Raw genomic sequence first — 54,522 nt, forward strand, 5'->3', positions numbered from 1 at the left:
AGCGCCTCGATGTAACTCCAGATAGCCCGCTGGCGTTGGTCCCAGGTATCGGGCTTCATCCCGGCCTGTTCCGCAGCCTGGTAGCGCTTGAATGCCTCCAACAACGTGGGAGCCGAGGACACAGGGACTGCCGGGGAACTCGGCGCAACCGCCATGGCCATGGGCGTCGTCGGCCGGACTGCCTGAAGCAAGCGGAGGGCTTCTAGCGCAGCCGTATTGTCCTGTTCGGTGCCGTCGGTGCGCATGGAAAACCCGCCGTCGGCACGGTGATCAATCTCAAACTTCGAGACCTTCCATTCCCGGTTCGCCATGCCTTTCCCCCTGGCTTCTGCGATGGCATGAGCATACTGCGCGCCCAGCTCGTAGGCATACAAACGGGCCAGGCGCATGTCCCGCACGCCCAAGCTTCGCTTGATGATTTTCTTGCCGAAGGCTAGCTGGAGATCGCGGGGAACGACCAGTCGGAAATACCAGACGCCAGACTTATGACGGAGCAAATGGTGGGGTAGACGCATGGCTTCTGACCTACCCGAGTGACCCAAACGGAAAACGCCCAGAAACACGAGGCTTCTAGGCGTTCAACGATTCGCAATAATGGCGGAGAGGGTGGGATTCGAACCCACGGTACGCTTGCACGTACGCCTGATTTCGAGTCAGGTACATTCGACCACTCTGCCACCTCTCCGGAAGGGTCGACGGCAGGCTGTGCGGCCTGCCGAGTCGGCAATGATAGTGGGTCTTCGGCGCCGTGACAACAGCCTTTTGATGGGGCATCCTGCCCTCGCGAATCCACGCTTTCCAGGGCCACCATGATCGAGTTCGGGCACGGCACGCACACGGGTCTCCGCCGTCTGCGCAATGAGGATACCTACTACGCCGATGCCGGCCTTGGGCTCTTCCTGGTCGTCGATGGCATGGGTGGCCACCAGCACGGCGAGGTGGCTTCGGCCATGGCCCGCGATGGCGTCGTGGCGCAGGTCACCGCCGGGCAGTCGCTGGTGGATGCCATCCAGCGCGTCAACGAGGCGCTCATCGCCCGCTCCGGGGGCCTGAAGGAATCCCGCCCCATGGGCACCACCATCGCGGCCATCCGCGTGGCCGGCCGCCATTACGAGGCGGCGTGGGTCGGCGACAGCCGTATCTACCGGTGGGTGGAGGGTTCGCTCGATCGGCTCTCGCACGACCATTCCATTGTCGAGGCCCTGGTCGAGGCCGGCGAGCTGACCGAGGCCCAGGCGCGCAACCATCCGCAGCGCAGCGTGCTCACCCAGGCGCTGGGCATCACGGCGCCCGACCAACTCCATATCGGGCTGGCCCGCGGCGAGCTCGCGGCCGGTGCACGCCTGCTGCTGTGCACCGACGGGCTAACCGATGAAGTGGCCGATGAGCGCATCGGCGCCATCGTGGCGCGGACGGATATCGCCGCGCAGGAGTGCGTCGACCACCTGGTGCTCGAGGCGCTGGCTGGCACGGGGCGGGACAACATTACCGCGATCCTGCTGCGCGTCGCGGGGTGATCGCGCGCAAGCGCGCTCCCACAAGGGGGCGGGCTTTGCCGGGTTAGTGCACCGTGTCTTCGGCTTCCAGTTTGCGCCAGATGCTCTGGCCGCCGGCGGCCTTGTCGAGGGCATCCAGCCGCCTGGCGTGAAGCTCGAGTTCCTCGTCCGTGGCGCGCAGCACCACGGGGCGACGGTGGATGACGATGTCGCCCAGCACATTCGCCGCGTTGTTGTCGGCGCCTGCGTCGAAGACGAAATCGAGGCCGACCTGGCCCGAGGTCATCGCGACGTAGACATCGGCCAGCAGCTGCGCGTCGAGCAGGCCGCCGTGCAGGTCGCGGTGGGTGTTGTCGACGCCGAGGCGCTTGCACAGGGCATCGAGGCTGTTGCGCTGGCCCGGGTACATGGTGCGGGCGAGCGCCAGCGTATCGAGCACCGTGGCGTGATCGGCCACGGTGCCGTACTGCGGCCCCAGGCGGGCCAGCTCGGCATTGATGAAGCCCACGTCGAACGCCGCGTTGTGGATGATGAGTTCCGCACCCTTGATGTAGGCGAGGAACTCGTCGACCTTGTCGCGGAAGAACGGCTTGTCGAGCAGGAACTCGTCCTGGATGCCCGTCACCTCGCGCGCGCCTTCGTCGATGGCGCGCTCGGGGTTGAGGTAAGTGTGGAAATGGTTGCCCGAGGGCCGGCGGCCGACGAGTTCCACCGCGCCGATTTCGATCAGGCGATGGCCCAGGTGCGCTTCCAGGCCGGTGGTTTCGGTATCGAGGACGATCTGCCTCATGCCACCTGCCCCTTCGCCTTGTAGAGGATGGCCTGGTCGCGTGCGGCGACGTCGACGCGCTCGTTCTCCTCGTGGCCCGCGTGGCCCTTCACCCACTCCCACGTCACCGTGTGCGCCCGGGTGGCCTCGTCGAGGCGCACCCAGAGGTCCTGGTTCTTCACCGGCTTCTTGTCGGCCGTGAGCCAGCCGTTGCGGCGCCACTTCGGCACCCACTCCTGCAGGCCCTGCATGACGTATTTGGAATCGGTCATGAGGTGCACCGTGCACGGGCGCGTGAGGGCCTCGAGCGCGGAAATGGCGCCCATCAGTTCCATGCGGTTGTTGGTGGTATCCGGCTCGCCGCCGGAGAGCATCTTTTCGATGCCACGGGTGCGCAGTAGCGCGGCCCAGCCACCCGGGCCGGGGTTGCCCAGGCAGGCGCCATCGGTGAAGGCTTCAACGTGGTCGGTCATGCAACTTCTTCAGCGGAGGGTTTCACGGGCGTGCCGGCGCGCGCCCGAGGCGAACGTGCCTGGCACGGGGGCGGGCGACAAGGCCACGCGGGGGCGCAAGGGTACCGCCGACGGGCGTTTTTTGCGCGCCACCAGCAGGTACCCGCCGCCGATGAGCGATTCGCCCGCCGCCGCGCCACCCGCGCGCGGCCAGGCGCTGCCCAGCCGGCGGGGCATGGAGAGCTCGAAATCATCACGCACCAGCCGTTGGCTCCACCACCAGGGCCAGGTAAGCCGCGGACGCGCGCCGCGGCTCTGGCGGGCCACCCAGGGCGACCACAGGCCCACCGGGTGGAACCCGGTGATGGCGATCATGCCGCCGGGTTCGAGCACGCGGATGGCCTCGTCCAGCAGGTTGTCCTGCCGGGCCGTGGTCTCCAGCGCGTGGCGCAGCAGGACCACGCCGAAGGCCTCGTCGGTGAACGGCAAGGGCTCAAGGCCGCTGGCCAGTACATCGCCGCCGAGGTGGGCCCCGGCGACGCGCACGGTGGCCCAGTGGCCCAGCAGCGGGATGGCGGGGGGCTCGCCCGCATGCGCGGCCGTGAGGTGCAGGCCATGGCTGCCGGTGCAGCGGTTCAGCAAGGGGGCGAGCACGCGGTTCTCGTCCGCAAGCAGCTTGCGGACGTGGGGCGTCGCATAGATGTCAGAGACGAAGTTGGGCATCGGTAACCCAGTGTAGTGAGGTTACGGAGGCTCCGCACCGGTTAACGCCGGGATAACGAGCGGGAAATACCCGGCTGATATAGTCCGGCCGCCCCACCGACGTAGCGGAGTTCGGCCCGATGCATTGGGTACCCGTCGCGGCCTTGAGCGACAACTACATCTGGCTGGTCGCCGATGACGATGGCAACGCCTTCGTCGTGGATCCAGGCGAAGCCGCCCCCGTCGAAGCCGCTCTCCGCGAGCGCGGCTGGGTGCTGCGTGCCATCCTGCTCACGCACCACCACAACGACCATATCGGCGGCGTCTTCGACCTCGTGCGCGAGCACGACGTCGAGGTCTTCGCGCCGCTCGACGAGCGCATCCACTACAAGACGCAGATCGTAGGCGGCGGCGACACCGTCCAGCTCGAATCGCCACGCGCCACGTTCCAGGTGCTCGAGGTGCCGGGCCATACGCGCACCCACATCGCCTACGCGGGCGAGGGCTTCCTGTTCTGCGGCGACACGCTGTTCAGCGTCGGCTGCGGCCGCCTCTTCGAGGGCACGGCCGAGCAGATGCTCGCGGCCATGGATACCTTCGCCCACCTGCCGCCGGAGACCCTGGTCTGCTGCGCGCATGAGTACACCGCGGCCAATGTCCGTTTTGCGCTCAGCGTCGATCCGGATAACGGCCCCCTGCGCCTCCGTCGCGACGAGGTGGCGCGCCTGCGCGACGAGGGCCGCCCCAGCGTGCCCAGCCGCCTCGCCGACGAGCTCGCCACCAATCCTTTCCTGCGCGTGGACAGCGAGGCGATCGCCCGCTGGGCCGAGGCCCATGGCAAGGCACACGCCACGCGGACGGAACGCTTCGCCGCGCTCCGCCAGGCCAAGGACACCTTCACCGCATGAAACGCCTGGCCCGCCGGCTGTTGCCGACCCTGCTCCCGATGGTGCTCACCGCCTGCGCCACCACGCCGCGCCCGGTGGCGCCGGCCATGGCCCCGCCACCGGTGGCACCTGTCGACACGGTGCAGGACGTCAACATGTCGCCGAAACTGGCGCGCCCCGCCCCGCCCGCCGATTTCTGGGGCGAGATGCGTGACAGCTTCGCCATGCCCGGCTGCGAGGCCGATCCGCAGGTCATGGCCTGGGCACGTACCTACACGAAGATGCCCAACCGTTTCGAGCAGCAGGTGAACGAAGTGCTGCCGCTCATCGTCTACGCGCACAAGGCGGCGATGAAGCACAGTGTCGCGGGCGAATTCGCGCTGCTACCCTGGGTCGAGAGCCAGTACCGCCATGTTCCGGGCGCGAAGAACCGCCCCGCCGGCATGTGGCAGATCATGCCGCAGACCGCGCATACGCTTGGGCTGCGCGTGGAAAAGAACTACGACGAGCGGCTGGATATCACCAAGTCCACCGAATCGGTGATGTCGATGATGCGCCGCTATTACGACGACCTGGGCGATTGGCGCCTGGTCGACGTCGCGTACAACGCGGGCGAGTTCGGCCTGAAGAAAACCATCGACAAGCATGGTGGCCCGTCGGACGACGATGGCCTGCCCGATGTGCCGATGAAGGCGAACACGAAGGAGCACCTCGTCAAGCTCATGGCCATGGCGTGCATCGTGCGCGACCCGGCCCGCTTCAACGTGCAGCTGCCTAAGCAGGATCGCGACGACGCCCTGCAGGTGGTGAAGGTCGACAACCCGCAATCGCTCGCCCAGGCGGCGAAGCAATCGGGCCTGTCGATGAACGACCTGCGCGACTTCAACCCGGCTTACCGCACCAGCAAGGGCACGGTGGCCAATACGCTTTTGTTGCCGAAGAGCGCGGCCGACCAGTACAAGCTCGGCCCCGTCGATCCGGTGGCGGATGCACCGGCCGCGGATGATGCGGATGACGCCGCCGACGCCACGCCGGCGAAGGCCACGGCAAAGTCGAAAACCACCAAGGGTGGCAAGGCGTCGAAGACGACGAAGAATGTCGCGAAGGCATCGAAGAAGCCCGAAGGCAAGGCCGCCGTCTACAAGGTCAACAACGGCGAATCGCTGTGGACCATCGCGCGCCGCCACCAGGTGAGCGTCGAACAGCTCATGAAGTGGAACGACCTCGACACCGCCGCCGTGAAGCCGGGCCAGGTGTTGAAGCTCACCGCGTCGCGCTAACCTCAGGCAATGTGGGAGCGCGCTTGCGCGCGATGGGCGTTGCGTCGAGCGCCCATCGCGCGCAAGCGCGCTCCCACCGAAACAACTTAGAGCTGCACCACGTCCCACTGCACGTCGGCGCCCACGTCGGCGTCGTAATCCACGCCCTGCGCCTCGAAGCCGAACAGCTTGATGAAGTCATGCTTGTAGCCGGCGTAATCGGTGTCGTCCCACAGGTTGGCGGTGGTGACGGTGGGCCACAGGGCCTTGCACTCGCCCTGCACGTCGTCGCGCAGCTCCCAGTCGTCCAGCCGCACGCGGCCTTCGGCATCGGTCTCGGCCGGCGCGCCGTCGGCGCGGTAGAGGCGATCGTGGAACAGGCGGTTGATCTGTTCGATGCAGCCCTCGTGGATGCCCTTGGCCTTCATGATCTTGAACACCATGGACACGTACAGCGGGATCACCGGGATGGCCGAGCTGGCCTGGGTGACGACCGACTTCATGACGCCCACGTACGAGCGCAGGTGGCGCCTCTTGTGGCGCTCGCGCAGCTCGGCGGCGGTGCGGTCGAGGTGCTGCTTGGCCTGGCCCAGCGTGCCGTGCCAGTAGATGGGCCACGTGATGGACGTGCCCACGTAGCTGTAGGCGATGGTCGTGGCGTTGTCGGCCAGCACGCCGGCTTCCGCCAGTGCGTCGATCCAGAGCGACCAGTCCTCGCCACCCATGACGGTGACCGTATCCTGCACTTCCTGCTCGGTGGCCGGCTCGACCGTGGCCTGCACCACTTCGTTCTTGTTTGTATCGACCGACGAGGCGGTGAACGTCTCGCCCATGGTCTTCAGCGCGGAGCGCACGACCGTACCCGGTTCGCCCAGCTTCGTGCCCTCCGGCAGCTTGCGCACGGGCGAGGCAAGCGAATAGACGACGAGGTCAACCTTGCCGCCCATCTCGTTCTTGATGATCTCGATGGCCCTGGCGCGCGTCTCGTTGGCGAATGCGTCGCCGTTGATCGATTTCGCAAACAGGCCAGCCTCGCGGGCCAGCTTGTCGAACGCATACGAGTTGTACCAGCCGGCCGTGCCGGTCTTGGTTTCGCTCGACGGCTTTTCGAAGAAAACGCCCAGGGTATCGGCGCCGTGGCCAAAGGCGGCCGTGATGCGCGAGGCCAGGCCATAGCCCGTGGAGGAGCCGATGACCAGCACCTTCTTCGGGCCGCTGGCGAACGCGCCGCTGGCCTTGGTGATGGCAATTTGTTCTTCGACGTTCTTCGCACAGCCGACCGGGTGGGCGGTGGTGCAGATGAAGCCACGAACCTTGGGTTGGATGATCACGGGTTGTCCCTTTGACGCGATAAGACCGCCATTCTAAATCGGGACGGCATCCATGCGCTTCCGCATGTTGCAGGGCAAAAAAAACCCGCCACGTGGGCGGGTTTTCGTACCTGGGCACGGTGGCGCCCGGTTTACATCCGGTCGTTCGCAACCTGGATCTTCGCCTTGGCACGCAGGGCGTCGATGTATTCGAGCGTCACGGCGCGCGCCATGGCGTCCATCATCTGGCCACGCAGGGCATCGCGCTGTGCCTTCTCGACCTTGGCCGGGTCACCATCGGTGACCTTGTCGACCGCGACGACCGCATAGGTGCCGTTGCCAACCTGCACGGTGGCCCACGACGGCTTGCCACCCGCCGGGCGCGGCAGGTTGAAGGCTTCGCGGAGCACGGCCGGCGGCACGTCCTTCGCTTCGCCCAGCTTGTTACGGGAAAGGCCCGCGGCGGTCTGCACAGGTGCCTTAGCCAGCGCGGCGAGGTCACCGCCCTTGGCAAGCTGTGCGACAAGCTCGTCGGCCTGCTTCTTCGCCTGCGCATCGACGCGCTCGTCGAGGATGCGCTGGCGGATGGCATCCTTGACCGTGGCGAGGGCCTGCGGCGCGGCGGCGTTGTGCTTGGCCATGTGCAAGACGATGGCGTCACCCTTGCCGATCTGCACCAGCGAGGAATTGTTGCCCTGGTTCAGCACATCGTCGGCAAACGCGGCCTGCACGAACTTCGGATCCTGCGGGATGCCTTCGCCACCCTGGTGGCCGAACAGCGGACTGGTCTTGATCGCCAGGCCCAGCTCTTTCGCCGCCGGCTCGAGCGAACCCGGGTTGCGTTCCGCCAGATCGGCCAGCTGGCCGGCCTTCTCGTTGTACAGGCGCTCGGCCTCGGCCTTGGCCCAGTCGGAGGCGAGCTGGCCGCGCACCTCGGCGAACGGCTTGGAATCGCCCTCGCGTGCGTCGCGCAGCCAGATGATGTGGTAGCCCTCGTCAGGCGAAAGGATGGGCTCCTTGCTGACGTCACCCTTCTTCATGGCGAACAGGGCGGCATCGAACGCGGGGTTGGTGACACCCTTCTCGAGCCAGCCGAGGTCGCCACCGGTACGCTTGGAGCCAAGGTCGTCCGAGCTATCGGCGGCCAGCTTCGCGAAGTTGGCCGGCGTGGCTTCGGCAGCAAGCTTCTTCGCCTTCTCGAGCGCGGCTTTCTGCTGCTCGGGCGTGGCGTTCTTCGGCACGTTGACCAGGATGTGCGAGGCGAGGCGCTGCTCGGGCTGCGCATAGCGCTGCTTGAATTTGTCGTAGTACTGGTGAAGCTGCTCGTCGGTGGGCTCGCCCACCTTCAGGTCGGCCTGCTTCACCTCGAGGTATTGCACGGAGACCTGCTCCGGCGTGGTGTAGTCGGCGATGTGCGACTTGTAGAAAGCATCGATGTCGCCATCGGCCACGCTGGCATCGGCGAGCGACGGGCGCGGCAGCGAGACGTAGCGAAGATCGCGTTGCTGGTCGTGCAGGCGGAAGAAGTTGTCGACGTCGGCGCTGCTGACGAGCGTGGTGGCCGCGATGGCCTCGGGCAGCATCTGCGTGGCAAGGCCCGTGCGCACCTTCGCTTCGTACATGGCCGGGCTCATGCCCTGCTGTGCCAGCACGGCGCGGTAGGTGCCCGCATCGAAGCGGCCATCGACCTGGAAGCCCTGGTCGCCGCCGATGGCGTCGCGCACCGCGGTATCGGACACGGCCAGGCCGAGATCGGTGTTGGCCTTCTGCAACAGCACCTGGTTGATCATGCCGTCGAGCACCTGCTTCTTCAGCTCGGGCTTCTCGAGGTCGGCGACCGTGTAGGGCGCATTGGGCGTGGCAGCGAGCTGCTGGCGCAGTTCCGTCAGGCGGTTCTGCCAGTCCTGCTGCGAGATCTCGTGGTCGTCCACCTTCGCGACGAAGGTATCGACGCGGGAGACGAAGTAAGACTCGATGCCGAAGAAGGCGACGGCAAAGACGCAGATGCCGAGGACGACGGCAGCCGGCCAACCGTGGATCTTGTTACGCAGGGCTTGCAGCATGATGCGACTCGCACAAGGAGATAAAGCAAAGGCGCCACGCGGGCGCCTTTGCAGGACCATTGGCGGAGTGGACGGGACTCGAACCCGCGACCTCCGGCGTGACAGGCCAGCATTCTAACCGACTGAACTACCACTCCACTTTCCGTTGGTGGGTGCTGAGGGGATCGAACCCCCGACCAGCGCCGTGTAAAGGCGACGCTCTACCGCTGAGCTAAGCACCCCGCGTAACGGTAAGCCCTTTAGTTTACGTGATCCTTGAGCGCCTTGCCAGCCGTGAAGGCCGGGACCTTCGACGCCGGGATCTTGATTTCCTCATTCGTGCGCGGGTTGCGGCCCGTGCGGGCAGCGCGGCTGCGCACCTTGAACGTGCCGAAGCCGACGATGGCGACATCGCCGCCGCTCTTCAGGCCGTCCTTCACCGCCTCGATGAAGCCCTCGAGCGCGCGGCCAGCGTCGGCCTTCGACAGCTCGGACTTTTCAGCGATAGCGGCGATAAGTTCGGATTTGTTCATTACGTGACTCCCTAAAGGTAATTCGGAACGCCGGACGGCGATCCCGGACGAAAATACGTCAGGTCAACGGACCTGCCATGGGCAATGTCGGCGACCCCGCGATGCATGGCGCCCTTGCGGCGCGGGCGATGGCGGTGTGGCCTTTATACCAGTGCCCTCCCCCCGCCGCAACACGAGCAATACCAACGTTTTCAGCGAAAGTGCATCATGCCGGGAGGCTTGCATCGCACGGAGAAAAAGATTATCGCGGAGCATTAATGACAGGACGACGAAATAAAAAAGGGCGCACCAGGGTGCGCCCTTTTTCCCGCCGTGGCGGAACGTTACATCAAGCGGTCAATGCGTGAGCGATGGCGCGTTCTTGCCTTTGCCACCCTTGCCCGCTTTACGCGCAACCTCAACCGGCTTGCCGTCGTCACCCGTCTTGCCCGTGCCGAGCGGCCGCTCGAGCGCGAGGTCGAGCACTTCGTCGATCCACTTCACCGGATGGATCTGCAACGAGCTGGTGATGTTTTCGGGCAGGTCGACGAGATCCTTGCGGTTCTCGTCGGGGATGATCACCGTGGTGATGCCGCCACGATGCGCCGCGAGCAGTTTCTCCTTCAGGCCGCCGATGGGCAACACGCGGCCACGCAGCGTGATCTCGCCCGTCATCGCCACTTCGGAGCGCACCGGCACCTTGGTGAGGGCCGACACGAGCGCCGTGCACATGGCGATACCCGCGCTGGGGCCGTCCTTCGGCGTGGCGCCTTCGGGCACATGGATGTGGATATCGAGCTTCTCGTGGAAATCCGGCTCGATGCCGAGGCCCGCCGCGCGGGCACGCACGACGCTGAGCGCGGCCTGGATCGACTCTTTCATCACGTCGCCAAGCTGGCCGGTGTTGACGAGACGGCCCTTGCCCGGCACCACCGATGCTTCGATGCTGAGCAGGTCGCCACCGACCTGCGTCCACGCCAGGCCGGTGACCAGGCCCACTTCGTTCTTCTGCTCGGCACGGCCGAAATCAAAGCGGCGCACACCCAGGTAGTGGTCGAGGTTGCTGGCATCGACGTGCACCTGGTGCGGTGCGAGCGCCTTGGCCTTCGCGCCCTTGCCACCCGCTGGCTTCGCCACCTTGGCTTTCGCGCTTGCCGGCACGGTGCCCAGGGCGAGCTCCTTGACCACCTTGCGGCAGATCTTGGAAATCTCGCGCTCAAGGTTACGCACGCCCGATTCACGCGTGTAGTAGCGCACGATGTCACGCACCGCGTCCTCGGCCACCGTGAGCTCGTCATCCTTGAGGCCATTGGCCTTGAGCTGCTTCGGCAACAGGTACTTCTGCGCGATGTTGAGCTTCTCGTCCTCGGTATAGCCAGGGATGCGGATCACTTCCATGCGATCGAGCAGCGGGCCCGGGATGTTCAGCGAGTTGGCGGTGGCCACCCACATCACTTCCGACAGATCGAGGTCGACTTCAAGGTAGTGGTCGTTGAACGCGTGGTTCTGCTCCGGGTCGAGCACTTCGAGCAGCGCAGACGAGGGGTCGCCACGGAAATCCATCGACATCTTGTCGATTTCATCGAGCACGAACAGCGGGTTCTTCGTGCCAACCTTGTTGAGGTTTTGCACGATGCGGCCGGGCATGGAACCGATATAGGTACGGCGGTGGCCGCGGATCTCGGCTTCGTCGCGCACGCCACCCAGGCTCATGCGCACGAACTTGCGGTTCGTCGCCTTGGCGATGGACTGGCCAAGCGAGGTCTTGCCCACGCCGGGCGGCCCGACGAGGCAGAGGATGGGGCCCTTCATGGTGTTCACGCGCTGCTGCACCGCGAGATATTCAAGGATGCGCTCCTTGACCTTCTCGAGGCCGAAGTGGTCGGCGTCCAGGGTCTCCTGCGCCAGCGCCAGATCCTTGCGGACCTTGCTGCGCTTCTTCCACGGCACGCCCACCACCCAGTCAAGGTAGTTACGCACCACCGTGGCTTCGGCCGACATCGGCGACATCTGCTTGAGCTTGTTGAACTCCTGGCGCGCCTTTGCCAGCACCGCCTTGGGCATGCCGGCATTGTCGATCTTCTTCTGGAGCTCCTCGATTTCGTTCGCGCCCTCTTCGCCTTCACCCAGCTCCTTCTGGATGGCCTTCATCTGCTCGTTGAGGTAGTACTCGCGCTGGCTCTTCTCCATCTGCGACTTGACGCGGCCGCGGATGCGCTTCTCGACCTGCTGGAGGTCCATCTCGCCATCGACCAGCCCGATGAGCAGCTCGAGGCGCTGGCCGACGTCGGAGGTCTCGAGCACCTTCTGCTTGTCGGCCATGCGGACCGACAAGTGCGCGGCGATGGAATCGGCCAGGCGTGATGGGTCGTCGATGCCCGAAAGCGTGGCGAGGATTTCCGGTGGCAGCTTGCGGCTTTGCTTCACCAGCTGCTCGAACAGCGAGACGAGCGAGCGCGACACCACGTCGAGTTCGCGGTCGTTGCTGCTGTAGACCGGCTCGATGACGCGGGAGCGGCCGCGCATCATGCCGGCATCGTCTTCGAACGCATCGATGTGCACGCGCGACTGGCCCTCGACGAGCACCTTGACGGTGCCATCGGGCAGCTTGAGCAACTGGAGGACGCCGGCCAGCGTACCCACCTGGTGCAGGTCGCTTACGGACGGGTCGTCGATATCCGGGCTCTTCTGCGCCACCAGGAGGATCTGGCGCTCACCCTCCATGGCCTGCTCGAGCGCGCGCATGGATTTGTCGCGCCCCACGAACAGTGGAATGACCATGTGCGGGTAGACGACGACATCGCGCAAGGGCAGGACCGGCAGCAGGTCCAGCGCGGCTTCGCTCGTGGTTTCTCTGCGAATCTTCGCCATGTGTCTGGGTTTTCCCTCAAAAGTGTGGGGCTCGCCCCGACACTGCGCCGGAGCCACCATGGTAGTCAAGTGGAGGTTCGCGAAGGCGCGATCAAGGGCGGCGGCACCATACAAAAACGGCCCCGGCGCATGTGGCGCCGGGGCCGTTCAACGCGTGCCAGCGATGGCTGGGTCAGGCGGCGTCGCCGCCCTCGCCCGCTATGCGCTGCTGCAAATTGCCGCGATAGATGAGGTAGGGCTCGGCCTGGCCTTCGATGACGGCATCATCGACGACGACCTTGCTTACGTGCTCCAGCGACGGCAGCTCGAACATGGTGTCGAGCAGCACTTGCTCCAGGATGGTGCGAAGGCCGCGCGCGCCTGTCTTGCGCTTGAGCGCACGCTTGGCGATGGCCGAGAGAGCCTCCGGGCGGAATTCCAGCTCGGCGCCTTCCATGTCGAACAGCTTGCGGAACTGCTTGGTGATGGCGTTCTTCGGCTCGGTGAGGATCTGCACCAGCGCAGCCTCGTCGAGTTCGTCGAGCGTGGCCACGACCGGCAGGCGGCCGACGAACTCCGGGATGAGGCCAAAGCGAACCAGATCGGCCGGCTCCACCTCGGACAGCATCTTGCCAACGTTTTCGGTGCGCTCCTTGGAGCGGACCTCCGCGCCAAAGCCGATGCCGGTGGTCTCGGAGCGCTGCTGGATCACCTTCTCGAGGCCGGCGAACGCACCGCCGCAGATGAAGAGGATATTGCGCGTATCGACCTGGAGGAATTCCTGCTGCGGATGCTTGCGGCCACCCTGCGGCGGCACCGACGCGAGCGTGCCCTCGATGAGCTTGAGCAGGGCCTGCTGCACGCCTTCGCCCGAGACGTCGCGCGTGATCGAGGGGTTCTCGCTCTTGCGCGAAATCTTATCGATTTCATCGATGTAGACGATACCGCTCTGCGCTTTCTCGACGTCGTAATCGCACTTCTGCAGAAGCTTCTGGATGATGTTCTCGACATCCTCGCCGACGTAGCCGGCTTCGGTGAGCGTCGTGGCATCCGCGATGGTGAAAGGCACGTTGAGCAGGCGCGCAAGCGTTTCGGCCAGCAGCGTCTTGCCCGAACCGGTGGGACCGATCAGGAGGATGTTCGACTTGCCGAGTTCGACTTCGTCGTTCTTCTGGCGCGATTCCATGCGCTTGTAGTGGTTGTAGACCGCGACCGAGAGCGCCTTCTTGGCGCGGGTCTGGCCTACCACGTACTGGTCGAGCGCTTCCATGATTTCGCGCGGCTTGGGGAGATGCGTGCGGCCGGAGGCCGCCTTCTCTTCAAGCTCTTCGCGGATGATGTCGTTGCACAGCTCAACGCATTCGTCGCAGATGAACACGCTGGGGCCGGCGATCAGCTTGCGCACTTCATGCTGGCTCTTGCCGCAGAAGGAGCAGTACAGAATCTTGCCGTCGTTGGAACGGCCTTGCCGCTCGTCGCTCATGCTTTGGGCCCTACTGAGAATCCAGATGCGCTTTGAGAATAGCACAGCGCCCCGCCCCGGGAACCCGGGGCGAAGTGCCGGTTTTCACAAGCAAAATGACTGATCAAGCCGAACGGACGGTATCGACCGTGCGCCTGTCCAGGACCGAGTCGATCAGGCCATAGGCCTGCGCTTCGGCACCGCTCATGAAGCGGTCGCGCTCGGTATCGCGGGCGATGTCGTCGACCGACTTGCCGCTGTGGTGCGCCAGGATAGCGTTGAGACGCTCACGCATCGTGAGAATTTCACGGGCGTGGATCTCGATGTCGGTGGCCTGGCCGGAAATACCGCCCGCCCACGGCTGGTGGATCATGATGCGCGAGTGCGGCAGCGAATAACGCTTGCCGGCCGCACCGGCCGCCAGCAGCAGCGCGCCCATGGAGGCCGCCTGGCCGATGCACATGGTGCTGACATCGGGCTTGACGAACTGCATGGTGTCGTAGATGGCCATGCCCGCGGTGACGGAGCCACCGGGGCTGTTGATGTACAGGTTGATGTCCTTGTCCGGGTTCTCCGATTCAAGGAACAGGAGCTGCGCCACGATCACGTTGGCCATGTAGTCGTCGACCGGGCCCACCGCGAAAATGACGCGCTCCTTGAGGAGGCGCGAGTAAATGTCGTACGAACGCTCGCCGCGCGAGGTCTGTTCGACGACGATGGGCACCAGGTTGAGGTTCTGGATCGGAGCCATGGACATGCGGTCTCTCCTTCGTATGGGGCCCGGTTGTTACAGTGGCCGGCGCCTTACGCGCCGACCGGTCGCATCACCTCGTCGAAGCTCAGCTCCTGGTCGGTGGCCTTGGCGTTATCCGCCACCCACTCGGCCACCTGGTCTTCCATCACGCGGTTCTGCAGTCCCTGCATCAGTTGGGGGTCACTGTTATACAACTCAATGACCTTTTCCGGCTCTTCATAGGTGGAGGCAATCGCCGACAGCATCTCGCCCATGCGCTTGCGGTCGAGGCGGAGCTCGTTCTTGCGGGCGATCTCGCCCATGAGCAGGGCGGCGATGACGCGCTGCTTCGCGAACGGCAGGGCCTGGGCCACCATCTCGGGCGACGGCTGCTGGCCGCGCGGCAGGTTGCCGGCCGCCAGGCTCTGGGCCTCGGCGTTGGCCATCAGGTCGGGCACGTCCAGCCCGGGGTAGGCGCCAGCCAGCTTCTCGGCCACCTCGGACTTGAGGCGGGCCATGAGCGTGGCCTTGAGCTCGCGCTCGAGGTTGTTGCGCACTTCCTGGCGGAACGTGTCGATGTTGCCATCGGCGACGCCGAACAGCTGGATGAAGTCGTTATCGACGGCCGGGAGGTTCGGCTCCTGCACCTTGATGATCTTGAAGGTGACCTTGGCGGTCTTGCCGGCGAGCTCCGGGTTGCGGAAGTCTTCCGGGAAGGCCACGTCCTGGACCAGGTCGTCGCCCGCGGTACGGCCGGTGAGGGCGTCGTCGAGCGCCTTGAACAGCGTGCCCGAGCCGATGACGCTGCCGGCGCGCTCCAGGCCCTCGGCCGGGAAGCGGTAGTCGCCCGACTCGGCGGCGTACTCGAACATGACGAAATCGCCCTCCTGCGAGGCGCGGGCCACTTCGTCGAAGCTGCGGCGCTGCGTACGGAGGGTTTCGATCATCTTGTCGATGTCGGCGTCCTTCACCTCGGCCTTGGGGCGGGCGATCTCGAGCGCGGCGACATCGATGGCCGGGAACTCCGGCATGACCTCGAACGTGGCGGTGTAGGCGATCTCGCCGTCGACGGCGTTGCCCGTGGTATCGACCGACGGGTTGGCGATCGGCTGCAGCTTTTCCTGGTTCACGGCATCACGCAGGGTGGAGCCGATGAGGTCGGAAAGGGCTTCGCCACGCACCTGCGCGCCGAAGCGCTGCTTGATGACGGCGGTGGGCACCTTGCCCGGACGGAAACCCTTGAGGCGAACCGTGCGACCCATTTCCGCGATGCGCTCGGAGACCTGCGCCTCCAGGCGCTCGGCCGGGAACTTCACCGTGAGCTTGCGCCCGAGCTTGCCGACATTCTCAACCGAAACCTGCATGACCTCTCCTGAAACCGCCGCCGACGCGGCGCGATGGCGGCATCCGCCGCCTTGACCGAAAACAAGGGATTCACTGCGAGCGCCTGGCCCCACCCCGGCCGGGCCGGTCTGGCGAAAAACCTCGCAAATGACTGCCCATTCTACGTTTTGCCGTCACACCCCCGCAACAGGGCCTAAGCCGCTGCCCAGCGCCGGGGGCCGCCGCCTTCCGAGGCCAGCGAATCGCCCGGATTGGTGAGCGCGCAGGCCGATAGCGAAAGGCACCCGCAACCGATGCAGTCGCCCAGCCGGTCGCGCAGGTTGGTGAGATGAGCGATGCGCTCGTCGAGATCCTGGCGCCAGCGCGCGGACAGGGCCGCCCAGTCCTCCCGGCCCGGCGTACGGCCTTCGGGAAGGCTTGCCAGGCCCTGCCTGACCGCTTCGAGGGGAATCCCCACCCGCTGGGCCACGCGGATGACCGCGACCCGCCGCAGCACGTCGCTGGCGTACCGGCGCTGGTTGCCGGCGGTACGCAGGCTCTGGATAAGCCCCTTGCGCTCATAGAAGTGGAGTGCCGACACGGCCACGCCAGCGCGTTTCGCCACTTCGCCCACGCTCAACTCGCGCATCCGCTTGACCTCAACCATGGTTCAGGTTGGATCCTGCCCGCTCCGGGCCGTGCGCGCAAGCGTGCGACACTCCCCTCCCCCAAGGATCGATCATGAACGTGGGCACGTCCGACCCCAACCTCCTCAACGCCGCGGCCTCCCCCACCGACGGCATCCTCGCTCCCCGCTATCGCGCCGCCACGCTTGGCATGGTGGCCCTGATGTCCCTCATCGCCTTCGAGGCGCTGGCCGTCACCACGGCCATGCCCACGGTGGCGAGGGAACTCGACGGCCTGCGCATCTACGCCCTCGCCTTTGGCGGCGTACTGGCCACCAGCGTCATCGGCATGGTGATCTCCGGCCGCATGAGCGACCGCCGCGGTCCCGCGCCTGCCATGTGGCTTGGCCTGGTCGGTTTCGTGGGGGGCCTGCTCGTCGCGGGCTTCGCCCACACAATGGCCCTGTTACTTGTCGGGCGGCTGATCCAGGGTCTTGGCGCCGGCCTGCTCTCGCCCGCGCTCTATGTCATCGTCGGCCGCCTTTATCCCGAGCACCTCCGTCCGCGCGTGTTCGCGTCGTTTTCGGCGGGCTGGGTGGTGCCGGCGCTCGTCGGCCCCGCGATCAGCGGCCTCATCGTCGAGCACTTCGGCTGGCGCTGGGTGTTCCTCGGCGTGCCCCTGCTCGCCTTGCCCGCGGCGCTCGGCCTCCGCGGCGCCCTCCGCTCGCTCGATCCGCCGTCGGGGCACGCCGACGACCGCCCGGGGCGGATGCTCAATGCGGTGGGTGCGTCCATCGGCGCATGCGTGCTGTTCCTGGCCGGCCAGGAACATAGCTGGCGTGCCGTGCCGATGCTTGTCCCTGCCCTGGCAGCGCTGGTCTTCTGTGGTCGCCGACTGCTCCCGCCCGGCACGTTGCGCGCCGCGCGCGGGCTGCCGGCGGTCATCGGCCTGCGTGGCCTCGTCGCGTCCGCCTTTTTCGGTGCGGAGGCCTTCCTCCCGCTCGCGTTCTCGCGGCAACACGGCCTGTCGCCGGTTTGGTCCGGCCTGGCCATCAGCGTCGGCGCCATCGGCTGGTTCTCGGGCTCGTGGTACCAGGGCCACCTTGCGACGATCTCGCGCCAGGCGCTGCTCATCCGCGGCACGGGCCTGATGGTCGTCGGAACGATCATCGCCGGCCTCGCGACATTCGCCGTGACGCCAGTTCCCATCGCGGTGCTTGGGTGGCTCACGACAGGCCTCGGCATCGGCATGGTCTACGGCACGGTATCGGCGCTCGCACTATCCCTGTCCGCACCGCATGAGCAAGGCACGAATGCCTCGGCGCTGCAACTGTGCGAATCACTCGCCGTCGCATCCACGCTCGCCATTGGCGGCTCGTTGTTTGCGGCTTTGCTCAACGCGTCGCAGACGATGGCGTTTGGTGCGAACTTCGCGATCACCGTCGTGCTTGCGTTGCTTGCGACGGTGGTGGCGCGACGCACGAATACGCCTTCTGCGCTTTAAAAAAGGGAAAAGCCTTACGCAGACGGTCGGGCGACGTCGACTGTGGGACCCAGCGTTGCTTGCGTAACGTGTGGCTGCACTTCACCTGCCATGCCGCGCTGATACGCTAGGAGGATCCATGGAAGCAACGAGGAAACCGATGTCGCCCACTGAGCTCATGAAAGTGCGCAGCGAGATCAACAAACTCATGGCCGAGACGGCGAAGATCAACGCCGAGGCGCGCTGGTATCCGTTCGTCGCCACGGCCGGCTTGTTCGCTGCCGCGGTTGGCTTCGTGAAGTTGATGGGCGCTGTTTTTTAGCGCCAAAGAAAAAAGCCCCGGCACCATAGGTCCTGGGGCTTTCTCTTTTTTTTGGTGCGAAAGGCGGGACTCGAACCCGCACGGGTTGCCCCGCCAGAACCTAAATCTGGTGCGTCTACCAATTCCGCCACTCTCGCGCAGGGCGCATTTTAGGAGGCCACGTGGCCTCCGGTCCAGCGGCGCGGATACCTTAGCTCCGGCACCCCGCCAGCAGGTCCATCCCGGCCTGGTAGACCGTCGTCCGGGTGTCGAAGAACCCCAGGAGGGTATGGAACAGGTTGTCCTGGCTGGCCGGCTGCGTACGGCGCTGGGCCATGCACTCGAGGCTCACCCCGCTATCGCGCACCCAGCCCGGCGAAAGCCACATCAGCATGGGGATGTGCTTCTGCTGCGAGGGGCCTGTATCCCAGTCCGCGCCGTGCAGGTAGATGTCGTTCTCGCCCAGCGATTCGCCGTGGTCGGATAGATACATCATCACGCTGTCGACGTCGGGGGTGGCCTTCAGTGCCGCGACCACCTCGCCCAGGATATGGTCGGTGTAGAGGATGGTGTTGTCGTAGCTCGCCACGGTCTGCTCGTAGGTGCAGGTCTGCACCTCCGCCGTTTCACACCCGGGCTTGAAGACATTGAACGCCGCCGGGTAGCGCTGGTAGTACGCCGGGCCGTGGCTGCCGCGTATGTGCAGCACCAGCAGCGCGGGTGATTTCATGGCGGCCAGGCGTGCCGGCAGGTCGTGCACGAGCACCTCGTCGACGCACCCGCTGGCATCGCACAGCCCAGGCACCTTCGCGTCGGTCAGGTCGTCGTGCGGCACGCGCGCGCACATGTCCTTGCAGCCTTCGTCGTTGTCATGCCAAAACACATCGACGCCCGCATGCTGCAGGATATCCAGGGCATTCCAGCGTGACTTGGCCAGCGGCTTGTCGAACTTCGCGCGCGTGAGGTTCGAGAACATGCACGGCACCGACACCGTCGTCGCCGTGCCGCACGACCACGCATCGCTGAAGTAGATGGCCCCTTCCCGCTTCATCTCGGGATTGGTCTCGCGCCCATAGCCCTGCAGTGACTGGTTCTCCGCACGCGCCGTCTCGCCCACCACGAGCACCACCACGCGCTTGCGCGCCGCCATGGCGGCGCTGGGCGCCAGCGTGGCGTCGGTGCCGATGGGCGTCATCGTCGCCTTCTTGCGGAACACATCGTGCTGCAGGTAGTGGAACGTGCCGCTCAGCGCTGCGTACGGGTTGAATACCTCGTACATGCCGCGATGGTTGCGCTCGAAATAGACATAGTTGCGGCCGGCGAGGTTCGCCGGCACCGTCATGAGGATGACGGCCCCCGCGATGGTCGCGGCACGCCAGCCCAGGCCACGCCAGCCCGGCGTGAACCGCACGGGCACGAACAGGATAAGCAGCGCAGGCAGCACGCCGAAGGCAGTGATCCAGGCGACCGAACCGAGGGTGAGAAGCTGGCGGGCCTCGGTCCACTGCGTCTCGAAGATGCTCTGGATGATTTCCTCGTTGAGGCGCACGCCAAACGTCGATGCATAGAACGCGCTGGCGGCAGCGACGAGGACAAGGATGGCCAGCAGGGGCTTGCCAATACGCGGCCACGTGACCAGCGCCAGGGTAAGCACCAGGTTGCCGACCAGGCGGCAGCAGACGGTGATGCCAAGCACCCACCAGCCAGCGATGCCCTGCGACGCGGCAAGCGCCTGATGCACTTCGCCCCACAGGCTGCGGTTGAGGATGGCAAGGAGGTAAACGGCGACGAGGGCGCCGAGCATCCACGCGGGGATGGCTCGCCTCGCGCGGCGAATGGGCAGAGCGTTACGCATCGATTCCTGGGCTCCTACGCGCACCCAGCTAATTCGTGCATTGCCGCCGATTATCCGGGCAAAAGAAAAAGGCACTTAGATTTCTCTAAGTGCCTGTTCCAATTGGTGGGCCGTGTAAGATTCGAACTTACGACCAATTGATTAAGAGTCAACTGCTCTACCAACTGAGCTAACGGCCCGTAAAACTTAAATTGTATGACGCTTTAAGTGGGGTGGACGATGGGATTCGAACCCACGACATCCGGAATCACAATCCGGTACTCTAACCAACTGAGCTACGCCCACCATAAACCTTAACTGGCGCGCCCGACAGGAATCGAACCTGCAACCGTCGGCTTAGAAGGCCGATGCTCTATCCGGTTGAGCTACAGGCGCAGGCACTGTACGCAGAGCACCAATTGGTCGGGGCAGAGGGATTCGAACCCCCGACATCCAGCTCCCAAAGCTGGCGCTCTACCAGACTGAGCTATACCCCGAAACCTTGAAGCACCACCGATACTGCCTGGTGAAGCTTTCAGATGCTACGGGTCAAAGCCTAGCCCGTCAATCCGTATGAACACACCACACTTTCAACTACCGCCATCGACCCAACCACACATCGACGATCACTTAAAAAATGGTGCGCCCGGAGAGATTCGAACTCCCGACCACCAAGTTCGTAGCCTGGTACTCTATCCAACTGAGCTACGGGCGCACACTGAAAACCTTTGACCCGGTGGAGACCGCTGTGAAGCGTTACCGCCGTGCCGAGAAGCGGAATTATTCAGATATCGAGGGTGTGCGTCAACACTTTTCTGAAACTTTTTTTCTCGCAACGGTAACAGTCGGGCCGAATGGACGGCTAAATGCTTGTCGCAGCGGGGTTTGAGCCTGCAAAAAAAAAGCGGCCCGGGGGCCGCCTTTTTTCTCTTAGAGCTGCGTGGCCGGCTTGCCCACCTTGTCGGGCGCCGAGCCGGCGTCGCCACGTGGCGGCGGTGGGGGCGTGGAGCCCGGCTTCTGCCAGTCGGCCGGGGGGCCCGGCTCACGGCCGTTCATGATGTCGTCGATCTGCCGCGCGTCGATCGTTTCGTACTGCAGCAGCGCCTCGGCCATGATGTGCAGCTTGTCGATGTTGGTGGTGAGGAGGTCCTTGCTGCGCGCGTAGGCGCGATCAAGGATGGTGCGCACCACTTCATCGATCTTGCGCGCGGTCTCGTTGGAGACGCTCTTGTGCTGCGTCACCGAGCGGCCGATGAACACCTCGTCCTCTTCCTCGCCGTACATCACCGGGCCGAGTTCATCGGAGAGGCCCCACTTGGTGGCCATGTTGCGGGCCATCTTCGTGGCGCGCTCGATGTCGTTCGAGGCGCCCGTGGTGATCTTGTCGGCACCGAAGATGATCTCTTCCGCCACGCGGCCGCCGTAAAGCGACGCCAGCTGCGATTCGATCGCCACCTTGTTCATGCTGTACCGGTCGCCCTCGGGCAGGTACATGGTGACGCCCAGGGCCCGGCCACGCGGAATGATGGTGACCTTGTAGACCGGATCGTGCTCCGGCACCAGGCGGCCGATGATGGCGTGGCCGGCCTCGTGGTACGCCGTGAGTTTCTTTTCTTCGTCGTTCATGGCCATGGAGCGGCGTTCCGCGCCCATGAGGATCTTGTCGCGGGCGCGGTCCATGTGGCTCATGCGCACCTCGCGGGCGTTCTCGCGGGCGGCGAACAGGGCGGCCTCGTTGACGAGGTTGGCCAGGTCGGCGCCGGAGAAACCAGGCGTGCCGCGCGCGATGGTCATCGCATCGACATCGGCGGCGGTCGGCACCTTGCGCATGTGCACCTTGAGGATCTGCTCGCGGCCCTTGACGTCCGGCAGGCCCACGACCACCTGGCGATCGAAACGGCCTGGGCGCAGCAGCGCCGGATCGAGCACGTCCGGACGATTGGTGGCGGCGATGACGATGATGCCCTCGGTACCCTCGAAGCCGTCCATCTCGACCAGCAACTGGTTCAGGGTCTGCTCGCGCTCATCGTGGCCGCCGCCCATGCCAGCGCCACGATGGCGGCCGACCGCGTCGATTTCGTCGATGAAGATGATGCACGGCGCGTGTTTCTTGGCCTGCTCGAACATATCGCGCACGCGGCTGGCGCCGACGCCGACGAACATTTCGACGAAGTCGGAACCGGAGATCGAGAAGAACGGCACCTTGGCTTCGCCTGCGATGGCCTTGGCCAGCAGGGTCTTGCCGGTACCCGGGGGGCCGACCATGAGCACGCCGCGGGGGATTTTCCCGCCCAGCTTCTGGAACTTGCCCGGGTCGCGGAGGAACTCGACCAGTTCGCCCACTTCTTCCTTCGCCTCATCGCAGCCCGCGACGTCGGTGAAGTTGACCTTGACCTGGTCCTCGCCCTGCAGCTTGGCGCGCGAGCGGCCGAAGCTCATGGCGCCGCGGCCGCCGGAGCCCGCCTGCATCTGGCGCATGAACCAGATGAGCACGGCGACGAAGATGATGATGGGCAGCCAGTTGAACAACAGCCCGATGAGCGAGAAGCCGTTATCGGCCGGCTCCTGGCGCAGCTCGACGCCCTTGTCGCGCATCTGCTTGACCAGGTCGCTGGTGGACAGGCCCACCACCGGCACCACGGTGCGGTAGCTGCCGCCATCCTTCAGCTTGCCCGTGATGGTGGGCGGTGCCGACGACGTGATGGTGCCACTCGCGACGTTGCCGTTATCCACCTGCTGGGCGAACGCCGTGTAGGACATGTCCTGCGACGCGCCGCTGTGGGGGTTGAAGGTCTGGAACACGGTCAGGAGGACCACCGCGATGATCAGCCAGAGCAACAGGTTTTTAGCCATCTCATTCATGCGCGGTTCTCGCCAGGTTGCCGGGACGCGGATTTCAGGCCGGTCGCCAGCGCATAGACCTCTCGCGAACGCGCGCGGGAGGCCTTCGGTTTACGCATCGTCACGCGACTGAAGTCAGCGCGCAAGTTCTTTAGGTAATCGTCGAAACCGGCCCCCTGGAACAGTTTCACCAGGAACGAGCCGCCGGGCGTCAGCCAGTCGAGGGCGAACTGCCGGGCGAGGTCGCACAGATCCATGGCACGGATCTGGTCCGCGAGGGCCACACCCGACATATTGGGGGCCATATCGGACAGGACAAGATCGACCTTCTGGCCACCCAGCATGCTTTCGAGCTCGCGCAGCACGGTTTCTTCACGGAAATCGCCCTGCATGAAGTCGACGCCCGACAGGCCGACCATGGGCAGGATATCGAGCGCGATGACCTTGCCCGACTCCCCCAGCCGCTGGCGGGCCAGCTGCGACCAGCCACCCGGTGCCGCGCCCAGGTCGACGATGGTCATACCCGGCTTGATGAGGCGATCTTTCTCAAGAACCTCTTCGAGCTTGAAGACGGCACGCGAGCGCATGCCCTCGGCCTGGGCCCGTTTCACGTACGGATCGTCGAAATGCTCCTTAAGCCAGCGGGAGCTGCTCTTGCTACGTGCCATGGGCAGTTTCGCCAGAAAAAGAAGAGATATGGCCTCGCATGATACCCTTTGGGGCCTCTCCCCAGCGAATCGAACCTGAACGCAATGTCGCTCTCCCCTACGCAGCGCCGCTACCTCCGCAGCCTGGCGCACGACCTGTCCCCGGTGATCCTGCTCGGCGCCAAGGGCGCCACCGAGGCCGTGGCCAAGGAACTGGGCAATGCCCTCGACCAGCATGAGCTGGTCAAGGTGAAGCTCTCGGGTGGCGACAAGGAAGAACGCCAGGCCCAGGTGGCGTTCCTCACCGGCCACACCGGTGCCGAAACCGTCCAGGAGATTGGCCACGTCGTGGTCCTGTTCCGCCGCAACGAACAGGATCCGAAGCTCGCCCTGCCCCGGTAAGCCCATGGACCTCACCCTCGACCGCCCTGGCGAATACCTCTTCGTGCGCCGCGTCAGCGCCAGCACGGTGACCATCGTCGATCGCGATTTCCACGCCAGCCTGCTGCTCACGCCCGAACAGGTGGTGGAGGACTGGCCCGTGACCGATGCCAGCCAGATGAGTCTCGCCGACGTGGAGACCATCGCGGCGCTGAAGCCCGAGATCGTCATCGTCGGTACGGGCGAGCGCCAGGTATTCCCCCCCGCCGAGGTCATGGCGGGCTTCCTGCGCCGGGGCATCGGCGTCGAAGCCATGACCAGTGGCTCGGCCGCCCGCACCTACAGCCTGCTCTCGGGCGAAGGCCGCCGGGTGCTGGCCGCCTTCATCCTGCCCAGTCAAGGCTAGATACCCATGCGCATCCTGGTCCTCGGCGCCGGTGGCACCGGCGGCTACTTCGGCGGGCGTCTCGCCCAGGCCGGCGTCGATGTCACGTTCCTCGTCCGGCCGGCCCGCGCCGCGGTACTTGAGGCGAATGGCCTGGTCATCCGCAGCCCGTTCGGCGACGCCACCCTACCAGTGAAGCACGTCACGAAGGATACGGTCGGCGCCGCCGGCCCGTTCGACGTGGTACTCCTTGCGTGCAAGGCCTATGACCTGCATTCCGCCATCGAGGACATCGACGCGGCGGTGGGCGAGCACACCGCCGTTCTGCCCATCCTCAACGGCCTTGCGCATTACCCCGTCCTCGATGCCCGCTTCGGGGCCGCCCGTGTCGTTGGTGGCATGTGCGTCATCAGCGCCGGCAAGGGCCCGGCGGGCGAGGTCGTCCATTACGGCAACGGTGCCTCGGTGACGTTCGGCGAGCGTGATGGCGAGCCGCACGGCGGGCGCTGCCAGGCATTGGCCAGCGCGTTCGCCGCGGCGAACGTCGACCACGTGCACGCCACCGACATCACCCGCGATCTCTGGGCGAAGTTCACCTTCCTCACCGCGCTCGCTGGCGGCACCTGCCTGTTCCGCGCCAGCATCGGCGACATCGTGGGCACGGACGACGGCCGCCGCCTCATTGAACAGCTCTACGACGAATGCCTCGCCGTGGCCCGCGCGTCGGGCCAGCCGGTGCCCGACCAGGCGCGGGGCATGGCGTGGAAGGTGCTGACCCAGGAAGGCTCGCCGCTCACGGCGTCGATGCTGCGCGACCTGGAATCCGGCCAGCAGATCGAGGCCGACCACATCGTCGGCGACATGCTGCGCCGCGCGCACGCACAGGGCATCAAGGCGCCGATGCTGGAGACGGCTTGGGCGCATTTGCAGGCGTTTGAGGCGCGGAAAGCGCGAGGCTGACACGGCACGATGTAGGAGCCCACCCCGTGGGCGACAGCTACTCGCAAGGCGCCTGGGATCCTGTTGCGCGATCGCGAACGGCGTCGCGCACAGAGTGCGCTCCTACTTAGGCGGCAGGTACTGCAGCGGATCGACCGGGTTGCCATCGCGGCGGATCTGGAACTGCAGTTCATCGCGCGTGGCGCCCGACGAACCCATTTCGGCGACGGTCTGGCCCGCCTTCACCTTCTCACCCTCTTTCACCAGGCGCTTGCGGTTATGGCCGTAGGCGGAGAGGAAGCTGTCGCTGTGCTTGATGATGACGAGCTCGCCGTAGCCGACGAGGCCATTGCCGCTATAGACGACGACGCCATCGGCGGCGGCACGCACCGGGTCGCCCGACTTGCCACCCACCTCGATGCCGGGGATGGCATCGCCTGACGAGAAGCGCTTGATGAGCGTGCCATCCGCGGGCCAGCGCCAGGTGATGCCGCCCGCATTGCGCGTGGCGCCACTGGCGATGATCGGTGTTGACGCCGCCGGGTTCTCGACCGGGGGCGGCGCGGCGGCCGGCGGGGCCGTCGGCGGCGCAGGCGGCGGCACGATCGACTCGGCCGGCTTACCCGCGACGACCACCGGGGTATTCGTCGTGGTGGCCGGCGCCGGCGCGGCATCGGTGACGCTCTGGAAGCCAGGCTTGGCAGCCGGCACGGCCACCGGCTGCGGCGGCGGCGCCCCGGGCGGCGGCGTTGCCGGGTGGCCTGCCGGCGGTGGGACGGTAGCCACGACGGGCGCGGCATGCGTGGCCGGGGGTGGCGCCGCATTGCCCGGCGGCGACAGGCGCAGATCCTGCCCCGGCCAGATCGAATAGTTCGAATCGATGTTGTTCCACTTGGCAAGGTCGCGGTAATCGACCTTGTTGCGGAACGCGATGCTGTAAAGGGTATCGCCCTTCACCACTTTGTAGCTGCCCCCCGGCGGCGCGGGCGTAGGCGACATGGCATGCGGCGAGGACGATGCCGACGGTACGTAGCCGTTCGGCCGCGTGACCACGACGGAATGGCGGGTGGGGTCGAGATCGCCACAGCCGGCGAGGACCAGGCCGGTGGCCATGGCCACGCCCAGCGGGCGAAGCAAGCGGATTGCGGGTTTCCTTTCTCGGTCGCTCATCGCAGCAGGAACCACCAGGCAGCCAGGAGGATGATGGCTACGATAACAGCCCAACCTATCCACTCGATGTGTTTGCGTAGCATCTGTTCGGCCCGTTCGCCGAAAATGCGGACCAACAGGGCCAGCAGCCAGACGCGCTTGCCGCGGCCAATGACCATGCAGATGAGGAACGGCAGGAGCGGCACGCCCACGATGCCCGAGGCCCAGGTGACGAACTTCATGGGCACCACGGGCTGCAGCGCGGCCATGGCCAGCACGATGTAAAGGCCCAGCGCGTGCTTGTTCATGTCCTCGCGCAGGGAGGCGACGCCTTCCTCGATGTGCGCGAGCAGGTGCAGCGATTCGAGCGCCGGTTTGAGCGCCTCGTAGGCGTAATGGCCCAGCGCATAACCCACCAGGGAGCCAAGCAGCGAGAACAGCAGGCTCCAGTTCGCGTAGCGGAAGGCCTTGCGCGGCTCCGCCAGCATCATGGGCGCGAGCATCACCTCGGGCATGATGGGGAAGATGAAGGCTTCGGCGAACGACAGGCCGGCGAGGTAGCGCACGGCATGGCGGTGGCGTGCCCAGGTGATGGCACGCTCGTAGAGGGATCCGAACAACCGCATTCAGCGGGCTCCCGTGGATGGCGGGCGCATCAACCGATGCCGCCCAGGAGGGGGACGAAGCTCACCGCGCCAAGTTCTTCGCGGGTGACCTCGCCGTTTTCGTCCTTGCGCAACCGCACCAGCACTTGCTGGCTGGGGCTGCCCACGGGCGCCACGAGCACGCCGCCCGGCTTCAGCTGGTCGAGCAGCTGCAGCGGGATGCGATCGCCGGCGGCGGTAAGGATGATGCCGTCGAACGGTGCATCGGACGGCCAGCCCAGCTTGCCGTCGTCGTGCCGCGAACGCAGGTTTTCGATACCCAGCTGGCGAAAACGGCGGCGCGCCTGGCGAAGAAGCTCCTCGATGCGCTCTACCGTGTACACCGTGGGCACGATGCCGGCGAGCACGGCCGCCTGGTAGCCGGACCCCGTGCCGATCTCCAGCACGCGGCCGGGCACGCCATGCTCGATGAGGGCCTCGGTCATGCGGGCGACGATCCACGGCTGCGAGATGGTCTGGCCGTGGCCAATGGGCAGCGCGTTGTTCTCGTAGGCGCGCGAATGCAGTGCCTGGTCGATGAAGTGGTGGCGCGGCAACTGGCGGATGACCTCGAGGACACGCTCGTCGCGGATGCCCTCCTCGGCGAGCCTGGCGGCGAGGCGGTCGCGGGCGCGTTGCGAGGTCATGCCCTCGCCGCGCAGCGCCGACGGCGGCAGGGCGTGCAGGTTCACCACGTCAGGCCGCCTCCTCGCCAGGCATCGCTTCGGAAAGCGAGAGCATCCAGCTGCTCACCTTTTCGAGGGCCTGGAAGCGCGTGAGATCGGTGTGGATGGGTGTCACCGACACGAAGCCGCGGCCGACCGCGTTGAAATCGGTGCCGGGGCCTTCGTCCTCGACCTTGCCCGGTGGGCCGATCCACCACATGGCCCGGCCACGCGGGTCTTCGGTGCGGATGGCCGGGGCTGAACGGTGGCGCTTGCCGAGGCGGGTGACTTCGAAGCCGCGGATCTCGTGCCAGGGCAGATCGGGCACGTTGACGTTGAGGATGGTATCGGCCGGGAGTGGATCGACGACAAGGCGTCGCACCAGCATGAGCACGGCGGCGGCCGCGGACTCGAAATGCCGGGCGGAGCCCTCCTTCGTCACCAGCGAGACCGCGATGGCGGGCAGGCCAAGGAAGCGGCCCTCCATGGCGGCGGAGACGGTGCCGGAATAGATGACGTCATCGCCCAGGTTGGCGCAGTTGTTGATGCCCGAGACGACGATGTCGATATCGTGGTGGAGCAGCCCGGAGAGCGCGAGGTGCACGCAATCGGTGGGCGTGCCAGCGACGCGGTAGCGGCCATCGTCCATGCGCTGCACCCGGATGGGCGCATCGAGGGTGAGTGAGTTGCTGGCGCCGGAACGGTCGCGATCAGGCGCGACCACGGTGACGGTGCCAAACCCGGCAAGACGCTCGGCAAGCACCCGGATGCCCGGGGCCTCCACGCCGTCGTCGTTGCTAACCAGAACTTGCATGCTGATCCAGATCGAAAAACGGGGCTGGCGGCCCTATGTAGACGGTGGGCCGCGCGACGCCCAAGTCTACCGGACCAAGGCGCGGGATTCACCGGAACCGGCTAGGATGGATGTCATGAAACGACGCAGCCCCTCGGTGCACGACGACGATAGCCGCCTGTTCCGCGAGGCGATCGGCGACGTACGGCCCATGGTGGCCGCCGAGGTGGTACCTGAACGGCCCCGCCCTGCCCCCGTGCCCGCCATGCGCGATGCCGACGAAGCCGCCGTGGCCGCCGATTCCATGCTCTTCGACTACGACCCGGCGGATCTCGAAGTGGGCGAGGAGCTTTCCTACCTGCGCGACGGCTACCCGCCCAAGCTGCTGAAGCAGCTCAAGCGCGGGCAGTTCAGCATCCAGGCGGACGTGGACCTCCACCAGATGAACGCCGCGGCCGCGCAGCTCACCATCGGCGAGTTCCTGGCCGAGTGCCACCGCGATGGCATCCGTTGCGTCCGCATCATCCACGGCAAGGGCTTGCGCTCGAAAGCGGCCGGGCCCGTGCTGAAGGGCCTCACCGATAAGTTGCTGCGGCGTCGTGACGACGTGGTGGCATTTGCCTCCGCGCGGCCGATGCAGGGTGGCACCGGGGCGGTGGTGGTCCTGCTCAAGGCTTAGGCCTGGCCTCTTCTGCAGGAGCGCGCTTGCGCGCGACATCTCTCGCCCAAACGCAGCAGACCCTGCGGCGTTATCGCGAAAGATGTCGCCGGCGAGCCGGCTCCTACAAAATGCGAGCCGCGTTACGCCGTGGCCGCGAGTTCGCGGATCACCGTGGTTGCGTAGGCGCCCGCGGGCAGCGCGAAGCTCACTTCCAGCGCACCATCGTCAAGCCAGCGCCAGGCGAAGTCGGCGGGCTTGAGGCGCAGCGCGCGGCGCTCGTGGTCCATGCGTGCGCCGGCCAGGCCAGTGGCAAGGTCTTCGTCGCGCGCGGCCACGGCGGTCTCCAGTTCCGCCACGTCCCCGCCCGCAGGCGTAGCGCCACTACCCCACAGCGGCCCCGTGGGGTGGATATCGAAGCGAGCGAGGCGCTCGGCCAGCGTGTCGTTGAAGGCTTCGGGCCCGAACCACGAGCGGGAGCCGTCGAGGCCCCAGATCTCGCCATCCATGCCCGCGTCCCACGTGCCGGCAGCCACGCGCTCGGCCAGCACGCCGTTGAAGATATGCGAGCGCGCGGCGGAAAGAAGGATGGAGCGCTTGTCGCGATCGACACGCCGGCCCTTGAACATCGCCCGCGCCTGCTCGACGTTGTTGCCGCCCAGGCCGAACCGCTGCTCGCCGAAGTAGTTGGGCACGCCGCGCGCGGCGATCGCCGCCAGCCGGGCCTCGGCCGCGGCGCGGTCACCGTCGACCTCGCGCAGCACCAGGACGAAGCGGTTGCCACGCAGCGCGCCACGCTTGATCTTGCGCGAATGCCGGCCCAGGGCCGTGAGCGTTACCTCCGGGTGCGGGAACGCCGCCCAATCCGGGTCGGCCTTGCCCGGCAACTGCACGGTGAAGACCTGGCGGGTGACGGCGTGGCGATCCTTCATGCCTGCGTAGCCCACGTTCATCGGCGCGATACCAGCGAATTTCGCGACCTCGCGCGCCACCCAGTCGGTGTTGGCGCCGCGCTTTTCCACTTGCAGGAACGCGTGCTCGCCGGCACCGTCGGCCTCATAGCCCAGGATCTCTTCGACGAAGAAATCCTCTGCCTGGCTGCGCAGGCGGGCGCGCAGCGGGGGCGCGCCAAACGCAAACGGAAGGTCGTTGTCGCTCATAGGTGGTGGTGCCTTACAGCAGGAACAGGGTGGCCAGGCCCAGGAAGATGAAGAAGCCGCCGCTATCGGTCATGGCGGTGATGAGCACGCTGGAACCGAGCGCCGGGTCGCGGCCGAGCTTCACCATCAGCATCGGGATGCCCACGCCCATGAACGCGGCAAGCAGCAGGTTGAGGGTCATGGCGGCCGTCATGACGATGCCCAGCGATACGCTGCCGTAGAGCAGCCACGCCACCACGCCGATGACCGTGCCCCATAGCAGGCCATTGATCAGCGCCACGCCCAGCTCCTTGCGCCACAGGCGGCCCGCCTGCGCCACGTTCACCTGCTCCAGCGCCATGGCGCGGACGATCATGGTGATGGTCTGGTTGCCCGAGTTACCGCCAATGCCAGCAACGATGGGCATGAGCGCAGCGAGCGCCACCAGCTTCTCGATGGAATGCTCGAAGAGGCCGATGACGCGCGAGGCGATGAACGCGGTGACAAGGTTGGTGGCCAGCCACGCCCAGCGGTTCTGCACCGATTTCCACACCGAGGCGAAGATGTCTTCCTCTTCGCGCAGGCCGCCGCGCGACAACGCCTCGGCCTCGCCCTCCTCGCGGATGAAATCGATCATGGCATCGACGGCGATGCGGCCGATGAGGCGCATGTGCGCGTCGACGACCGGCGCGGTAACGAGGTCGTAGCGCTCGAAGGCCTGCGCCACGTCGTACGCATCGTCCTCGGGCCGGAACGTGTTGACGTCCGGGGCCATGATCTCGTGCACCATCTTTTCCGGCGGGTTCACCAGCAGCCAGTGCAGCGGCAGCACGCCGGTAAGCACATGCTCGGCGTTCACGACGAACAGCTTGTCGGTCTGCGCGGGCAGCTCCTCGAAGCGGCGCAGGTAGCGCAGCACCACCTCGAGGCTGATGTCCTCGCGGATGGTGACCATGTCGAAATCCATCAACGCGCCGACCTGGTCGTCCTCGTACGACATGGCCGCCTGCACGCGCTCGCGCTCCTGCGCGTCGAGGCTGGCCATCAGTTCCGGCAGCACCTCGGTGGGCAGGTCGTCGACCAGGTCGGCCAGCTCGTCGGCATCCAGCGGCTCGACGGCCGCCAGGATCTCGCTGTCGTCCATGTCCGCGATAAGCGATTCGCGGACCGAATCGGAGACTTCCAGCAGGATCTCGCCATCGCGGTCGCTGCGGACGCGCTGCCACACCGCGAGGCGCTCCTCGAGGGGCAGCGATTCGAGCACGTCGGCCAGGTCGGCCGGGTGCAGGCCATCGAGCCTTGCCTGCAGGTCGGCGTCGATGCGCTCGAGCGTGACGGCGTCGCCACCGGGCGGCGACTCACCGTCGACCAGCGCCTCGCGCCGGCGCAGCAGGTCGTTGATCGCCTCGAGGCGATCCTGCACGCGCGGCGCCGGGGTGCGGGTGCTGGCTTCGCTCACGCGGGCTGCACCAGCACGCTGGCCAGCGCGGCGATGCCCTCGCGGCGGCCGGTGAAGCCCAGGGTTTCCGTCGTGGTGGCCTTGATGCTGACCCGGTCTATGTCGACGCCCAGGTCGGCGGCGATGTTCGCGCGCATGGCGTCGGCGTGCGGCAGCACCTTGGGCGCCTCGCAGATGACGGTGACATCGGCATTGCCGAGCACGTAGCCGCGCTCGAGCATCAGGCCACGCACGGCACGCACGAAGGCGCGGCTATCAGCGCCGCGCCACTGCTCATCCGACGGCGGGAAATGCTTGCCGATATCACCCAGCGCCAGCGAGCCCAGCAAGGCGTCGCACAACGCGTGCAGCACCACGTCGCCGTCGGAATGCGCCAGCACGCCCTGCGTATGCGCCACGCGCACGCCGCCAAGCATGACGTGGTCGCCTTCACCAAAGGCATGTACGTCGAATCCCTGTCCGATGCGAATCATCTTGTCCTCCCGAGCAGGAACTCCGCCAGCGCGAAATCCGCGGGCGTGGTGACCTTGATATTGTCTTCCGCGCCCTCGACCAGCAGCGGCTTGCCGCCTGCCCGCTCGATAGCCATGGCCTCGTCGCTGACGACGATACCGGCCCCGGCGGCAAGGCGGAGTGCACGCGCCAGCGCTTCGCGCCGGAACATCTGTGGGGTGAACGCCCGCCACCGGCCGTCGCGCGGCTCGGTGCCGGCGCTGTGCCCATCGGCGTCGGCGCGCTTCAACGTATCGCGCAGCGGCGCGCCCAAAATACCGCCCTCGCCCTGCCCCGCCAGCGTCACCAGCCGCGTGATGTCATCGGCGCGCACGCAGGGGCGTGCCGCGTCATGCACCAGCACGAACGCAGCGGCCGCGACGGAGGCCGGCAAGGCCTCGATGCCGGCCAGCACGGAATGGCTGCGCTCGCTGCCGCCCACGGTGGTGAGCAGCGGCTTGCCGTTGACGTGGTCCACGGCGGCGAAGTGCGTATCGTCCGCCGCGATGACCACCATGAGCCCAGCCACCAGCGGGTGCATGGCCAGGCGTTCGAGTGTGTGGTCCAGCAGTGGCCGGCCGGCCACGTGCTGGTATTGCTTCGGCCGGTCGCCGCCGGCCCGGACGCCCTTGCCGGCGGCCGGTATCACGCACCACAACGCGTCCATTACTGGCCGCCGGCGGTCACGGGCGGCGGAGGCGGCGGCGCGCTGGTCGCGGCCCCCGGCTCCACCACCTGGTAGAAGGTCTCGCCCGGCTTGATCAGGCCCAGCTCCTGGCGCGCGCGCGCTTCGGTGGCCTGCTCGCCATGCTTGAGGTCTTCCACGTCCGCCGCCAGCGCCTCGTTGCGCTTCTGCAGGCCCGCGTTCTCGTCGGTCTGTTTCTTGACCGAGACGCGCAGCGAATCGACCTCGGCCATGCCCCCACCGCCGACCCACAGCTTCAGCTGCAGCGCGATGAGGATGACGACCAGGACGAGCCCGACCCAGCGCAGGAGTGCCGCGTTGCTCACGGTGCCTCTTTAGCCCGGGAGCTTGCTGAGGTTGGGGAACGCGTTGCGGCCGGCGTACGTCGCCTTCGCGCCGAGGGCTTCCTCGATGCGCAGCAGCTGGTTGTACTTGGCGACGCGATCGGTGCGGCACAGCGAGCCGGTCTTGATCTGCGTGGCCGTGGTGGCCACGGCGATATCCGAGATGGTGGTGTCTTCGGTCTCACCCGAGCGGTGCGACACGATGGCGGCGTACTTCGCGCGGTCGGCCATGGCGATGGCTTCGAGCGTCTCGGACAGCGTGCCGATCTGGTTCACCTTGATGAGGATGGCGTTGGCGATCTTCTTGTCGATGCCTTCCTGGAAGATTTTCGGGTTGGTGACGAACAGGTCGTCGCCCACCAACTGGATGCCGCCGTCGACCACCTTGGTGAGGTGCGCCCAGCCGTCCCAGTCGCCTTCGGCCATGCCGTCCTCGATGGTGACGATGGGGTACTGCTTCGCCCACGAGGCCAGCGTGTCGACCCACTGTTCCGGCGTGAACACCTTGCCCTCGCCTTCGAGGTCGTACTTGCCGTTCTTGAAGAACTCCGAGCTGGCCACGTCGAGGCCGAGCAGGATGTCGCTGCCGACCTTGAAACCCGCCTTGTTGACGGCTTCGAGGATCGTGTCGAGCGCTTCGACGTTCGACTTCAGGTTCGGCGCGAAGCCGCCTTCATCGCCCACCGAGGTGTTGAGGCCACGGCCCTTCAGCACCGACTTCAGCGCGTGGAAGATCTCGGCGCCGTGGCGCAGTGCCTCGGCGAACGAAGGCGCGCCGACCGGCAGCACCATGAATTCCTGCACGTCGACGTTGTTATCGGCGTGCGCGCCGCCGTTGATGATGTTCATCATCGGCACGGGTAGCGAACCACCGCCATCGACAATGAGGTACTGCCACAGCGGCTGCTTCTTCGACGCGGCCACGGCATGCGCGGCCGCCATGGAAACGCCCAGCAGCGCGTTGGCGCCAAGGTTGCCCTTGTTGTCGGTGCCATCAAGGGCGATGAGCTTGTCGTCCAGGCCCTTCTGGTCGGCGGCGTCGAAGCCGGCGAGCGCCTTGGCGATGGTGGTGTTGACGTTGCCCACCGCCTTGGTGACGCCCTTGCCGCCATAGCGGCCCTTGTCGCCGTCGCGCAGTTCCACGGCTTCGCGCGTGCCGGTGGAGGCGCCGCTGGGCACGGCCGCGCGGCCGAACGAGCCGTCGGCGAGGGTGACCTCGGCTTCGAGGGTGGGGTTGCCGCGGGAGTCGAGGATTTCGCGGGCGTGGATTTTGGTGATGGACGTGGTCATGCGCTTCCCGTTACGAGTTGGAATGACGAAGCACGGTACCGATCAGCATCATGGCGCCGGTACCAAGCAGGATGAAAACGTTGAGCCCCAGGCCGATGGCGGCGAACGTGCGGCGGCGATCCTGGCGGCGCAAGGCCACCAGCGCCAGCACGGTGCCGACCAGCGCCATGAGCAGGAAAAAAATAAGGACGAGGCCGATGAGGCCGAACAGCGGCAGGTGGTCGGCGTTATCGCCGCCACCCGCGACCAGCAGGGCCGAAAGCACGATGGCCCCGAGGATGGCGACGCCTGAGACCAGCGCGACGACAAACGACGCGATGCCGAGGCCCGACTGCGGCAGGGACGCCGCACGCTGGGCAGGGATGCCTGCCGCCGTAGCCTCGGTGCGTTCGGCCATGCGCGCTACGCCGCCGACTCTGCGGAGCGCGTGGCCAGCTTCTCGCCATCGCGCACGGCCTTGTACTCGCGCGCGGCGGTGACGAAGCCGATGAAGAGCGGGTGGCCCTCGCGCGGCGTGGAGGTGAACTCCGGATGCGCCTGGCAGCCGAGGTACCACGGATGCACGCTGCGCGGCAGCTCCACCACTTCCACCAGCAGATCATCCATGGATTTGCCGGAGATGACGAGGCCGAGATCCTCGAACGACTGGCGGTAGCGGTTGTTGAACTCGTAGCGGTGGCGGTGGCGCTCGCGCACCACGTCCTCGCCGTAGAGGTCGCGGGCCAGCGTGCCGGCCTTCAGGCGGCACTCCTGCGCACCCAGGCGCATGGTGCCGCCCAGGTCGGACCGCTCGCTGCGCTGTTCGACTTCACCCGAAGCGGTGGTCCACTCGGTGATGAGGCCGATGACCGGGTCGGGCGTGTTGCGGTCGTTTTCGCTCGAATCGGCCTGCTTCAGGCCGGCGGTGTTGCGCGCGAACTCGACCACGGCGGCGTGCATGCCGTAGCAGATGCCGAAGTACGGGATGCCGCTTTCGCGGGCGAACTGCGCCGCCTGGATCTTGCCCTCGAAGCCGCGCTTGCCAAAGCCGCCCGGCACCAGGATGGCGTCGGCGTGGCCGAGCACGGCCTTCGCGCCGCGGGCCTCGACGTCCTCGGAATCGATCCAGTCGAGCGTGACGCGGGTGGACTGCTTGATGCCGCCGTGGCGCAAGGCTTCGCCAAGCGACTTGTAGGCGTCCTTGTGCTCGACGTACTTGCCGACGATGGCCACGGTGACTTCATCGCGCGGGTGCTCGACGGCCTCGACCGTGCGCAGCCAGCTGGAGAGGTCGGCCGGGCCGGCGTCGAGGCCGAGGCGCTTGATGACGAGGTCGTCGAGGCCCTGCTCGTGCAGCCACATGGGCAGCTTGTAGATGACGTCGACATCGATGGTGCTGATGACGGCGTTCTTCGGCACGTTGGTGAACAGCGCGATCTTGTGGCGCTCGCCATCGGGCAGCGGCTCTTCGCAGCGGCACAGCAGCACGTCGGGCTGGATACCGATGCTGCGCAGTTCCTTCACCGAGTGCTGGGTGGGCTTGGTCTTGATCTCGCCCGCGGCCTTGATGAAAGGCACCAGGGTGAGGTGCACGAACATGCACTTCTCCGGGCCATGCTCGATGCGCAGCTGGCGGATGGCCTCGAGGAAGGGCAGCGACTCGATATCGCCGACGGTGCCGCCGATTTCCACCAGGGCAACGTCGAAGCCACGGGTGGCCTCATGGATGGAGTGCTTGATCTCGTCGGTGATGTGCGGGATGACCTGCACGGTGGCGCCGAGGTAATCGCCGCGGCGCTCCTTGCGGATGACCGATTCGTAGATCTTGCCGGCGGTGATGGAGTTCTTGCCGGTGAGGCGCGTGCGGACGAAGCGCTCGTAATGGCCCAGGTCGAGGTCGGTCTCCGCGCCGTCGTCGGTGACATACACCTCGCCGTGCTGGAACGGGCTCATGGTGCCCGGGTCGACGTTGATGTAGGGGTCGAGCTTCATCATGGTCACGGACAGACCACGCGCCTCGAGGATGGACGCAAGCGACGCCGCTGCGATGCCTTTCCCAAGGGAAGACACCACACCGCCGGTGACGAAAATCAGGGGAGTCATGCGAGCAGCCAGTGCTGGAAATCGGTATTTTACCCGAGTGCCGGGCCGCTCGCGAGGGGTTGCCTTAACGCTTAACATGGGGCACATGAGCACACCCATCCCCGCCCGCCTCGAAGCCCTCCGCGCCGCCATGGCCCGCGAAGGCGTCGCCGCCGTCGTCGTCCCCACGGCCGACCCGCACCTTTCCGAATACCTGCCGCCCCGCTGGCAGGCCCGGGAGTGGTTCTCGGGGTTCACCGGTTCGGCGGGCACCCTGGTCGTCACCGCCAGGGGCGGCGGCCTGTGGACCGATTCCCGCTATTTCGCCCAGGCCGAGGCCGAGCTGGCCGGCAGCGGGCTGCCGCTGATGAAGCTGAACGTGGCGCACACGCCCGAGCACGTGGCCTGGCTGGCCGCGGAGCTGCGCGAGGGCGATACGGTGGCCGTCGCCGGCGACAGCGTCTCCGTGGCCGGTGCCGAGGGCCTCGCCCAGCGCCTGCAGGCCGGCGGCGCCACGCTGCGCACCGATATCGACCTGCCGGGCGCCGCCTGGGCCGACCGGCCCGTGCGCCCCGCCGCCCCCGTCTTCGCCCATGAAGGGCCGTACGCCCCGGTCAGCCGCGCCGACAAGCTCCAGCACGTGCGCACCGCCATGCGCCGTGCCGGGGCTACCCATCACTTCATCTCCAGCCTCGACGACATCGCCTGGCTCACCAACCTGCGCGGCGCCGACGTCGACTACAACCCCGTGTTCCTGGCCCACCTGCTGGTGGAAGACGGCCGCGCCACGCTGTTCATCGACGGGGCCAAGCTGCCGGGCCCGGTCAAGACCGCCCTGGCCGCCGACGGCGTCGCCACCGCCGACTACAACACCGCCGCGTCGGCCCTCGCCGCGCTGCCCGATGGGGCCGCCCTGCTGTTCGACCCGGGCAAAGTCGTGGTCGCCGTCCTCGAGGGCCTGCCCGCCGGCGTGAAGCAGCTGCGCGGCCCGGCACCGTCCACCGCGGCCAAGGCGCGGAAGACGGCCGAGGAGCTGGAACACATCCGCCACGCCATGCGCCGCGACGGCGCCGCGCTGGCCCGGGCGTTCCGCCGCATCGAAGCGGGCGTCACCGCCGGCGAGCCGCTCACCGAGCTGGACGTGGACACCATCGTGCGCGAGGCCCGCGCTGCCCAGGACGGGTTCGTGGGCGAAAGCTTCTCCACCATCGCCGGTTACCAGGCCAACGGCGCCCTGCCGCATTACCGCGCTACCGAGGCCGGTTTCAGCCCGCTGGCAGCCAAGGGCCTGCTGCTCATCGACTCGGGCGGCCAGTACCTCGGCGGCACCACCGACATTACCCGCGTACTGGCCCTGGGGCCGGTCACCGACGAGCAGCGCCGTGATTCCACCCTTGTGCTGAAGGGCATGATCGCCCTCAGCCGCGCCCGTTTCCCCAAGGGCGCCAGCGGCCCGCAGCTCGATGCCCTGGCCCGCGCCCCGCTTTGGGCCGCCGGCATGGACTTCGGCCACGGCACCGGCCATGGCGTGGGCTATTTCCTTAATGTGCACGAAGGCCCGCACGGTATCCGCCCGCCCGTGGCCGGCGGTGCCCTGGTAGCGCTCGAGCCGGGCATGATCACCTCCATCGAGCCGGGCCTGTACAAGCCTGGCCGGTATGGCATCCGCCACGAGAACCTCGCGGTGGTGACCCAGGCCGACCAGACCGAGTTCGGCGAGTTCTACGCCTTCGAGACGCTCACCCTGTGCCCCTTCGACCGCCGCGGCCTTGAGCCGCGCCTGCTAGAGCCGTCGGAGCGTGCCTGGCTCGACGACTACCACGCCACCGTGCGGGCCGCGCTGTCGCCCTTGCTCGACGGCGACGACCGCGCGTGGCTCGAATGGCACTGCGCACCCCTCCCCTAATGTAGGAGCGCGCTTGCGCGCGATCGCGCGCAAGCGCGCTCCTACAAGAGCCTGTCTCGTTCGTTGATACAGCGACCTGCGAGACTTGACCGCCCCGACCCGCTCACCCATCCTGCCCGGCTATCGAAACGACCCACCGCCTGATGAATACTCGTTACAACGCCTCAGACATCGAAGTCCTCAGCGGCCTTGACCCGGTCAAGCGCCGGCCCGGCATGTACACCGACACCTCGCGCCCGAACCACCTGGCGCAGGAGGTCATCGACAACTCGGTGGATGAAGCCCTCGCCGGCCACGCCAAGGCCATCGATGTCACCGTCTTCAACGACGGCTCGGTGGAGGTGACGGACGATGGCCGCGGCATGCCGGTCGACATCCACCCCGAGGAAAAGGTGCCGGGCGTCGAGCTCATCCTCACGCGCCTGCATGCCGGCGGCAAGTTCTCGAACAAGAACTACGCCTTCTCCGGCGGCCTGCACGGCGTGGGCGTCTCGGTGGTGAATGCGCTCTCCACCCGCGTGGATGTCACCATCCGCCGCGAGGGGCAGGAGTTCCGCATGAGCTTCGCCGACGGCGACCGCGCCAGCGAGCTCGAGGTCATCGGCAGCGTGCCGAAGAAGAAGACCGGCACCACGCTGCGTTTCTGGCCCGACCCGAAATACTTCGATTCCCCGCGCATCCTCGTTTCCAAGCTCAAGCACCTGCTGCGCGCCAAGGCCGTGCTGTGCGCGGGCCTCACGGTGCGCCTGCACGACGAAGCCGCTGGCGAAACCACCGAGTGGTACTTCGAGGATGGCCTGCAGGATTACCTGCGCGCCGAGCTGCAGGGCGCCGAGGCCTTGCCGGCCGATCTCTTCGTCAAGCATTTCGCCCGCGAGACCGATACGGTCGACGTCGCGTTGTGCTGGCTGCCCGAGGGCGAGCTGGTGCAGGAAAGCTACGTGAACCTCATCCCCACCGCGCAGGGCGGCACGCACGTGAATGGCCTGCGTTCGGGCCTCACCAACGCCATCCGTGAGTTCTGCGACCTGCGCAACCTGCTGCCGCGCGGCGTCAAGCTCGCGCCGGAGGACGTGTGGGAGCGCCTCGCCTTCGTGCTCAGCATCAAGCTGCAGGATGCCCAGTTCGCCGGGCAGACCAAGGAGCGCCTGTCGTCGCGCAACGCGGCCGGCGTGGTGGAAGGCGTGGTGCACGATGCCTTCAGCTTGTGGCTGAACCAGCACGTCGACCTTGGCGAGAAGATCGCCCAGCTCGCCATCGAGCGCGCCAGCGCGCGCCTCAAGGCGGCCAAGCAGGTGGTGCGCAAGAAGATCACCCAGGGCCCCGCCCTGCCCGGCAAGCTCGCCGACTGCGCGGCCACCGACCTCACCCGCACCGAACTCTTCCTCGTCGAGGGCGATTCGGCGGGCGGCTCGGCCAAGCAGGCGCGCGACAAGGATTTCCAGGCCATCCTGCCGCTGCGCGGCAAGATCCTCAACACGTGGGAAGTGGAATCCACCGCCGTGCTCGCGTCGCAGGAAGTGCACGACCTCGCCGTGGCCATCGGCTGCGACCCGGGCAAGGACGATCTCTCCGGCCTGCGCTACGGCAAGGTGGTGATCCTGGCCGATGCCGACTCCGACGGGCTGCACATCGCCACGCTGCTGTCGGCGTTGTTCCTGCGCCACTTCCCCGCGCTGGTGCAGCAGGGGCATGTCTTCGTCGCCATGCCGCCGCTGTTCCGCGTCGACGTGGGCAAGCAGGTCTTCTATTGCCTCGACGAGGAAGAAAAGCGCCTCATGCTCGAGAAGGTGGAGCGCGAGAAAATGAAGGGCGCCGTCTCGGTCACCCGGTTCAAGGGCCTGGGCGAGATGAACCCCGCGCAGCTGCGCGAATCCACCATCCACCCCGATACGCGCCGACTGGTGCAGCTCACGGTCGATACCGAAGACGGCACGCAGAAGCTCATGGACATGCTGCTGGCGAAGAAGCGCGCCAGCGACCGCAAACAGTGGCTCGAGGAAAAGGGCGACCTGGCCACCCTCGAGGTCTGATAAAAAAAGTAGGAGCCCACCCTGTGGGCGACAGCTCTTCGCGAGGAGCTGTCGCCCACAGGGTGGGCTCCTACATTTTTACGGCTGCCTAGCGGCGGTCGCGGATCGCTTCGATCAGGCCGCGCGTGGCCGCGTCGAACTGGCCGATGTCACCGGCATCCTTGTCGTTGGCCAGCGAGGGGTAGATCTGCTTGGCAATCGTCTTGCCCAGTTCCACGCCCCACTGGTCGAACGCGTTGATGCCCCACAGGTGGCCGAGCATGAACACCTTGTGCTCGTACAGCGCGATGAGCGCGCCGAGCGAGTGCGGCGTAAGCGAATCGAGCATGAACACGGTGCTTGGGCGGTCGCCCTTGAACGTGCGCTGCGCGGCGAGCGCGCGGCGTTGCTCTTCCGTGCCCGTCTTCGCTTCGGCCAGCGCCTCGTCGAAGGTCTTGCCCAGCGACAGGGCCGCGGCCTGCGCCAGCAGGTTCGAGGTGAGCACGTCCTGGTTCTCGCGCAGCGGGTGCGCCGGCTTCACCAGGCCGATGAACTCGAGCGGCACGGTGTCGGTACCCTGGTGCAGCGCCTGGAAATACGCGTGCTGGGCGTTGGTGCCGATGCTGCCCCACACCACCGGCACGGTGGAGCCCGCCACTTCCTTGCCCGTGGTCGGGTGCACGTGCTTGCCGAGCGATTCCATCTCCAGCTGCTGCAGGTACGACGGCAGGTCGGCCAGCGAATCGACGTAGGGCACCACGGCACGGCTGCTGCGGCCCAGGATGTTGCGGTTCCACAGCTCGGCGATGGCCGTCAGCACCGGCACGTTGTCCTGCCACTTCACGGTGCGGAAATGATCGTCGGCCTCGGCGGCGCCGGCGAGCAGTTCGCGGAAACCCTGCATGCCGATCGCGAAAGCGATGGACGCACCCACCGCCGACCACAGCGAAAACCGCCCGCCGACCCAGTCCCACATGGGCAGCACCTGCGAGGCACCCCACTTGTTCACGGCCTCGACATTCGAGCTGACCGCGATGAAGTGCTTCGAGGTCTTCGTCTGGTCGCCGCCGTTGGCCTTCAGGATCCAGTCGCGGAACACACCGCCGTTGAGCAGCGTTTCCTGCGTGTTGAAGCTCTTGGATACCAGGATGACCAGCGTGTGCGCCGGGTCGAGCTTGCGCATCAGGTCGTACGCCGCCTGGCCATCGACGTTGGTGAGGAAGTGGCTGTTGATGCCCTTGACGTGGAACTGCTCCAGCGCGTGGACGGCAAGGCGCGGGCCGAGGTCGGAACCGCCGATGCCGATGTTCACCACGTCGGTGACGCGGCCGATGAGGCCAACGGATTCGCCCTCGCCACGATGCACCGCGCTGACCAGCTTCTCCATCTTGTCGAGTGCATCGGCCACTTCCCTGCGCACGTCGGCCGGCGCCGCGGGGTGGCGCGACGCGCCACCACGCAGGGCGGTGTGCAGCACCGCACGGTCCTCGGACGTGTTGATGTGCTTGCCCTCGAACATCGCATCGCGCGCGGCTTCCCAGCCGGTGCTTTCGATGAACGCGCCCACGGCATCGAGCGCCGCGACGTCGAGCTTCTGGCGCGTGATGTCGAGCAGGATGGGACCTACACGGCGGCGGAAGCGCTCATTGCGCGATGCGTCGTTGACCAGGCTGCGTAGATGGGTGCCGGCAAGGCGGCTGGCGTGCTCTTCGAACGAAGGCAGGGGGACGTACGTTGAATCCATGGCTTCCACTTGGCTGCGACGGAGGGAAGCCCCGATAGTACCGCAGTGCAATGTGGTCGGATTGTATTAACTGACAGCGCGGGGGCTGGCCTTTGGTCGCATCGCACAAACCCACGGAGCGGCGGTCGTGGGAGCGCGCTTGCGCGCGAAAAGCCAACAGGGCGATGAAGCGCCGTGCTTCATCGGCCTGCGGTTGGGGCTTGTGGGGAGGGTATCGCGCGCAAGCGCGCTCCCACAGGGTGAAGCAGGGGGCCTCAGGCCGCCTGCTTCGGGATCGAATGGTTCGTGTGGGTGATGCGGTTGCTGGCGTCGACGTAGACCAGGTCGGGCTGGTACTTCGCCATTTCGGCCTCGGAGAGGCCAACGAAGGCCGCGATGATGACCAGGTCGCCGGTGGACACGCGCCGCGCGGCGCTACCGTTCACGGAGATGATGCCCGAGCCCTCTTCCGCACGCAGCGCGTACGTGACGAAGCGTTCGCCGTTGTTGATGTTCCAGGCATGGATCTGCTCGTACTCGCGGATACCCGCGGCATCGAGGAGGTTGCCGTCGATGGCGATGGAACCTTCGTAGTTCAGCTCGGCGTGAGTCACCGTGGCACGGTGGATCTTGCACTTGAGCATGTTGAGGTGCATGGCGGTCTCTACAGGTGTGGCGGTTACAAAAACGCCCATTCTAACGGAGGGTGGCCCTGGCCGTCGCGAAGGGGCTTCCTCGGTTCGAGGCGCTTTATGGGGGAGCCGGGCCGGAAACGCAAGTGCCCGTTTGTGAAGACGTTTAGTCGAAAGGCAGGTTATCGATGAGGCGCGTGGCGCCCAGCCGGGCGGCGACCAGCGCCACGAGGCCCTCGCGCTCGTCCGTGGCCGGCTCGGCCAGGTCGTCGGCCCGGCGGATGGCGACGTAATCCGGCGTGAAACCGGCGCGCTCCAGGCGGGCCCTGGCGGCCGTTTCCAGCGCCTGCCAGTTATGCCCCTGGCGAAAAAGATCACGCATTTGCGTAAGCGTGGCGTAGATCTGCGGAGCCCGCTGGCGCTCGGCCGGCGACAGGTACTGGTTGCGCGAACTCTTGGCCAGCCCATCGTCGTCGCGCAGCGTGGGGCCGGACATGATCTTCACCGGCAGGGAGAGGTCGCGGACCATCCGCTCGATGACCTTCAGCTGCTGGAAATCCTTTTGGCCGAAAACGGCGAAATCCGGCTGCACGAGGTGGAAGAGCTTGGACACCACCGTGGCCACGCCGTCGAAGTGGCCGGCGCGGTGGGCGCCTTCCAGCGTATCGGTCACCACGGGCACGTGGACACTGACGCTGGCGGCGGGGCCGAAGGGGTACATGGTGGCCACCTCCGGCGCGAACAGCACGTCGCAGCCGGCTTCGGCCAGGCCCACCTGGTCCTGGGCCAGGGTGCGCGGGTACCGCTCGAAATCCTCGCCCGGGCCGAATTGGGTGGGGTTGACGAACACCGAGGCCACCACGCGGTCGGCGCGGGCGCGGGCCAGCTTCAACAGCGAATGGTGGCCCTCGTGGAGGTTACCCATGGTGGGCACGAAGCCCACCACCTGGCCGGCGGTGCGCCAGCCACGGATGGTGGCGCGGAGCGCGGCGGCATCGGTCACGGTCTGCATGGCGGGCCCTTTAGCTGAAGCTGTGTTCCGGGCCCGGGAACGCCCCGGCCCGTACGTCGTCCGCGTACGCGCGGATAGCCGAGGGAATGGAACCCTGCCCGGCGAGGAAATCCTTGGAAAACTTCGGCCGCTTGCCCGGGGTGAGCCCGAGCATGTCGTACACCACCAGCACCTGGCCGTCGCAACCCACGCCCGCGCCGATGCCGATGACGGGGATGGTAAGCGCCTGCGTGATGCGCGCGGCCAGGGCCGAGGGCACGCACTCGAGGACGAGGAGATCGGCACCGGCGGCCTCGACCGCCTGCGCATCCGCGAACAGCTTTTCGGCGGCCGCGTCGGTCTTGCCCTGCACCTTGTAGCCACCGAACTTGTTCACCGACTGCGGGGTGAGGCCCAGGTGGCCGCACACGGGGATGTCGCGTTCGGCCAGCGCCGCGATGACCTCGCAGATGCGGCCGGCGCCTTCGATCTTGACCATGGCGGCGCCGCCCTCGGCGACAAGGCGCGTGGCCGCGGCCATGGCGGCGGGCACGTCGCGGTCGCTCATGAATGGCAGGTCGGCCACGAGCAGCGTGGCGGCCAGCCCACGGGCCACCGCGGCGGTGTGGTAGACCATGTCGTCGACTGTGACCGGCAGCGTGCTCGACCTGCCCTGCACCACCATGCCCAGGGAATCGCCGACCAGGGCGACATCCACCCCGGCCGTTTCCAGTTGCGCGGCGAAACTCGCGTCGTAGGCGGTGAGCATCACGATCTTCCGGCCCTCGGCTTTCATCGCCCCCAGGCCCGGCACGGTCACCGGCTTGCGCGCCGGCGCGCTCGTTGTTTCCACGTACACGCTCTTGTCGCCTCGTTGGATGAATCCGGAATTGTCCGCCTGATCGTGCGCCGGCTCAAGGAACCCGCGTCACGCAAGCGGCAAGCATTCAGCCGCGTCCACGGCGGCCAGCAGGTCGCCCACCCGGCCCTGGCCCGGCAGAACCGTTTCGGCCGCGATATCCGCCAGTGGCAGCAGCACGAAGGCGCGCTCGGCGATGCGGGGGTGCGGCACGGTCAGCCGGTCGTCGTGCAACGTCGCGTCGCCGTAGGCGAGCAGGTCGAGGTCCAGGGTGCGCGGGCCCCACCGCTCGCCGTCGCGTACACGGCCAAAGGCGCGCTCCGTGGCCAGGAGCGCGTCGAGCAAGGCATGGGCGCCCAGGGTGGTCGCCACCGCGATGGCCGCATTGATGAACTCGGGCTGCGCCGTATTGCCCCACGGCGGCGTGCGGTAGAACCGCGAGCGCGCCAGCACGCGGATGCCCGGCATGGCATCCAGGGCGGCGATGGCCGCCTCGAGGCGGGGCCGCACGTCACCCAGGTTGCCCCCCAGGCCGATCAGGGCGGTGACGCTCACGAACCGCCCGAATCGCCTTTGCCCCGGGTGGGCTTGCGACGGCGGCGGCGCTTGCGGGCCGGTGCCGTGGCCGCGACGGTGCTGCCGTCGTGAGCTGGCACGCCACCGCCGCCCAGCGCGGCCGCCAGCATTTCAGGCGGCAACTGCTGGGCGTGCGCCCACCACTCGCCCAGCTCGCGCATGCGCTCGGATTCGTGGGCGCGCAGCAACAGGAAATCGAAGGCGGCCCGGAACCGCGGGTGCGACATGAGGCGGAACACGCGCTTGCGGTGGATCTGTTCGAAGCGTGGCTGCAGTGCCCAGATCTCCTCCATGGTGAACGTGAAGCGGCGCGGGATGGCCACGCGCTGGCACTGCTCGCCCACCACATGCACGGCGGCCCGCTGCCAGGCCTCGTTCATGTCGAGGCCCTGCGCCATCCAGCCGTGGGCCTGGTCGCGGACCTCGCCCCATAGCAGCACGGCGTAGAGGAAGGCCGGCGTGACCGACTTGCCCTCGGCGATGCGGGCATCGGTATTGGCGAGGCCCTGCTCCACCAGCGCGCGCAGCGCGGTGTCGCCGCGCTCCAGCGCCCGGGCGGTGGCCGGGAAGAGGAACTCGAGCAGGCCACAGGCTTCGAGCATCTTGAAGCTCTTCAGGCCATGGCCGGCCAGGAACAGCTTCAGCGACTCGTCGAACAGGCGGGCCGGCGAGGCTTCGGTCAGCAGGTGACCCAGCTTCTTGAACGGCGCCGAGGCCGAGGTATCGATGGTGAAGCCGAGCTTGGCCGCGAGGCGTGCCGCGCGGAGCATGCGGACCGGATCCTCGCGGTAGCGCTGCTCCGGGTCGCCGATAAGGCGCATGGTGCGGTCGTCGAGGTCCTGCATGCCGCCGACATAATCACGGACGCTGAAATCGGCGATGTCGTAATAAAGCGCATTGACGCGGAAATCGCGGCGCACCGCGTCTTCCTCGATGGTTCCCCAGATATTGTCCCGGACAATGCGGCCGTCGACGATGTGGCGGTCGCCCTCGCCCGCGGCACCCTCTTCACCGGTGCCACGGAACGTGGCCACTTCGATGATCTCGGGGCCGAATACCACGTGGGCCAGGCGGAAGCGGCGGCCAATAAGCCGGCAATTGCGGAAAAGGCCCTTCACTTCCTCCGGCGTGGCATTGGTGGCCACGTCGAAATCCTTGGGGTGCCCGCCCAGCAGCAGGTCGCGCACGGCGCCGCCCACCAGGTACGCGGCGAACCCGGCGTCGTGCAGGCGGTAAAGCACGCGCAGGGCGGCTTTGCTGATGTTCTTGCGGGAAATGGAATGTGCTTCGCGGGGGATGATGCGCATGCCCTGCGGAACGTCATTCCTTGTGTCGGAATTCAAGCGTTGGTGTCCTGGCGGGCGCCATGGCGCCCGGTCACGTGGCTGCCCCCACCGGCGGCCGGTGTCGGGATGAACGGGCCAAATGTAACGAATTAGACCCAATCCGACGAGCAGGCCCCAAAAGCGTTGCCAGCGGGCGGAATTTGGATATACTAGCGCGCTTCGTATGTTTCGTACGACACGCTCCCTTCGTCTAGTGGTCTAGGACACGGCCCTCTCAAGGCTGGAACACGAGTTCGAACCTCGTAGGGAGCGCCACTTTCCCCCTCCGGCGCCGAACCGTTCGCATGACCTTTGTCGTCACCGACAACTGCATCAAGTGCAAGTACACGGATTGCGTCGAGGTCTGCCCCGTGGATGCCTTCCACGAGGGCCCCAACTTCCTGGTGATCAATCCGGACGAGTGCATCGACTGCACCCTCTGCGAGCCGGAGTGCCCCATCAACGCCATCTACCCCGAGGACGACGTCCCCGCCGGGCAGGAGCAGTTCGTGGCGCTCAATGCTGACCTGTCGAAAGACTGGCCAGTGATCACCGAGCGGAAGGATGGTATGCCCGATGCCAAGGATTGGGAAAACAAGCCCAACAAGATCGACTTGCTCCAGCGTTGAGCAGGTAAAGCAAAAGGCCCCTCGCGGGGCCTTTTTTTTGGCTTGCAGCCTGGATGGGCGGCATGACCTGCGAGGCTTCGCCTGTGGGAGCGCGCTTGCGCGCGATGGTGTATCTCGCAACACCCATCGCGCGCAAGCGCGCTCCCACGCGGTTTACTTCACGCCAAGGCGCGACTTCAGTGCATCGATGACGCGGCGCACACCGTTGGCATCGCCCTGCGCGCGGATTTCCGAGCCGGTGCCGCTGGGGTTCACGGTAAGCACCACCGAGCGTTTGTTGCCGCCCGGGCCCGCCGAACCGGCCTGGTCGGCATCGGGGTTCTTGCCGCCGAACATGCGCTTGAAGAAGCCGCGGTGGTCTTCCGGCGCGCCCGCCGTGGCGGTGATCTGGTAGGTGTGCGTGTCGTCGTCGTGCGCCGTGACCGTGCCGACATCGCCCGCAGCGAGGGTCTCGCCGATGCGGCGGTAGGCGGCGTCGGGGGCGTCGGTGAGGATGAAGCCATCGGAGACCGGGGCGGCGGACGCGCCACCGGCCGCGGCGGCGCCGGAGCCGGCATCGGGGATGACGAGCGCGGCACTGGTCGACGGGGTATCCATGCCCGGCGGGATCTCCAGCGGGGCCTCCTGCTTGGCCTTTTCCCACTGCTTGGTGGAGCGGAACGCGCCGCAGCCGGAGACGACCAGGACGGACATGAGCAGTGCCGGGACGACCAGCGCGTACGAGGTTTTCTTCATGAACTTCAGTTCCGTTTGGATCCGTTGAATGGGGTTGGCGTCAGGCCGCAGCCGCCAATGGTGCCAGAGCGGCGAGCGTTTCGCGCACTTTTGCCAGCGCCGGGCCCGCCTCGAGGGGGACCAGGGGCAGGCGCGGCGCCGCCGAGCCCAGGCCCAGCAGGGCCAGGCCGGCCTTGACGGGGATGGGGTTCGGTGCGCAGTTCAGGGCATCGATGAGGGGGGCCAGCCGTGCCGTGGCGCTGGCCGTGCGCTCGGCGCTGCCCGAGCGGGCGGCGTCGCACAATTCACGGAAAGCCCCCGGCACGAGGTTGGCCACCACCGAGATGGTGCCCGCGGCGCCGGCCAGCATGGCCTGGTGGGCCGAACCGTCGTCGCCGCTGAGGTAGACGAAATCGGGGCGGATAAGTTCCGCCATGGCGCGGATGCGCTCGATATCGCCACGGGCCTCCTTGATGCCCAGGATGCCCGGGTGCTCGCGCAGGGCCGCCACGGTCTCGGGCGCGATATCGACGCCGGTGCGCGGCGGCACGTTGTAGAGGATGACCGGCAGGCCGCCTTCGTCGGCCACGGCCAGGAAATGGCGGCGCATGCCCTCCTGCGTGGGGCGCACGTAGAACGGCGCCACCACCAGGGCCGCATCGGCGCCCAACGCCTTCGCCAGGCGCGTGGTGGCGATGGTCTTGGCCGTGCCGGCTTCGCCGGTGCCGGCGATGACCGGGATGCGTTTGTCGATGTGTTTCACCGCGAACGCGAGCAGGCGCTCGAACTCGTCGTGTTCGAGGAAGTGCGACTCGCCCGTCGACCCGGCGACGACGACGGCTTGCGTGCCGCCAGCCAGCTGCTGGTCGAGCAGGCGGCCGAACGCGTCGAGATCGAGGGAACCGTCGGCGGCGAACGGCGTCGCCAGCGCGGTGATGCTTCCGGAAATATCCAAGGTGAAACCCGTTGAGGAACCAGCCCTTCGCATGGTACCGGGGCGTTTCCGGGGAGTCCATTCGGCCCGCCGGGCCGCCGCGGGGCCGGCGCGTCTTGCTACGGCCGGATGCCGCCCGTTAAGCTCGGGCCAACAGCGACGCCCCGCGCCCCGCGGGCCGCGCCATGGGTAGTGAAGGCCTTGAACCGTTCCGTAGCACGCAGCGCCGCCACCGATAACCAGCTCCTCATCTCGACGCTGTCGCCGGCGCACCGCGCGCCCATCCTCGCCCTCGCCAAGCGCATCGCCGATTCCGGCTGCAACCTGGCCGATGCCCGGGTCTCCACCATCGGCAACGATACCTCGGTGATGCTGCTCGCCTCCGGCGCGTGGGATGCCGTGGCCAAGCTCGAGACGGCCGTGGGCAAGCTCGCGCGCGACGAGGAACTGCAGCTGGTGCACTACCGCACCACGCCGCGCGAGCCCACGGCGCACCTGCTGCCCTACCTCGTCGAGGTCATCGCGGCCGACCGCCCCGGCATCCTCGTCAAGATCATCGAGTTCTTCTCGCGCCGCGACATCAGCGTCGAGCAGCTGTCATCCATGCGCTACCAGGCCATGCAGACGGGCGCCGACATGTTCCAGGCGCAGATCACCATTGGCATCCCGTCCGAAACGCACATCGCCGCCCTGCGCGACGATTTCCTCGAGCTTTGCGATGGCCTCAACCTCGATGCCATCATGGATCCCGTGAAATTCTGACGTTAGGAAAAAGACGCAACGCATGATCGGCAAGGGCAAGAAGGTTCCGAAACTCAAGGGCACGCTCGGCGATGGTTCCACGCTGGCGTTGTCGTCCCTCACCGGCCAGTGGGTCGTCGTCTTCTTCTATCCCAAGGACAACACGCCGGGCTGCACCAGCGAGGCCCGCGATTTCCGCGACAGGTACGCGCAATTCCAGGCCCTCGGCGCCGAGGTCATCGGTGTCTCGCGCGACTCGGTCCGCTCGCACGCCAACTACGCGGCGAAGCACGAACTGCCCTTCCCGCTCGTTTCCGATGCCGACGAGGCCTGGTGCCAGGCGTTCGACGTCATCCACGAGAAAGTGCTGTATGGCAAGCGCCACATGGGCGTGGTCCGCAGCACCTTCCTGATCGACCCCGACGGCAAGCTCTTCGCCGAGTGGCGCGGGGTCAAGGTGCCCGGCCATGCCCAGGCCGTGCTCGAGAGTGTTCCAACCGCGTGACGGACACCGCGCCACGCGGCTCCTTCCCCCGGCCACTGCCGCGTGGCCGGGTATCGCAACCTCCGCATGAGGTCACTTCCGCATGAACGGAAGCAAGCGCATCTACGCCCTCGACACCAACGTGCTGCTGCACGACCCGACATCGCTGTTCCGCTTCGAGGAACACGATGTCTTCATACCGATGACGGTGCTGGAGGAACTGGACGACAAGAAGAAAGGCGGGTCGGAAGTTTCGCGCAACGCCCGCCAGGTAAGCCGCTTCATCAACGAACTGATCGAACGCGGCGGCGTCGACGGCCTGAAAGAAGGCCTCGAGCTGGAAAACCCCCAGGGCATCAAGCTCAAGCGCGGCGCGGTGGGCCGCCTGTACTTCCAGCAGCGCGCGAGCCACGGCAACGGCAAGGCCGACAACCAGATCCTGTCGTCCGTCATCGACCTGCGCGACCAGTTCCCCGATCGCCCCGTCATCCTTGTCACCAAGGACATCAACCTACGCATCAAGGGCTCCATCTACGGTATCACCGCCGAGGACTACGAGAACGACCGCGCGCTCGACGATTTCGCGCTGCTGTTCACGGGTTCCGACGCCCTGCCGGAGGACTTCTGGAACCGCCACCCCGAGGTCCGCTCCTGGAACGAGCGCGGGCGCACGTTCTACGAACTCGACGTACGCGAGGACGAGCACTGGTACCCCAACGAGTGCCTCTACATGCCCGGCGAGAACGACGTGGAGCTGCGCGTGCTGGAGCTGAAAGGCCCCGAAGATGCACAGCGCGCAAAGCTCGTCCTGCTCGACGACCACACCCACGCGGCGCATGGCGTGTGGGGCATCGCCGCGCGCAACCGCGAGCAGAACTTCGCCATGAACCTGCTGATGGATCCCGACGTGGATTTCGTCACGCTGCTCGGCACCGCCGGCACGGGCAAGACGCTGCTCGCCCTCGCCGCCGGCCTTGCGCAGGTGATGGACCAGCAGCGTTACCGCGAGATCATCATGACCCGCGCCACGGTGTCGGTCGGCGAGGACATCGGCTTCCTGCCCGGTACGGAGGAGGAAAAGATGACCCCGTGGATGGGCGCGCTCACCGATAACCTCGAGGTGCTCGCCAACCCCGAGGAGGGTGGCTCGTGGGGCCGCCAGGCCACCAACGACCTGCTGGCCTCGCGGGTGAAGATCCGCTCGCTGAACTTCATGCGTGGCCGCACGTTCCTCAGCCGCTACCTCATCATCGACGAGGCGCAGAACCTCACGCCGAAGCAGATGAAGACGCTGATCACGCGTGCGGGCCCGGGCACGAAGATCGTGTGCCTCGGCAACGTGGAGCAGATCGACACGCCCTACCTCACCGAAACCACCTCGGGCCTCACTTACGCGGTGGACCGTTTCAAGATGTGGGCCCATTCCGGCCACATCACGCTCAAGCGCGGTGAACGGTCGCGCCTGGCCGATTTCGCCTCCGAAGCCTTGTGACGCAAGGCAAGCCGAACACCCTCACCATCGCCGGGTCGGATTCCGGCGGTGGTGCGGGCATCCAGGCCGACCTCAAGACCTTCCATACCCTCGGCACGCATGCCTCACGGCCATCACGGCGGTCACCGCGCAGAACACGCGCGGCGTCACCGCCGTGCACACCGTGCCGCTGGCGCACCTGCGCGCCCAGGTCGACGCCGTGTTCGCCGACTTCCCCGTGGCCGCCGTGAAGACCGGCATGCTGGGCAGCGCGGCCATGACGAAACTCGTGGCGAAAGAGCTGGCCACGCGCCAGCCACCATGGCTCGTCGTCGACCCGGTCATGGTCGCCACCAGCGGGGCGCGCCTCCTCGACGACAACGCGCTCGACGCGCTGGCCAGCCGGCTCATCCCCCTCGCCGATATCCTCACGCCCAACCTCCCCGAGGCCGAGGCCCTGCTCGGGCGCCGCATCGGCAAGGCGTTCGATGAAGCCGGGGCCGACCTGCTCGCCCTCGGCGCCCGCGGCGTATTGCTCAAGGGCGGCCATGCGGGCGGCAGGGACATCGTCGACCGCTACTACGATGCCGGCGGCGCCCTGGCCTTCCGCCACGCCCGCCTGCCCTTCGAGGGCCACGGCAGCGGCTGCACGCTTGCGTCTGCTGTCACGGCCCACCTGGCCCGGGGCAAAGCGCCGCAGGCGGCTGTCCGCGCCGCCATCACGTGGCTCGACAAGGCCTTCCGCGGCGCCTGGCGCCCCGGCGGCGGCGCGGCGCACGTGCTGGGCCACTGAGGGCGGAGTATCCTATGCGCGTTGATACAGGGCCCACCGGGCCTCATGTATCGCCCGTCCTTTCGAGTGCAACCCCATGAATCTCCTCGGGCCCCGCTTCATCGTCCTGTACATCCTGGTGCTGTTCACGCTGTGCGTCCTGCTGGTGCACCTGCGCGGCCGCTCGCGCCTGCGCTTCGACCGCCAGCTGGTCGACCACTCGGCCCTGTTCGCGCCTTACAACCTGCTGATGTACGCGTTTTCGGCCGTGCCCGCCCGCCCCATCCTCGACCGCAGCGGCTTCCCGCAGCTCGACCTGCTGCAAAACAACTGGCAGGCGATCCGCGAAGAGGCCATGCACCTCTTCGACGAGGGCTACATCCGCTCGGCCGAGAAGCACAACGACGCCTCGTTCAATTCGTTCTTCAAGCAAGGCTGGAAGCGCTTCTACCTGAAGTGGTACGGCGAGCCGCTCGCCTCCGCCGAGGCCCTGTGCCCGGAGACGGTGAAGCTGCTGAACGCCATCCCCAGCGTCAAGGCCGCCATGTTCGCCCTGCTGCCCCCGGGCAGCCGCCTCAACCCCCATCGCGACCCGTTCGCGGGCTCCCTCCGCTACCACCTGGGCCTCATCACGCCCAACAGCGACGATTGCCGCATCTTCGTCGATGGCGAGATGCATGCGTGGCGCGATGGCAAGGACGTGGTCTTCGACGAAACCTACGTGCACTGGGCCGAAAACCGCACCGACCAGACCCGCGTCATCCTGTTCGCCGACGTCGAGCGCCCGCTCAAATTCGGCCTGATGACCGCCATCAACAAGCGCGTCGGCGCCTTCATGGGCTCCATCACCGCCTCGCCCAACAGCGACGACGGCAAGGAGCAGGTGGGCTTCGTCAACCGCATGTTCGCCCTCAACAAACGCGGCCGCGAACGCACGAGGCGCTTCAAGAAGGCCAACCCCAAGCTCTTCCGTGCGGTGAAATACGTGGGCATCGTCCTCGCCATCTGGCTCGTATTCCTGGCGCCCTACCCCTTCGTCCGCGGTTAAACAAGATTTCACGCGCCAGCCCGCGGGTTGGCGCGATACTCCAGCCGGGGTGGGGCCCTGAAGGAGAATCGGGCATGACGAAGCACGGTGTGTTCCTCGCTTTACTGATTCCCACGGCCGCCCTGGCGGCCCCGCCAGCGGCGTACACGCCGCCACCCGGCACGCCGCCCATGGCACCCGCCACGGCCGAAGCCGCGCCCCTCGACCTCGGCCCCCTGGTGGACAAACTCGTCGCCGACCTGACCAGGGATTCGCGCACGCAGGCGAAGTCGTTCCGCATGCTGATCAGCCTTGGCCGCCCGGCCGTGCCCTACGTGGTGGCGCACCTGGGCGATAGCCGTTCGTTGCCGGAGCAGTCGATCTGGGTGCAGGCGGTGACGGGGCGTTCGGATACGCAGTACCACCCGTGGTTCGTGCACGATGGGCTGCTGGCGGTGCTGAAGGAGCTGACGGGTTTTTCGCGTGCACCGCTGACGGGTCACCTGCTGCCGTCGCAGCGGGCGAAGAGTGTGCGGAAGTGGGTGACGTTCTGTGTGGAGCGTTATCCGCGGCAGGCTGCCGTGTGCCAGCGGGCGCTGCAGAATGGTGCCGTCCCGGGCGCGGTGGCCGACTCTGAGGTCGCTTTTTCGGGCCACTAATGCATTCGCCATAGCGAATGAGCCGCTAAGAAAAACCCGGCTTTCGCCGGGTTTTGAAGAGCATCGCCAGCAAGCTGGCTCCCACACATACAGAAAGTGAGCGGGGCGCGCCGTTACATCAAGCGGTGGCCTTGATGCGCTCGACGATCGCGTCGCCGAACGTATCCGTGTTGCCCGTGCCGCCCACGTCCGGCGTCGTGCGGTCACGGGCGTTCATCACTTCGCTGATCGCCGCGCGCAGGCGCGTGCCCTTCGCCACCATGCCCAGGTGGTCGAGCATGTCGGCCGCCGCCAGCAACAGCGCGCACGGGTTGGCCTTCTTCTGGCCCGCGATATCCGGCGCCGAGCCATGCACCGCTTCGAAGATGGCCGCGTCCTTGCCGATGTTCGCGCCCGGGGCCAGGCCCAGGCCGCCCACGAGGCCGGCGCACAGGTCGGACAGGATGTCGCCGAA

General features: G+C 66.8%; 53 protein-coding genes, 10 tRNA genes and 1 pseudogene (2 of these 64 cut by a window edge). 19 read left to right on the forward strand and 45 right to left on the reverse strand.

Annotation, left to right across the window (positions count from 1 at the left end):
• Both VI08_RS01950 and VI08_RS01955 read right to left on the reverse strand, forming a co-directional pair.
• A protein-coding gene (locus VI08_RS01950) for a site-specific integrase (RefSeq protein WP_157006250.1) crosses the window boundary here: on the reverse strand, positions 1-515 show its 5' end (the start). 949 nt of this gene lie to the left of the window's left edge; the window shows 515 of its 1,464 coding nt (coding positions 1-515); its start codon is at positions 513-515; its stop codon lies off the left edge, out of view.
• A gap of 80 nt (positions 516-595) precedes the next feature.
• Positions 596-685 (reverse strand) — tRNA-Ser (locus VI08_RS01955).
• 124 nt (positions 686-809) lie between these two features.
• Here VI08_RS01955 and VI08_RS01960 point away from each other — a divergent pair.
• Positions 810-1,517 (forward strand): PP2C family protein-serine/threonine phosphatase, encoded by a 708-nt coding sequence (locus tag VI08_RS01960; RefSeq protein WP_045827853.1) that lies wholly within the window; start codon positions 810-812, stop codon positions 1,515-1,517.
• A gap of 43 nt (positions 1,518-1,560) precedes the next feature.
• On the opposite strand, the gene dnaQ is transcribed toward VI08_RS01960, so the two are convergent.
• From dnaQ to VI08_RS01975, 3 genes are read right to left on the reverse strand one after another with little or no spacing between them, the layout of a single operon-like run.
• The gene (gene dnaQ / locus VI08_RS01965; RefSeq protein WP_045827854.1) at positions 1,561-2,286 is read right to left on the reverse strand and encodes a DNA polymerase III subunit epsilon; all 726 of its coding nucleotides are present in this window, start codon (positions 2,284-2,286) and stop codon (positions 1,561-1,563) included.
• Positions 2,283-2,738, reverse strand: coding sequence for a ribonuclease HI (gene rnhA, locus VI08_RS01970; RefSeq protein ID WP_045827855.1), 456 nt, complete (start codon positions 2,736-2,738; stop codon positions 2,283-2,285). Before rnhA ends, dnaQ begins: the two co-directional genes overlap by 4 nt.
• 9 nt (positions 2,739-2,747) lie before the next feature.
• Positions 2,748-3,440: a methyltransferase domain-containing protein gene (locus VI08_RS01975; RefSeq protein ID WP_045827856.1), complete on the reverse strand. Its 693-nt coding sequence runs from the start codon at positions 3,438-3,440 to the stop codon at positions 2,748-2,750.
• A 119-nt stretch (positions 3,441-3,559) separates the two neighbouring features.
• Between VI08_RS01975 and gloB the strand changes: the two genes are divergently transcribed.
• Together gloB and VI08_RS01985 are read left to right on the forward strand one after the other, a co-directional pair.
• Positions 3,560-4,327, forward strand: coding sequence for a hydroxyacylglutathione hydrolase (gene gloB, locus VI08_RS01980; RefSeq protein ID WP_045827857.1), 768 nt, complete (start codon positions 3,560-3,562; stop codon positions 4,325-4,327).
• Positions 4,324-5,586, forward strand: a complete 1,263-nt coding sequence (locus tag VI08_RS01985; protein WP_052697627.1) for a transglycosylase SLT domain-containing protein — start codon at positions 4,324-4,326, stop codon at positions 5,584-5,586. Before gloB ends, VI08_RS01985 begins: the two co-directional genes overlap by 4 nt.
• Before the next feature lie 86 nt (positions 5,587-5,672).
• Here VI08_RS01985 and fabV read toward each other — a convergent pair whose 3' ends face one another.
• From fabV to soxR, 10 genes are all read right to left on the reverse strand, one after another.
• Positions 5,673-6,896 (reverse strand): enoyl-ACP reductase FabV, encoded by a 1,224-nt coding sequence (fabV, locus tag VI08_RS01990; protein WP_045827858.1) that lies wholly within the window; start codon positions 6,894-6,896, stop codon positions 5,673-5,675.
• Between the two features lie 131 nt (positions 6,897-7,027).
• Positions 7,028-8,938, reverse strand: a complete 1,911-nt coding sequence (locus VI08_RS01995; RefSeq protein WP_045827859.1) for a SurA N-terminal domain-containing protein — start codon at positions 8,936-8,938, stop codon at positions 7,028-7,030.
• A gap of 60 nt (positions 8,939-8,998) precedes the next feature.
• Positions 8,999-9,075 (reverse strand) — tRNA-Asp (locus VI08_RS02000).
• 9 nt (positions 9,076-9,084) lie between these two features.
• Positions 9,085-9,159: transfer RNA gene (locus tag VI08_RS02005), tRNA-Val, on the reverse strand.
• Positions 9,160-9,177: 18 nt separating this feature from the next.
• The gene (locus tag VI08_RS02010; RefSeq protein WP_045827860.1) at positions 9,178-9,450 is read right to left on the reverse strand and encodes an HU family DNA-binding protein; all 273 of its coding nucleotides are present in this window, start codon (positions 9,448-9,450) and stop codon (positions 9,178-9,180) included.
• 336 nt (positions 9,451-9,786) lie between these two features.
• Positions 9,787-12,300, reverse strand: coding sequence for an endopeptidase La (lon, locus tag VI08_RS02015; RefSeq protein ID WP_045827861.1), 2,514 nt, complete (start codon positions 12,298-12,300; stop codon positions 9,787-9,789).
• Positions 12,301-12,472: 172 nt separating this feature from the next.
• Entirely contained in the window at positions 12,473-13,762 is a 1,290-nt protein-coding gene (gene clpX / locus VI08_RS02020) for an ATP-dependent Clp protease ATP-binding subunit ClpX (protein WP_045827862.1), read from the reverse strand.
• Between the two features lie 103 nt (positions 13,763-13,865).
• Positions 13,866-14,492, reverse strand: a complete 627-nt coding sequence (clpP, locus tag VI08_RS02025) for an ATP-dependent Clp endopeptidase proteolytic subunit ClpP (protein WP_428992125.1) — start codon at positions 14,490-14,492, stop codon at positions 13,866-13,868.
• A 53-nt stretch (positions 14,493-14,545) separates the two neighbouring features.
• Complete coding sequence (tig, locus tag VI08_RS02030; protein ID WP_045827864.1) at positions 14,546-15,838, reverse strand: trigger factor; 1,293 nt, start codon at positions 15,836-15,838, stop codon at positions 14,546-14,548.
• 173 nt (positions 15,839-16,011) lie between these two features.
• A complete protein-coding gene (soxR, locus tag VI08_RS02035; RefSeq protein WP_198148817.1) occupies positions 16,012-16,464 on the reverse strand; it encodes a redox-sensitive transcriptional activator SoxR in 453 nt (150 codons plus the stop codon).
• Positions 16,465-16,538: 74 nt separating this feature from the next.
• Between soxR and VI08_RS02040 the strand changes: the two genes are divergently transcribed.
• Both VI08_RS02040 and VI08_RS21945 read left to right on the forward strand, forming a co-directional pair.
• The gene (locus tag VI08_RS02040) at positions 16,539-17,927 is read left to right on the forward strand and encodes an MFS transporter (RefSeq protein ID WP_045827865.1); all 1,389 of its coding nucleotides are present in this window, start codon (positions 16,539-16,541) and stop codon (positions 17,925-17,927) included.
• A gap of 157 nt (positions 17,928-18,084) precedes the next feature.
• A complete protein-coding gene (locus tag VI08_RS21945) occupies positions 18,085-18,228 on the forward strand; it encodes a hypothetical protein (RefSeq protein WP_232309423.1) in 144 nt (47 codons plus the stop codon).
• A gap of 52 nt (positions 18,229-18,280) precedes the next feature.
• On the opposite strand, the gene VI08_RS02045 is transcribed toward VI08_RS21945, so the two are convergent.
• The 9 genes from VI08_RS02045 to rlmE all read right to left on the reverse strand — a co-directional run bounded on the left by VI08_RS02045 (position 18,281) and on the right by rlmE (position 23,550).
• A tRNA-Leu gene (locus VI08_RS02045) sits at positions 18,281-18,365 on the reverse strand.
• Between the two features lie 53 nt (positions 18,366-18,418).
• Positions 18,419-20,062, reverse strand: coding sequence for a phosphoethanolamine transferase (locus tag VI08_RS02050; RefSeq protein ID WP_045827866.1), 1,644 nt, complete (start codon positions 20,060-20,062; stop codon positions 18,419-18,421).
• Between the two features lie 103 nt (positions 20,063-20,165).
• A tRNA-Lys gene (locus VI08_RS02055) sits at positions 20,166-20,241 on the reverse strand.
• Between the two features lie 29 nt (positions 20,242-20,270).
• Positions 20,271-20,347: transfer RNA gene (locus VI08_RS02060), tRNA-His, on the reverse strand.
• 13 nt (positions 20,348-20,360) lie between these two features.
• Positions 20,361-20,437, reverse strand: a tRNA-Arg gene (locus tag VI08_RS02065).
• A gap of 24 nt (positions 20,438-20,461) precedes the next feature.
• Positions 20,462-20,538 (reverse strand) — tRNA-Pro (locus VI08_RS02070).
• 141 nt (positions 20,539-20,679) lie between these two features.
• Positions 20,680-20,756 (reverse strand) — tRNA-Arg (locus VI08_RS02075).
• Between the two features lie 215 nt (positions 20,757-20,971).
• On the reverse strand, positions 20,972-22,903 hold the full coding sequence (gene ftsH, locus VI08_RS02080; RefSeq protein ID WP_198148819.1) for an ATP-dependent zinc metalloprotease FtsH: 1,932 nt from the start codon (positions 22,901-22,903) through the stop codon (positions 20,972-20,974).
• The gene (gene rlmE, locus VI08_RS02085; protein WP_045827867.1) at positions 22,900-23,550 is read right to left on the reverse strand and encodes a 23S rRNA (uridine(2552)-2'-O)-methyltransferase RlmE; all 651 of its coding nucleotides are present in this window, start codon (positions 23,548-23,550) and stop codon (positions 22,900-22,902) included. The genes ftsH and rlmE overlap by 4 nt, the downstream gene beginning before the upstream one ends.
• 84 nt (positions 23,551-23,634) lie before the next feature.
• On the opposite strand from rlmE, the gene yhbY reads away from it, so the two are divergent.
• The 3 genes from yhbY to panE are packed head-to-tail and all read left to right on the forward strand — an operon-like array spanning position 23,635 to position 25,255.
• On the forward strand, positions 23,635-23,931 hold the full coding sequence (yhbY, locus tag VI08_RS02090) for a ribosome assembly RNA-binding protein YhbY (RefSeq protein ID WP_045827868.1): 297 nt from the start codon (positions 23,635-23,637) through the stop codon (positions 23,929-23,931).
• A gap of 4 nt (positions 23,932-23,935) precedes the next feature.
• On the forward strand, positions 23,936-24,316 hold the full coding sequence (locus VI08_RS02095) for an Mth938-like domain-containing protein (RefSeq protein WP_045827869.1): 381 nt from the start codon (positions 23,936-23,938) through the stop codon (positions 24,314-24,316).
• Between the two features lie 6 nt (positions 24,317-24,322).
• On the forward strand, positions 24,323-25,255 hold the full coding sequence (gene panE, locus VI08_RS02100; RefSeq protein WP_045827870.1) for a 2-dehydropantoate 2-reductase: 933 nt from the start codon (positions 24,323-24,325) through the stop codon (positions 25,253-25,255).
• 102 nt (positions 25,256-25,357) lie between these two features.
• Here panE and VI08_RS02105 read toward each other — a convergent pair whose 3' ends face one another.
• Genes VI08_RS02105 through surE form a run of 4 tightly spaced genes read right to left on the reverse strand, consistent with a single transcriptional unit; the run spans position 25,358 to position 28,506 of the window.
• Complete coding sequence (locus tag VI08_RS02105; RefSeq protein WP_157006259.1) at positions 25,358-26,347, reverse strand: peptidoglycan DD-metalloendopeptidase family protein; 990 nt, start codon at positions 26,345-26,347, stop codon at positions 25,358-25,360.
• Positions 26,348-26,400: 53 nt separating this feature from the next.
• Positions 26,401-27,009 (reverse strand): YqaA family protein, encoded by a 609-nt coding sequence (locus VI08_RS02110; RefSeq protein ID WP_045827872.1) that lies wholly within the window; start codon positions 27,007-27,009, stop codon positions 26,401-26,403.
• Positions 27,010-27,038: 29 nt separating this feature from the next.
• Positions 27,039-27,674: a protein-L-isoaspartate(D-aspartate) O-methyltransferase gene (locus tag VI08_RS02115; protein WP_045827980.1), complete on the reverse strand. Its 636-nt coding sequence runs from the start codon at positions 27,672-27,674 to the stop codon at positions 27,039-27,041.
• Between the two features lie 49 nt (positions 27,675-27,723).
• Positions 27,724-28,506 carry a 5'/3'-nucleotidase SurE gene (gene surE, locus VI08_RS02120; RefSeq protein ID WP_045827873.1) on the reverse strand — a complete coding sequence of 261 codons (783 nt, stop codon included), beginning with the start codon at positions 28,504-28,506 and terminating at the stop codon, positions 27,724-27,726.
• Positions 28,507-28,621: 115 nt separating this feature from the next.
• Here surE and VI08_RS02125 point away from each other — a divergent pair, with 115 nt between their 5' ends.
• Positions 28,622-29,164, forward strand: coding sequence for a Smr/MutS family protein (locus VI08_RS02125; RefSeq protein WP_045827981.1), 543 nt, complete (start codon positions 28,622-28,624; stop codon positions 29,162-29,164).
• Between the two features lie 122 nt (positions 29,165-29,286).
• Here the strand turns inward: VI08_RS02125 and truD are convergent, their stop codons facing one another.
• The 8 genes from truD to VI08_RS02165 are packed head-to-tail and all read right to left on the reverse strand — an operon-like array spanning position 29,287 to position 36,634.
• Entirely contained in the window at positions 29,287-30,303 is a 1,017-nt protein-coding gene (truD, locus tag VI08_RS02130) for a tRNA pseudouridine(13) synthase TruD (protein WP_045827874.1), read from the reverse strand.
• Between the two features lie 13 nt (positions 30,304-30,316).
• Positions 30,317-31,741, reverse strand: coding sequence for a magnesium transporter (gene mgtE, locus VI08_RS02135; RefSeq protein WP_045827875.1), 1,425 nt, complete (start codon positions 31,739-31,741; stop codon positions 30,317-30,319).
• Positions 31,738-32,214, reverse strand: a complete 477-nt coding sequence (ispF, locus tag VI08_RS02140) for a 2-C-methyl-D-erythritol 2,4-cyclodiphosphate synthase (protein WP_045827876.1) — start codon at positions 32,212-32,214, stop codon at positions 31,738-31,740. The genes mgtE and ispF overlap by 4 nt, the downstream gene beginning before the upstream one ends.
• Positions 32,211-32,900 (reverse strand): 2-C-methyl-D-erythritol 4-phosphate cytidylyltransferase, encoded by a 690-nt coding sequence (gene ispD, locus VI08_RS02145; RefSeq protein WP_045827877.1) that lies wholly within the window; start codon positions 32,898-32,900, stop codon positions 32,211-32,213. The genes ispF and ispD overlap by 4 nt, the downstream gene beginning before the upstream one ends.
• The gene (gene ftsB, locus VI08_RS02150) at positions 32,900-33,244 is read right to left on the reverse strand and encodes a cell division protein FtsB (RefSeq protein WP_045827878.1); all 345 of its coding nucleotides are present in this window, start codon (positions 33,242-33,244) and stop codon (positions 32,900-32,902) included. The genes ispD and ftsB overlap by 1 nt, the downstream gene beginning before the upstream one ends.
• Before the next feature lie 9 nt (positions 33,245-33,253).
• Positions 33,254-34,552, reverse strand: a complete 1,299-nt coding sequence (gene eno / locus VI08_RS02155) for a phosphopyruvate hydratase (protein WP_045827879.1) — start codon at positions 34,550-34,552, stop codon at positions 33,254-33,256.
• A gap of 10 nt (positions 34,553-34,562) precedes the next feature.
• Positions 34,563-34,949: a hypothetical protein gene (locus tag VI08_RS02160; protein ID WP_045827880.1), complete on the reverse strand. Its 387-nt coding sequence runs from the start codon at positions 34,947-34,949 to the stop codon at positions 34,563-34,565.
• Positions 34,950-34,954: 5 nt separating this feature from the next.
• Positions 34,955-36,634, reverse strand: a complete 1,680-nt coding sequence (locus VI08_RS02165; protein WP_045827881.1) for a CTP synthase — start codon at positions 36,632-36,634, stop codon at positions 34,955-34,957.
• A gap of 85 nt (positions 36,635-36,719) precedes the next feature.
• On the opposite strand from VI08_RS02165, the gene VI08_RS02170 reads away from it, so the two are divergent.
• Entirely contained in the window at positions 36,720-38,519 is a 1,800-nt protein-coding gene (locus VI08_RS02170) for an aminopeptidase P family protein (protein WP_045827882.1), read from the forward strand.
• 143 nt (positions 38,520-38,662) lie between these two features.
• A complete protein-coding gene (gene parE, locus VI08_RS02175) occupies positions 38,663-40,552 on the forward strand; it encodes a DNA topoisomerase IV subunit B (RefSeq protein ID WP_045827883.1) in 1,890 nt (629 codons plus the stop codon).
• An 88-nt stretch (positions 40,553-40,640) separates the two neighbouring features.
• On the opposite strand, the gene pgi is transcribed toward parE, so the two are convergent.
• From pgi to pcnB, 6 genes are all read right to left on the reverse strand, one after another.
• Positions 40,641-42,275 carry a glucose-6-phosphate isomerase gene (gene pgi, locus VI08_RS02180; protein WP_045827884.1) on the reverse strand — a complete coding sequence of 545 codons (1,635 nt, stop codon included), beginning with the start codon at positions 42,273-42,275 and terminating at the stop codon, positions 40,641-40,643.
• 254 nt (positions 42,276-42,529) lie between these two features.
• Positions 42,530-42,910, reverse strand: a complete 381-nt coding sequence (gene panD, locus VI08_RS02185) for an aspartate 1-decarboxylase (protein WP_045827885.1) — start codon at positions 42,908-42,910, stop codon at positions 42,530-42,532.
• Between the two features lie 142 nt (positions 42,911-43,052).
• The gene (gene panC, locus VI08_RS02190) at positions 43,053-43,898 is read right to left on the reverse strand and encodes a pantoate--beta-alanine ligase (protein ID WP_045827886.1); all 846 of its coding nucleotides are present in this window, start codon (positions 43,896-43,898) and stop codon (positions 43,053-43,055) included.
• A gap of 10 nt (positions 43,899-43,908) precedes the next feature.
• Positions 43,909-44,736, reverse strand: coding sequence for a 3-methyl-2-oxobutanoate hydroxymethyltransferase (gene panB, locus VI08_RS02195; protein ID WP_045827887.1), 828 nt, complete (start codon positions 44,734-44,736; stop codon positions 43,909-43,911).
• Between the two features lie 69 nt (positions 44,737-44,805).
• Positions 44,806-45,291 carry a 2-amino-4-hydroxy-6-hydroxymethyldihydropteridine diphosphokinase gene (gene folK / locus VI08_RS02200; RefSeq protein ID WP_045827888.1) on the reverse strand — a complete coding sequence of 162 codons (486 nt, stop codon included), beginning with the start codon at positions 45,289-45,291 and terminating at the stop codon, positions 44,806-44,808.
• Positions 45,288-46,619, reverse strand: coding sequence for a polynucleotide adenylyltransferase PcnB (gene pcnB / locus VI08_RS02205; RefSeq protein ID WP_198148820.1), 1,332 nt, complete (start codon positions 46,617-46,619; stop codon positions 45,288-45,290). Before pcnB ends, folK begins: the two co-directional genes overlap by 4 nt.
• Before the next feature lie 218 nt (positions 46,620-46,837).
• Here pcnB and VI08_RS02210 point away from each other — a divergent pair.
• Both VI08_RS02210 and fdxA read left to right on the forward strand, forming a co-directional pair.
• Positions 46,838-46,913, forward strand: a tRNA-Glu gene (locus VI08_RS02210).
• A gap of 29 nt (positions 46,914-46,942) precedes the next feature.
• Positions 46,943-47,266, forward strand: a complete 324-nt coding sequence (gene fdxA / locus VI08_RS02215) for a ferredoxin FdxA (protein WP_045827890.1) — start codon at positions 46,943-46,945, stop codon at positions 47,264-47,266.
• A gap of 153 nt (positions 47,267-47,419) precedes the next feature.
• On the opposite strand, the gene VI08_RS02220 is transcribed toward fdxA, so the two are convergent.
• Both VI08_RS02220 and dapA read right to left on the reverse strand, forming a co-directional pair.
• Entirely contained in the window at positions 47,420-48,001 is a 582-nt protein-coding gene (locus VI08_RS02220; protein ID WP_045827891.1) for a hypothetical protein, read from the reverse strand.
• Between the two features lie 40 nt (positions 48,002-48,041).
• Positions 48,042-48,935 (reverse strand): 4-hydroxy-tetrahydrodipicolinate synthase, encoded by an 894-nt coding sequence (gene dapA, locus VI08_RS02225; RefSeq protein ID WP_045827892.1) that lies wholly within the window; start codon positions 48,933-48,935, stop codon positions 48,042-48,044.
• A 108-nt stretch (positions 48,936-49,043) separates the two neighbouring features.
• Between dapA and VI08_RS02230 the strand changes: the two genes are divergently transcribed.
• The 6 genes and pseudogenes from VI08_RS02230 (at position 49,044) to VI08_RS02255 (ending at position 54,068) form a co-directional block, all read left to right on the forward strand.
• Entirely contained in the window at positions 49,044-49,676 is a 633-nt protein-coding gene (locus VI08_RS02230) for an ACT domain-containing protein (protein ID WP_084621179.1), read from the forward strand.
• A gap of 22 nt (positions 49,677-49,698) precedes the next feature.
• Complete coding sequence (locus VI08_RS02235; RefSeq protein WP_045827894.1) at positions 49,699-50,160, forward strand: peroxiredoxin; 462 nt, start codon at positions 49,699-49,701, stop codon at positions 50,158-50,160.
• An 82-nt stretch (positions 50,161-50,242) separates the two neighbouring features.
• Positions 50,243-51,631, forward strand: a complete 1,389-nt coding sequence (locus tag VI08_RS02240) for a PhoH family protein (protein WP_045827895.1) — start codon at positions 50,243-50,245, stop codon at positions 51,629-51,631.
• Positions 51,628-52,403 (forward strand): annotated as a pseudogene (gene thiD, locus VI08_RS02245) (bifunctional hydroxymethylpyrimidine kinase/phosphomethylpyrimidine kinase). Before VI08_RS02240 ends, thiD begins: the two are co-directional and overlap by 4 nt.
• A gap of 76 nt (positions 52,404-52,479) precedes the next feature.
• Entirely contained in the window at positions 52,480-53,430 is a 951-nt protein-coding gene (locus tag VI08_RS02250; RefSeq protein ID WP_045827896.1) for an aspartyl/asparaginyl beta-hydroxylase domain-containing protein, read from the forward strand.
• A 74-nt stretch (positions 53,431-53,504) separates the two neighbouring features.
• On the forward strand, positions 53,505-54,068 hold the full coding sequence (locus VI08_RS02255; protein ID WP_045827897.1) for a hypothetical protein: 564 nt from the start codon (positions 53,505-53,507) through the stop codon (positions 54,066-54,068).
• A gap of 118 nt (positions 54,069-54,186) precedes the next feature.
• Here the strand turns inward: VI08_RS02255 and VI08_RS02260 are convergent, their stop codons facing one another.
• On the reverse strand, positions 54,187-54,522 hold the 3' portion of the coding sequence (locus VI08_RS02260) for an isocitrate dehydrogenase (RefSeq protein WP_045827898.1). 687 nt of this gene lie beyond the right edge of the window; 336 of the gene's 1,023 nt are visible here — the last part of the coding sequence; its start codon lies off the right edge, out of view — the gene reads right to left on this strand; it ends in the stop codon at positions 54,187-54,189.

The organism is Luteibacter yeojuensis, from assembly GCF_000964085.1.
GTDB lineage: Bacteria > Pseudomonadota > Gammaproteobacteria > Xanthomonadales > Rhodanobacteraceae > Luteibacter > Luteibacter yeojuensis_A.

What these genes read in the sequence shown, in the direction of transcription:
- VI08_RS02010 (WP_045827860.1), bottom strand. Translation starts at nt 9,450, where the DNA reads ATGAACAAATCCGAACTTATCGCCGCTATCGCTGAAAAGTCCGAGCTG.
- VI08_RS02230 (WP_084621179.1), top strand. Translation starts at nt 49,044, where the DNA reads ATGCCGCCCGTTAAGCTCGGGCCAACAGCGACGCCCCGCGCCCCGCGG.
- rlmE (WP_045827867.1), bottom strand. Translation starts at nt 23,550, where the DNA reads ATGGCACGTAGCAAGAGCAGCTCCCGCTGGCTTAAGGAGCATTTCGAC.
- VI08_RS01960 (WP_045827853.1), top strand. Translation starts at nt 810, where the DNA reads ATGATCGAGTTCGGGCACGGCACGCACACGGGTCTCCGCCGTCTGCGC.
- VI08_RS02125 (WP_045827981.1), top strand. Translation starts at nt 28,622, where the DNA reads ATGAAACGACGCAGCCCCTCGGTGCACGACGACGATAGCCGCCTGTTC.
- rnhA (WP_045827855.1), bottom strand. Translation starts at nt 2,738, where the DNA reads ATGACCGACCACGTTGAAGCCTTCACCGATGGCGCCTGCCTGGGCAAC.
- ispF (WP_045827876.1), bottom strand. Translation starts at nt 32,214, where the DNA reads ATGATTCGCATCGGACAGGGATTCGACGTACATGCCTTTGGTGAAGGC.
- yhbY (WP_045827868.1), top strand. Translation starts at nt 23,635, where the DNA reads ATGTCGCTCTCCCCTACGCAGCGCCGCTACCTCCGCAGCCTGGCGCAC.
- panE (WP_045827870.1), top strand. Translation starts at nt 24,323, where the DNA reads ATGCGCATCCTGGTCCTCGGCGCCGGTGGCACCGGCGGCTACTTCGGC.
- fdxA (WP_045827890.1), top strand. Translation starts at nt 46,943, where the DNA reads ATGACCTTTGTCGTCACCGACAACTGCATCAAGTGCAAGTACACGGAT.
- VI08_RS01975 (WP_045827856.1), bottom strand. Translation starts at nt 3,440, where the DNA reads ATGCCCAACTTCGTCTCTGACATCTATGCGACGCCCCACGTCCGCAAG.
- dnaQ (WP_045827854.1), bottom strand. Translation starts at nt 2,286, where the DNA reads ATGAGGCAGATCGTCCTCGATACCGAAACCACCGGCCTGGAAGCGCAC.
- ftsH (WP_198148819.1), bottom strand. Translation starts at nt 22,903, where the DNA reads ATGAATGAGATGGCTAAAAACCTGTTGCTCTGGCTGATCATCGCGGTG.
- VI08_RS01995 (WP_045827859.1), bottom strand. Translation starts at nt 8,938, where the DNA reads ATGCTGCAAGCCCTGCGTAACAAGATCCACGGTTGGCCGGCTGCCGTC.
- gloB (WP_045827857.1), top strand. Translation starts at nt 3,560, where the DNA reads ATGCATTGGGTACCCGTCGCGGCCTTGAGCGACAACTACATCTGGCTG.
- truD (WP_045827874.1), bottom strand. Translation starts at nt 30,303, where the DNA reads ATGAGCGACAACGACCTTCCGTTTGCGTTTGGCGCGCCCCCGCTGCGC.
- clpP (WP_428992125.1), bottom strand. Translation starts at nt 14,492, where the DNA reads ATGGCTCCGATCCAGAACCTCAACCTGGTGCCCATCGTCGTCGAACAG.
- tig (WP_045827864.1), bottom strand. Translation starts at nt 15,838, where the DNA reads ATGCAGGTTTCGGTTGAGAATGTCGGCAAGCTCGGGCGCAAGCTCACG.
- eno (WP_045827879.1), bottom strand. Translation starts at nt 34,552, where the DNA reads ATGACCACGTCCATCACCAAAATCCACGCCCGCGAAATCCTCGACTCC.
- panD (WP_045827885.1), bottom strand. Translation starts at nt 42,910, where the DNA reads ATGCACCTCAACATGCTCAAGTGCAAGATCCACCGTGCCACGGTGACT.
- VI08_RS21945 (WP_232309423.1), top strand. Translation starts at nt 18,085, where the DNA reads ATGAAAGTGCGCAGCGAGATCAACAAACTCATGGCCGAGACGGCGAAG.
- VI08_RS02160 (WP_045827880.1), bottom strand. Translation starts at nt 34,949, where the DNA reads ATGGCCGAACGCACCGAGGCTACGGCGGCAGGCATCCCTGCCCAGCGT.
- VI08_RS02165 (WP_045827881.1), bottom strand. Translation starts at nt 36,634, where the DNA reads ATGACTCCCCTGATTTTCGTCACCGGCGGTGTGGTGTCTTCCCTTGGG.
- VI08_RS02110 (WP_045827872.1), bottom strand. Translation starts at nt 27,009, where the DNA reads ATGCGGTTGTTCGGATCCCTCTACGAGCGTGCCATCACCTGGGCACGC.
- VI08_RS02255 (WP_045827897.1), top strand. Translation starts at nt 53,505, where the DNA reads ATGACGAAGCACGGTGTGTTCCTCGCTTTACTGATTCCCACGGCCGCC.
- surE (WP_045827873.1), bottom strand. Translation starts at nt 28,506, where the DNA reads ATGCAAGTTCTGGTTAGCAACGACGACGGCGTGGAGGCCCCGGGCATC.
- VI08_RS02240 (WP_045827895.1), top strand. Translation starts at nt 50,243, where the DNA reads ATGAACGGAAGCAAGCGCATCTACGCCCTCGACACCAACGTGCTGCTG.
- panC (WP_045827886.1), bottom strand. Translation starts at nt 43,898, where the DNA reads ATGCAGACCGTGACCGATGCCGCCGCGCTCCGCGCCACCATCCGTGGC.
- VI08_RS02235 (WP_045827894.1), top strand. Translation starts at nt 49,699, where the DNA reads ATGATCGGCAAGGGCAAGAAGGTTCCGAAACTCAAGGGCACGCTCGGC.
- VI08_RS02050 (WP_045827866.1), bottom strand. Translation starts at nt 20,062, where the DNA reads ATGCGTAACGCTCTGCCCATTCGCCGCGCGAGGCGAGCCATCCCCGCG.
- VI08_RS02105 (WP_157006259.1), bottom strand. Translation starts at nt 26,347, where the DNA reads ATGGCCACCGGCCTGGTCCTCGCCGGCTGTGGCGATCTCGACCCCACC.
- VI08_RS01985 (WP_052697627.1), top strand. Translation starts at nt 4,324, where the DNA reads ATGAAACGCCTGGCCCGCCGGCTGTTGCCGACCCTGCTCCCGATGGTG.
- VI08_RS02170 (WP_045827882.1), top strand. Translation starts at nt 36,720, where the DNA reads ATGAGCACACCCATCCCCGCCCGCCTCGAAGCCCTCCGCGCCGCCATG.
- clpX (WP_045827862.1), bottom strand. Translation starts at nt 13,762, where the DNA reads ATGAGCGACGAGCGGCAAGGCCGTTCCAACGACGGCAAGATTCTGTAC.
- VI08_RS02220 (WP_045827891.1), bottom strand. Translation starts at nt 48,001, where the DNA reads ATGAAGAAAACCTCGTACGCGCTGGTCGTCCCGGCACTGCTCATGTCC.
- VI08_RS02040 (WP_045827865.1), top strand. Translation starts at nt 16,539, where the DNA reads ATGAACGTGGGCACGTCCGACCCCAACCTCCTCAACGCCGCGGCCTCC.
- ispD (WP_045827877.1), bottom strand. Translation starts at nt 32,900, where the DNA reads ATGGACGCGTTGTGGTGCGTGATACCGGCCGCCGGCAAGGGCGTCCGG.
- pcnB (WP_198148820.1), bottom strand. Translation starts at nt 46,619, where the DNA reads ATGCGCATCATCCCCCGCGAAGCACATTCCATTTCCCGCAAGAACATC.
- soxR (WP_198148817.1), bottom strand. Translation starts at nt 16,464, where the DNA reads ATGGTTGAGGTCAAGCGGATGCGCGAGTTGAGCGTGGGCGAAGTGGCG.
- VI08_RS02250 (WP_045827896.1), top strand. Translation starts at nt 52,480, where the DNA reads ATGAATCTCCTCGGGCCCCGCTTCATCGTCCTGTACATCCTGGTGCTG.
- lon (WP_045827861.1), bottom strand. Translation starts at nt 12,300, where the DNA reads ATGGCGAAGATTCGCAGAGAAACCACGAGCGAAGCCGCGCTGGACCTG.
- VI08_RS02115 (WP_045827980.1), bottom strand. Translation starts at nt 27,674, where the DNA reads ATGACCTCGCAACGCGCCCGCGACCGCCTCGCCGCCAGGCTCGCCGAG.
- parE (WP_045827883.1), top strand. Translation starts at nt 38,663, where the DNA reads ATGAATACTCGTTACAACGCCTCAGACATCGAAGTCCTCAGCGGCCTT.
- VI08_RS02095 (WP_045827869.1), top strand. Translation starts at nt 23,936, where the DNA reads ATGGACCTCACCCTCGACCGCCCTGGCGAATACCTCTTCGTGCGCCGC.
- pgi (WP_045827884.1), bottom strand. Translation starts at nt 42,275, where the DNA reads ATGGATTCAACGTACGTCCCCCTGCCTTCGTTCGAAGAGCACGCCAGC.